Origin of the sequence: Pseudoalteromonas sp. HM-SA03, from assembly GCF_002289345.1 — a bacterium.
Taxonomy (GTDB): Bacteria; Pseudomonadota; Gammaproteobacteria; order Enterobacterales; family Alteromonadaceae; genus Pseudoalteromonas.
The window spans coordinates 57,999-115,669 of record NZ_NSDG01000028.1; the positions used below are offsets into that span (position 1 = coordinate 57,999).

Annotated in this window: 53 protein-coding genes and 1 pseudogene (2 of these 54 cut by a window edge); 29 read left to right on the forward strand and 25 right to left on the reverse strand. The window is 43.4% G+C overall.

Features of this window, described 5'->3' with window-relative positions:
• Positions 1–860, forward strand: partial view of a poly-gamma-glutamate synthase PgsB gene (locus tag CKO50_RS05390; protein ID WP_095727328.1) — the 3' end only. Its footprint begins 3,208 nt before the window's first position; the window shows 860 of its 4,068 coding nt (coding positions 3,209–4,068); its start codon lies beyond the left edge, outside the window; its stop codon occupies positions 858–860.
• 11 nt (positions 861–871) lie between these two features.
• On the opposite strand, the gene CKO50_RS05395 is transcribed toward CKO50_RS05390, so the two are convergent.
• Positions 872–1,051 carry a hypothetical protein gene (locus CKO50_RS05395; protein ID WP_095727329.1) on the reverse strand — a complete coding sequence of 60 codons (180 nt, stop codon included), beginning with the start codon at positions 1,049–1,051 and terminating at the stop codon, positions 872–874.
• A 91-nt stretch (positions 1,052–1,142) separates the two neighbouring features.
• Between CKO50_RS05395 and CKO50_RS05400 the strand changes: the two genes are divergently transcribed.
• Entirely contained in the window at positions 1,143–2,189 is a 1,047-nt protein-coding gene (locus CKO50_RS05400) for a nitronate monooxygenase family protein (protein WP_303621305.1), read from the forward strand.
• A 114-nt stretch (positions 2,190–2,303) separates the two neighbouring features.
• Positions 2,304–3,320, forward strand: coding sequence for a CDP-glycerol glycerophosphotransferase family protein (locus CKO50_RS05405; protein WP_095727331.1), 1,017 nt, complete (start codon positions 2,304–2,306; stop codon positions 3,318–3,320).
• 71 nt (positions 3,321–3,391) lie between these two features.
• Here the strand turns inward: CKO50_RS05405 and CKO50_RS23905 are convergent, their stop codons facing one another.
• From CKO50_RS23905 to CKO50_RS05410, 3 genes are all read right to left on the reverse strand, one after another.
• Positions 3,392–3,553 (reverse strand): hypothetical protein, encoded by a 162-nt coding sequence (locus tag CKO50_RS23905; protein WP_017217812.1) that lies wholly within the window; start codon positions 3,551–3,553, stop codon positions 3,392–3,394.
• A gap of 111 nt (positions 3,554–3,664) precedes the next feature.
• On the reverse strand, positions 3,665–3,832 hold the full coding sequence (locus CKO50_RS23910; RefSeq protein ID WP_176474611.1) for a hypothetical protein: 168 nt from the start codon (positions 3,830–3,832) through the stop codon (positions 3,665–3,667).
• A 159-nt stretch (positions 3,833–3,991) separates the two neighbouring features.
• Positions 3,992–4,465, reverse strand: coding sequence for a VOC family protein (locus CKO50_RS05410; RefSeq protein ID WP_095727332.1), 474 nt, complete (start codon positions 4,463–4,465; stop codon positions 3,992–3,994).
• A 197-nt stretch (positions 4,466–4,662) separates the two neighbouring features.
• On the opposite strand from CKO50_RS05410, the gene CKO50_RS05415 reads away from it, so the two are divergent.
• The 3 genes from CKO50_RS05415 (at position 4,663) to CKO50_RS05430 (ending at position 10,242) form a co-directional block, all read left to right on the forward strand.
• Positions 4,663–7,215, forward strand: coding sequence for an Ig-like domain-containing protein (locus CKO50_RS05415; protein WP_095727333.1), 2,553 nt, complete (start codon positions 4,663–4,665; stop codon positions 7,213–7,215).
• A gap of 643 nt (positions 7,216–7,858) precedes the next feature.
• On the forward strand, positions 7,859–9,217 hold the full coding sequence (locus tag CKO50_RS05425; RefSeq protein WP_095727393.1) for an MFS transporter: 1,359 nt from the start codon (positions 7,859–7,861) through the stop codon (positions 9,215–9,217).
• A gap of 65 nt (positions 9,218–9,282) precedes the next feature.
• Positions 9,283–10,242 (forward strand): hypothetical protein, encoded by a 960-nt coding sequence (locus CKO50_RS05430; RefSeq protein WP_095727334.1) that lies wholly within the window; start codon positions 9,283–9,285, stop codon positions 10,240–10,242.
• Between the two features lie 7 nt (positions 10,243–10,249).
• On the opposite strand, the gene CKO50_RS05435 is transcribed toward CKO50_RS05430, so the two are convergent.
• Positions 10,250–11,356, reverse strand: coding sequence for an AraC family transcriptional regulator (locus CKO50_RS05435; RefSeq protein WP_255229438.1), 1,107 nt, complete (start codon positions 11,354–11,356; stop codon positions 10,250–10,252).
• Positions 11,357–11,553: 197 nt separating this feature from the next.
• Here CKO50_RS05435 and CKO50_RS05440 point away from each other — a divergent pair, with 197 nt between their 5' ends.
• The 3 genes from CKO50_RS05440 (at position 11,554) to CKO50_RS05450 (ending at position 14,284) form a co-directional block, all read left to right on the forward strand.
• Positions 11,554–12,387: a DUF2306 domain-containing protein gene (locus CKO50_RS05440; protein ID WP_095727336.1), complete on the forward strand. Its 834-nt coding sequence runs from the start codon at positions 11,554–11,556 to the stop codon at positions 12,385–12,387.
• A 30-nt stretch (positions 12,388–12,417) separates the two neighbouring features.
• Positions 12,418–12,987: a hypothetical protein gene (locus CKO50_RS05445; RefSeq protein WP_095727337.1), complete on the forward strand. Its 570-nt coding sequence runs from the start codon at positions 12,418–12,420 to the stop codon at positions 12,985–12,987.
• Positions 12,988–13,108: 121 nt separating this feature from the next.
• Positions 13,109–14,284, forward strand: a complete 1,176-nt coding sequence (locus CKO50_RS05450; RefSeq protein WP_095727338.1) for an alpha/beta hydrolase-fold protein — start codon at positions 13,109–13,111, stop codon at positions 14,282–14,284.
• Here CKO50_RS05450 and CKO50_RS05455 read toward each other — a convergent pair.
• Entirely contained in the window at positions 14,276–15,142 is an 867-nt protein-coding gene (locus CKO50_RS05455; protein WP_095727339.1) for an alpha/beta hydrolase, read from the reverse strand. The genes CKO50_RS05450 and CKO50_RS05455 overlap by 9 nt on opposite strands.
• Positions 15,143–15,550: 408 nt before the next feature.
• Between CKO50_RS05455 and CKO50_RS05460 the strand changes: the two genes are divergently transcribed.
• Together CKO50_RS05460 and CKO50_RS05465 are read left to right on the forward strand one after the other, a co-directional pair.
• Positions 15,551–16,291 (forward strand): hypothetical protein, encoded by a 741-nt coding sequence (locus CKO50_RS05460; protein ID WP_017217829.1) that lies wholly within the window; start codon positions 15,551–15,553, stop codon positions 16,289–16,291.
• A gap of 192 nt (positions 16,292–16,483) precedes the next feature.
• Complete coding sequence (locus CKO50_RS05465) at positions 16,484–18,259, forward strand: sulfatase-like hydrolase/transferase (RefSeq protein WP_095727340.1); 1,776 nt, start codon at positions 16,484–16,486, stop codon at positions 18,257–18,259.
• A 50-nt stretch (positions 18,260–18,309) separates the two neighbouring features.
• Here CKO50_RS05465 and CKO50_RS05470 read toward each other — a convergent pair whose 3' ends face one another.
• The 8 genes from CKO50_RS05470 to CKO50_RS05505 all read right to left on the reverse strand — a co-directional run bounded on the left by CKO50_RS05470 (position 18,310) and on the right by CKO50_RS05505 (position 25,483).
• Positions 18,310–19,212: a DUF808 family protein gene (locus tag CKO50_RS05470; RefSeq protein ID WP_095727341.1), complete on the reverse strand. Its 903-nt coding sequence runs from the start codon at positions 19,210–19,212 to the stop codon at positions 18,310–18,312.
• Positions 19,213–19,283: 71 nt separating this feature from the next.
• Positions 19,284–21,257, reverse strand: a complete 1,974-nt coding sequence (locus tag CKO50_RS05475) for a DUF2207 domain-containing protein (protein WP_095727342.1) — start codon at positions 21,255–21,257, stop codon at positions 19,284–19,286.
• Between the two features lie 205 nt (positions 21,258–21,462).
• Positions 21,463–22,398, reverse strand: coding sequence for an endonuclease/exonuclease/phosphatase family protein (locus CKO50_RS05480; RefSeq protein ID WP_095727343.1), 936 nt, complete (start codon positions 22,396–22,398; stop codon positions 21,463–21,465).
• 12 nt (positions 22,399–22,410) lie between these two features.
• On the reverse strand, positions 22,411–23,049 hold the full coding sequence (locus tag CKO50_RS05485) for a DUF1826 domain-containing protein (RefSeq protein WP_095727344.1): 639 nt from the start codon (positions 23,047–23,049) through the stop codon (positions 22,411–22,413).
• Between the two features lie 23 nt (positions 23,050–23,072).
• Positions 23,073–23,450, reverse strand: coding sequence for a MerC domain-containing protein (locus CKO50_RS05490; RefSeq protein ID WP_095727345.1), 378 nt, complete (start codon positions 23,448–23,450; stop codon positions 23,073–23,075).
• Between the two features lie 312 nt (positions 23,451–23,762).
• Positions 23,763–23,948, reverse strand: coding sequence for a hypothetical protein (locus CKO50_RS05495; RefSeq protein ID WP_039492121.1), 186 nt, complete (start codon positions 23,946–23,948; stop codon positions 23,763–23,765).
• Between the two features lie 405 nt (positions 23,949–24,353).
• The gene (locus tag CKO50_RS05500; protein ID WP_095727346.1) at positions 24,354–25,235 is read right to left on the reverse strand and encodes a hypothetical protein; all 882 of its coding nucleotides are present in this window, start codon (positions 25,233–25,235) and stop codon (positions 24,354–24,356) included.
• 44 nt (positions 25,236–25,279) lie between these two features.
• The gene (locus CKO50_RS05505; protein WP_095727347.1) at positions 25,280–25,483 is read right to left on the reverse strand and encodes a hypothetical protein; all 204 of its coding nucleotides are present in this window, start codon (positions 25,481–25,483) and stop codon (positions 25,280–25,282) included.
• 603 nt (positions 25,484–26,086) lie between these two features.
• Between CKO50_RS05505 and CKO50_RS05510 the strand changes: the two genes are divergently transcribed.
• Positions 26,087–27,511 carry a DEAD/DEAH box helicase gene (locus CKO50_RS05510; RefSeq protein WP_095727348.1) on the forward strand — a complete coding sequence of 475 codons (1,425 nt, stop codon included), beginning with the start codon at positions 26,087–26,089 and terminating at the stop codon, positions 27,509–27,511.
• Between the two features lie 1,004 nt (positions 27,512–28,515).
• Positions 28,516–29,902, forward strand: a pseudogene (gene dbpA / locus CKO50_RS05520) (ATP-dependent RNA helicase DbpA).
• A gap of 66 nt (positions 29,903–29,968) precedes the next feature.
• On the opposite strand, the gene CKO50_RS23915 reads toward dbpA, so the two are convergent.
• Positions 29,969–30,136, reverse strand: a complete 168-nt coding sequence (locus CKO50_RS23915) for a hypothetical protein (protein WP_176474612.1) — start codon at positions 30,134–30,136, stop codon at positions 29,969–29,971.
• Positions 30,137–30,370: 234 nt separating this feature from the next.
• Between CKO50_RS23915 and CKO50_RS05525 the strand changes: the two genes are divergently transcribed.
• Both CKO50_RS05525 and CKO50_RS23920 read left to right on the forward strand, forming a co-directional pair.
• Positions 30,371–30,556 carry a hypothetical protein gene (locus CKO50_RS05525; RefSeq protein ID WP_095727349.1) on the forward strand — a complete coding sequence of 62 codons (186 nt, stop codon included), beginning with the start codon at positions 30,371–30,373 and terminating at the stop codon, positions 30,554–30,556.
• A gap of 436 nt (positions 30,557–30,992) precedes the next feature.
• Positions 30,993–31,163, forward strand: a complete 171-nt coding sequence (locus tag CKO50_RS23920; RefSeq protein ID WP_010370673.1) for a hypothetical protein — start codon at positions 30,993–30,995, stop codon at positions 31,161–31,163.
• Between the two features lie 72 nt (positions 31,164–31,235).
• Here the strand turns inward: CKO50_RS23920 and CKO50_RS05535 are convergent, their stop codons facing one another.
• Together CKO50_RS05535 and CKO50_RS24480 are read right to left on the reverse strand one after the other, a co-directional pair.
• The gene (locus CKO50_RS05535; RefSeq protein WP_010370670.1) at positions 31,236–31,484 is read right to left on the reverse strand and encodes a DUF3297 family protein; all 249 of its coding nucleotides are present in this window, start codon (positions 31,482–31,484) and stop codon (positions 31,236–31,238) included.
• Between the two features lie 240 nt (positions 31,485–31,724).
• Positions 31,725–31,904, reverse strand: a complete 180-nt coding sequence (locus CKO50_RS24480) for a hypothetical protein (RefSeq protein WP_255229439.1) — start codon at positions 31,902–31,904, stop codon at positions 31,725–31,727.
• Between the two features lie 432 nt (positions 31,905–32,336).
• On the opposite strand from CKO50_RS24480, the gene CKO50_RS05545 reads away from it, so the two are divergent.
• The 8 genes from CKO50_RS05545 (at position 32,337) to CKO50_RS05580 (ending at position 41,829) form a co-directional block, all read left to right on the forward strand.
• Positions 32,337–33,479, forward strand: coding sequence for a hypothetical protein (locus tag CKO50_RS05545; RefSeq protein ID WP_095727350.1), 1,143 nt, complete (start codon positions 32,337–32,339; stop codon positions 33,477–33,479).
• Positions 33,479–34,408 (forward strand): hypothetical protein, encoded by a 930-nt coding sequence (locus tag CKO50_RS05550; protein ID WP_095727351.1) that lies wholly within the window; start codon positions 33,479–33,481, stop codon positions 34,406–34,408. The genes CKO50_RS05545 and CKO50_RS05550 overlap by 1 nt, the downstream gene beginning before the upstream one ends.
• 170 nt (positions 34,409–34,578) lie before the next feature.
• Complete coding sequence (locus CKO50_RS05555) at positions 34,579–36,075, forward strand: cytochrome-c peroxidase (RefSeq protein WP_095727352.1); 1,497 nt, start codon at positions 34,579–34,581, stop codon at positions 36,073–36,075.
• A gap of 20 nt (positions 36,076–36,095) precedes the next feature.
• Positions 36,096–37,568, forward strand: coding sequence for an ATP-binding protein (locus CKO50_RS05560; protein WP_095727353.1), 1,473 nt, complete (start codon positions 36,096–36,098; stop codon positions 37,566–37,568).
• Between the two features lie 12 nt (positions 37,569–37,580).
• The gene (locus CKO50_RS05565) at positions 37,581–38,279 is read left to right on the forward strand and encodes a response regulator (protein ID WP_095727354.1); all 699 of its coding nucleotides are present in this window, start codon (positions 37,581–37,583) and stop codon (positions 38,277–38,279) included.
• 132 nt (positions 38,280–38,411) lie between these two features.
• Entirely contained in the window at positions 38,412–39,494 is a 1,083-nt protein-coding gene (locus tag CKO50_RS05570) for an MBL fold metallo-hydrolase (RefSeq protein WP_095727355.1), read from the forward strand.
• A gap of 79 nt (positions 39,495–39,573) precedes the next feature.
• A complete protein-coding gene (locus CKO50_RS05575) occupies positions 39,574–40,296 on the forward strand; it encodes a hypothetical protein (RefSeq protein ID WP_095727356.1) in 723 nt (240 codons plus the stop codon).
• 147 nt (positions 40,297–40,443) lie between these two features.
• Positions 40,444–41,829 carry a hypothetical protein gene (locus CKO50_RS05580; protein ID WP_095727357.1) on the forward strand — a complete coding sequence of 462 codons (1,386 nt, stop codon included), beginning with the start codon at positions 40,444–40,446 and terminating at the stop codon, positions 41,827–41,829.
• 100 nt (positions 41,830–41,929) lie between these two features.
• Here CKO50_RS05580 and CKO50_RS05585 read toward each other — a convergent pair whose 3' ends face one another.
• Positions 41,930–42,178 carry a hypothetical protein gene (locus tag CKO50_RS05585; RefSeq protein WP_095727358.1) on the reverse strand — a complete coding sequence of 83 codons (249 nt, stop codon included), beginning with the start codon at positions 42,176–42,178 and terminating at the stop codon, positions 41,930–41,932.
• 74 nt (positions 42,179–42,252) lie between these two features.
• Positions 42,253–43,158 (reverse strand): LysR family transcriptional regulator, encoded by a 906-nt coding sequence (locus tag CKO50_RS05590; protein ID WP_095727359.1) that lies wholly within the window; start codon positions 43,156–43,158, stop codon positions 42,253–42,255.
• Positions 43,159–43,269: 111 nt separating this feature from the next.
• Here CKO50_RS05590 and CKO50_RS05595 point away from each other — a divergent pair, with 111 nt between their 5' ends.
• Positions 43,270–44,022: an SDR family oxidoreductase gene (locus CKO50_RS05595; RefSeq protein ID WP_176474613.1), complete on the forward strand. Its 753-nt coding sequence runs from the start codon at positions 43,270–43,272 to the stop codon at positions 44,020–44,022.
• Between the two features lie 11 nt (positions 44,023–44,033).
• Here CKO50_RS05595 and CKO50_RS05600 read toward each other — a convergent pair whose 3' ends face one another.
• A complete protein-coding gene (locus tag CKO50_RS05600; RefSeq protein WP_095727360.1) occupies positions 44,034–46,715 on the reverse strand; it encodes a DUF2339 domain-containing protein in 2,682 nt (893 codons plus the stop codon).
• 243 nt (positions 46,716–46,958) lie between these two features.
• Between CKO50_RS05600 and CKO50_RS05605 the strand changes: the two genes are divergently transcribed.
• Positions 46,959–47,507 carry a carbohydrate binding domain-containing protein gene (locus CKO50_RS05605; protein ID WP_095727361.1) on the forward strand — a complete coding sequence of 183 codons (549 nt, stop codon included), beginning with the start codon at positions 46,959–46,961 and terminating at the stop codon, positions 47,505–47,507.
• Between the two features lie 136 nt (positions 47,508–47,643).
• Here CKO50_RS05605 and CKO50_RS05610 read toward each other — a convergent pair whose 3' ends face one another.
• The 5 genes from CKO50_RS05610 to CKO50_RS05630 form a co-directional block, all read right to left on the reverse strand.
• Positions 47,644–48,210: a hypothetical protein gene (locus CKO50_RS05610; protein WP_095727362.1), complete on the reverse strand. Its 567-nt coding sequence runs from the start codon at positions 48,208–48,210 to the stop codon at positions 47,644–47,646.
• Positions 48,211–48,339: 129 nt separating this feature from the next.
• Entirely contained in the window at positions 48,340–48,588 is a 249-nt protein-coding gene (locus tag CKO50_RS05615; RefSeq protein ID WP_095727363.1) for a hypothetical protein, read from the reverse strand.
• A 344-nt stretch (positions 48,589–48,932) separates the two neighbouring features.
• Positions 48,933–49,439: a GNAT family N-acetyltransferase gene (locus CKO50_RS05620; protein ID WP_217989645.1), complete on the reverse strand. Its 507-nt coding sequence runs from the start codon at positions 49,437–49,439 to the stop codon at positions 48,933–48,935.
• Positions 49,439–50,611, reverse strand: a complete 1,173-nt coding sequence (locus CKO50_RS05625) for a MerR family transcriptional regulator (protein ID WP_095727365.1) — start codon at positions 50,609–50,611, stop codon at positions 49,439–49,441. The genes CKO50_RS05620 and CKO50_RS05625 overlap by 1 nt, the downstream gene beginning before the upstream one ends.
• Positions 50,612–50,923: 312 nt before the next feature.
• A complete protein-coding gene (locus CKO50_RS05630; RefSeq protein WP_095727366.1) occupies positions 50,924–52,630 on the reverse strand; it encodes a hypothetical protein in 1,707 nt (568 codons plus the stop codon).
• A 189-nt stretch (positions 52,631–52,819) separates the two neighbouring features.
• On the opposite strand from CKO50_RS05630, the gene CKO50_RS05635 reads away from it, so the two are divergent.
• The 4 genes from CKO50_RS05635 to CKO50_RS05650 form a co-directional block, all read left to right on the forward strand.
• Positions 52,820–55,090 carry a TonB-dependent receptor gene (locus CKO50_RS05635; protein ID WP_095727367.1) on the forward strand — a complete coding sequence of 757 codons (2,271 nt, stop codon included), beginning with the start codon at positions 52,820–52,822 and terminating at the stop codon, positions 55,088–55,090.
• Between the two features lie 2 nt (positions 55,091–55,092).
• Positions 55,093–56,043: an alpha/beta hydrolase gene (locus CKO50_RS05640; protein WP_095727368.1), complete on the forward strand. Its 951-nt coding sequence runs from the start codon at positions 55,093–55,095 to the stop codon at positions 56,041–56,043.
• Between the two features lie 9 nt (positions 56,044–56,052).
• Complete coding sequence (locus CKO50_RS05645) at positions 56,053–57,294, forward strand: triacylglycerol lipase (RefSeq protein WP_095727369.1); 1,242 nt, start codon at positions 56,053–56,055, stop codon at positions 57,292–57,294.
• Between the two features lie 121 nt (positions 57,295–57,415).
• A protein-coding gene (locus tag CKO50_RS05650; RefSeq protein WP_095727370.1) for an AraC family transcriptional regulator crosses the window boundary here: on the forward strand, positions 57,416–57,671 show its 5' end (the start). It continues 761 nt past the right edge of the window; 256 of the gene's 1,017 nt are visible here — the first part of the coding sequence; the start codon lies at positions 57,416–57,418; its stop codon lies off the right edge, out of view.

Sequence of the window (57,671 nt, forward strand, 5' to 3'; positions counted from 1 at the left end):
CTTTATCGCGAGATGCGCTTATCGCATCATTAAATACTACGGCAACCAAGCTGCCTGAGTCTGCGTTTTCAAGCTTCGACTCGCTGCAGTCGCAACTTAATAACGAAGACGACGCACACCGGCTCACACTAAAGCGTTTTGAAGCCTGGACGATTGCTCAGTCGCTTTTGGAAGTTGAAGACCTAAGTACCAGGCTTTCGCAAACAGCAGCGCTTGCAGAACAACTTGCCACACTCAAATGTACGTTAGTGCATGATAGCGACATCAAGCCTGATGCCTTAACCCAAGTCATTGCAAGACAAGCACTACCAAATGAACATCAAATTATCGTCGGCATGCAAAATATCAAAGGAGCGGGATTAGGCTATGTTTACATGTGGCAAAAGTGGCAACTGTTTAATCAGCATTGCGAGCGTCTGAGCCGCCGCAGCGTGACACAAACTGAGTTTAGAAATGGCTTAAGTAGAATTTTACAACAAGAGGAACTCAGCGCGATTGAATGCCAATACTTAGCTGACAAGCTCGACTTGTTCGAAGCGTTGCCCAATGCCCAAAGCGAATTTAGTCAAGCTGAATTAACGCAAATAAAGCGCAAACTAGAGCAACAAACGCAACGCTTAGAAAGTAAAGATAATACCCGAGCTCGCTCGCCGCTAACACGCTTTTTGAATAAATTGGTCGAGTCATTTTTAGATGCCGGCGCGGCGGTAAAAAGAAAGAAAATAGCAGTTCAGGTATACAAAGATATCGCCGACTTTAGGATCACAATAGAAAAGGCAACCCTTATTTTAAGTGAATTAAATCGTTCGCAAAAACCGGGATGGTTGAAGTTACAAAATGGTAAGCGCCGCAAAAAATAGCTCGGCGCTTGTTACCCGGCCACCAAAACGTAGATAAGTTTAATGATCAGCGTCACCATTAATAAAGGCAGTACATATTTGGCATACTTTTGCATTTTATCTAGCCCTAAGCGCTGCTGATACTTTTCCAACAGCGGTATCAAGACAACCAATGCGATGACTAAACTCACTAATAATATAACTACGTTCATCTTAGCTCCTCTTTCTAAACAGGTATCTTACAACCAGTATTCACTTCAAGCAAAATTCCAGCTATGCTCATAAACACATCTGACCAGTAGAATAACAATGATGAAAACTGCTATCACCGAATTATTTGACATCGAAAAACCCATTATATTACCCGGCATGAGCTGGATTTCTGTCCCTGAGCTTGTTGCGGCAGTGAGCAATGCTGGTGGCTTAGGTATTTTAGCCACGGGCCCGCTCAGTCAGGACGAGACACGTCAAGCAATACGAAAAATTCGTGAACTCACCGATAAACCTTTTGGCATTGGTGTGACGTTAATGATGCCGGGCGCCAAAGAAAATGCCAAAGTTGCATTAGAAGAACAGGTGCCTGTTATCAATTTTTCTTTAGGAAAAGGCGATTGGCTAGTACAAGCAGCTAAAGCCTACGGCGGAAAAGTCATTGCTACTGTGGTGACGCAAAAGCATGCATTGGCAGCACAAAAATCTGGCGTTGATGCGCTATTAGTTACAGGTCATGAAGCCGCAGCCCATGGTGGTGAGGCAACTTCACTGTGTTTAGTGCCGAGCATAGTCGATATTGTCGATATACCTGTAATTGCCGCGGGGGGATTTGCCGATGGTCGAGGACTTATCGCCGCGCTAGCACTTGGCGCAGAGGGCGTTGCGATGGGCTCTCGTTTTGCGACATCTAAAGAAAGCCCTTTGCATCAACATGTCAAAGATACCGTTGTGGAAAAAGACGTTGAACAGACGATTTATTCCAAAAACTTCGACGGTCTTTATGCTCGAGTAATGAAAACCCCCATGGCTGAAAAAGCAACGCGCCGCCCGATGAACTTTTTCATGGCCACCATAAAATCATTTAAGGCCGCCAAAATGGTCGACATGCCCTTATGGAAACTACTACTAGGACTGTTATCTCAATTCGATAAAATTAAAATGCTGTCGCTCTTTGGTGCCGCCACCGAAAAGCTTGAAGCCGCCACAATCCACGGAGATTTAGACTATGGCGTGCAGTTTATTGGTCAATCTCAAGGCTTAATTAGAGAGATCGAATCAGTACAAACCTTAATGGATAACATGATGGCCCAAGCCACTGGGGTGCATTCACGTATCGGCAAGATTACAGCCAAGTAACTGATGTTTGGTATTAGCGCGGTAAAAGCGGTATTATCTTGCTTAGTATCGCTCTGGCCCTAGTTGTGCCACTCAAGTGCTGGCCATAAATTCTGATTTTATAAGTGACTTTCAATGCCTAAACATTATCTTTTCTACATTGAGCAGCCATATAGCTTTGCCATTCTGAGACCCCTCCAAAACGCTATCCGTGCTAACGGTGACGTGGTGAAATGGTTTTTAAAAGGTAAAGATGTAAATTCAAGTTCACTTGCACCAGACGAAGCAGAGTTACTGAGCGTAGATGATGTAAAGGCGTTTAATCCCAGAGCTGTGTTTGTACCTGGAAACGTTGTTCCTGACTTTTTTCCAGGCGCCAAAGTGCAAGTGTTTCATGGATTAGAATATAAAAAGAAAGGTCACTTTGGGATCCGCGGTTTCTTCGATTTGTATTGTACTCACGGCCCAATTACCACTGCGCCATTTAACCAACTTGCACAAAAACATGGTTATTTCTCGGTGATTGAAACTGGCTGGCCAAAACTAGACCCTTATTTTGATTACACCAAGCAAGAGAATGAAAAGCCAGTCATACTGTACGCTCCTACTTTTTCACCGAACCTCACATCGCTTGAAGCATTACATGCACAAATCAAGCAGCTCGCAGAGTCAGGAAAATACAAAGTCCAACTTAAGTTTCATCCTAAGACGAAACAGCAGTGGCAACAGATGTACATAGAACTTGAAACCATCAGCGACTTTGAAATCGCCGGAAATGACAATCTCATTCCACTCATTCAGCAAGCCGATGTGGTGATTTCTGATACCTCTAGCGCCGTTGATGAGTCACTACTAATTGGTAAACCGGTTATCACTTTTAATAATCACCAACCTCAAGATGCGTTAATCAATATTACCGACGCAGGCCAACTATCTGAAGCAGTTAAACAAGCACTCAGCCTCTCCGAGGCACAAAGTGAACGTATTGAGCAATATATTCAGCGAGTGCACCCTTACCGCGATGGAAAAAGCGCTGAGCGCATACTCGTAGCAACAGAGACTGTAATTGCTGCCGGATTAAAGCGTAAACCGCTTAATTTATTGAGGCGTTACAAAATACGTAAAGCATTGAATTACATAAAGATAAAGTAAAACAGGTTACTTTTCGAAAATAAAAAAGCTCACTTTACTGTGAGCTTATGCAAGTTAATTTATCACTCACCTTAACAATCGCACTGCCAGTATTGGTTACCAGTTTCCGTCAAAGGCGGGCGACAAGGAATACGACTATTTGCACCACCAGCGATGTTTGGTGTTTGCTCTTGAGGCAAGCTTTGTTTTTTATCTAATTGTTTTAATGCTGTTTTTTTAAATTTCAATTTCATTTTCTTATCCTTGAGTTACTCTTAATTTATAAATCATGTTGTTTAAGGTTAGTAGTCCAATAAGTAGATTCTCTATCTCATCAGGCTAGCCTAAAACACAGCTCGACTATACTAACAACGGCAATGACCGTAATCCGTACCAGTCAACGTTTCCGTTAAACGGCATGGGATTCTGGTATTTGGCTCAGCACCGCCAGCTACTTGAGGGGTTTGCTGTAAAGGTAGGTTTTGGTTTTTATCTAATTGCTTCAACGCTGATTTTTTTAATTTTAATTTCATTATCATTTCCTTGAAATAGTCGTTTAGTGATAAAAATTTATCACTAATTCTTAAGCTGCCATGAAAAAATAAAAAATTCAACAATATTAACAATAAAATCAACTAAAAGCACAAGGCAAACAAAAAAACAACAAACATGATTAGATAAACTTACCTCAACTAGGCATCTTGTTGCTTATCCATAAAATCAGCCATACGCGCAAGTAATTCAGCTTCTGTGAGATCTTCTTTATGCGTGCCAATCGTCCAGACATGACCAAATGGGTCTCGTAGCGTTCCAGCCCTATCACCATAAAACTGATCACAAACGGGCGTGACTTGCTGTGCCCCCAATTCAATTGCCCCCGCAAACACAGTGTCCACATCGTCAACATACAACATCAAGCTAACGGGCGTGCCACCAAGCTCATTGGGATCTTTAAAGTGCATATCAGGGCACATATCTGAAAGCATCACATAAGAGTTACCAATCTGCAGCTCCGCATGTGCTATTCCTCCATCTGGCATAGGTAACTGAAGCTTTACGCTAGCGCCAAAAGCAGCTCGGTAAAACTCGATAGCTTTTGCTGCACCAGCCACAATGAGGTAAGGCGTGAGTGAATGATAACCGGGAGGAATTGAAGAAGTCGCCATGATATGGATCCTATAAAGTCCGTTAAATTCCCTCTAAACCTAGCCGATTATTTGAAATATGCGAATTAAAATTGCGATGCTCATGTTATTGCAGCGATGAGATTTACTCATAACTCGAGTGTTGATTAACGAATTATTTACCTATATGCTAATTTGGTTTTGTTCATAAAACACACAACAACATGTAAGGGATCAGTATGAAACCAACTTCTATATTACGATTGGCTTGGACGAGTGGTGCTCTCATCCTCGCAGGCCAAGCAAACGCCTACGACTGTAGTAATTTAAGCCCTTGGTCTGAACAACAAGTCTACAGACAAGGGGATATCACACAGTCCCAAAACCAAGCATATGAAGCAAAGTGGTATAGTCAGAACGACAATCCAGCAGGCCACTCCGGTCCTTATGATGTCTGGCGGTCATTGGGGACTTGTGCAACGGGGTCAGGTCAAGCGCCAAGTGTCGTACTCACCAGCCCAAATAATGGCGCGGTTTTGGGCGAAAATGACAGCGCTGTTTTTTCCGCTGATGCCAATGATGTCGATGGTGATCTGGCTTATGTCGAATTCTTAGTAAATGGGCAAGTCATCGCAACGGACACTACCGCGCCATTTCAAACCACTTGGAACGCAGTACTTGGCGAATACGATATCAGTGCAATTGCCACCGATTTACAAGGGCTAACCGGAAGTTCGCAATCAGCACGGATCACTGTAAAATCGAGCGGGGGAAATTTACCACCGAACGTATCCATTGTAGCACCAGCCAACGGCCAGCAGTTCTATCAAGGCAATATGGTAGGGATCAGCGTCACAGCTGACGATAGCGACGGTACTATTGCGGGAGTGGAAATTAGCGTGAACAACCAGCTTGTTGCGAACCTAACAACCTCTCCTTTTGAGTTCCAATTCCAAGCGGAGCAAGTTGGCGTAAACCAACTAAATGTAAAAGCGATGGACAATCAAGGCTTGGTAAGTGAAGCAAACCTTGCCATCGACGTGTTGACAAAGGTAGGCGGTGGCTGCCAAGGCCTTAGAGCATACAGCGCTGGACAAAATTACCAGACTGGTGAACTCGTCGCTCATAATAATCATAAATATCGCTGTGATATTGCAGGCTGGTGTAGCTCAAACGCGCAATGGGCATATGAGCCAGGTGCAGGCCAGTATTGGAGCGATGCATGGAGCGATATAGGGATCTGCGCAATCGCACCAACCGTAACGTTCGAAAGCCCGTCCAATAATGGTACTGTTTTGGTCAATACGCCCACCACTATCTCTGTCAGTGCTCAAGATACAGACGGCAGTATTGCTACACTGTCACTCTATGCCGACAGCACACTCCTCGCCACAGCCAATCAAGGAACGCTTAGTCACAGCTGGACACCGACAACCCTCAAACCAGTGAGCTTAAAAGCCGTTGCGGTCGATAACGAAAGTAATCAAAGCGAGCAAACAATTACAGTGAATGTAACTGATAAACCGATTGCCGTTGATTTACTTGCCCCCACTAGTGGCAGCCAAATTACCCTGGGTAATTCCACTCAATTGATTGCACAGGCATCCTCTTTTGTTGGACAAATCACACAAGTACAGTTTTATGCTGATGGCGTGTTACTCAATACAGACACAACGCCACCCTACGAATATAGTTATGCACCGGCCTCAATCGGTACAAAAACACTTTATGCCACGGCCTTCAACGACAATAATGATCAGCTGTCCAGTAGCGGCGTGACTGTTCAAGTCATCGACAAACCCATCGGTAAAAAGCACAAATTGATTGGCTATTGGCATAACTTTGTCAATCCAGCTGGTTGCCCTATTCCACTTGATCAGATGTCTACTGCTTGGGACATCATCGATATTGCCTTTGCTGAAAATGATAGAAATTCGAATGGTACAGTGCACTTCACACCATTTGAAAAAGACATTCGCTCTAACTGCCCGCCTATCGACCCAGTAAAATTCAAATCCGACATGCAGGCACTACAAGCGCAAGGTAAAGTTTTTGTGCTAAGCCTTGGTGGTGCAGAAGGCACAATTACCCTCAATACGGATTCCGATGAAGCCGCATTTGTCAGCAGCCTCACCGATATTATTCAACAATGGGGATTTGACGGGCTCGATATTGATTTAGAGAGTGGCTCGAACCTTGTGCATGGCTCTCAGATCCAAGCTCGGCTGCCAAGAGCATTAAAGCAAATTGAACAAAATATTGGTGGCAATATGGTACTTACCATGGCCCCTGAGCATCCCTATGTGCATGGTGGCATGATTGCCTATTCAGGTATTTGGGGCGCTTATATTCCACTTATAAATGAGCTACGTGATACATTAGATTTACTTCACGTACAGCTATACAACAATGGGGGCCTACCTAATCCATATGAACCGGGAAGTGCTCCTGAGGGTTCAGTAAACATGATGGTTGCCCATGCAAAAATGTTGATTGAGGGATTTGATCTTGCTGATGGCACCCGCTTTGCACCACTTAGGGATGACCAAGTAGCCATCGGTCTACCTTCTGGTCCACAGTCGGCAAATTCAGGCCAAGCGCCTATCGGCAATATCATCAATGCCTTAGATTGTTTAACCAAAGGTACAGGATGTGGCACTATCCAGCCTAGCAAGGCTTATCCGAACTTTGGTGGCGTGATGACATGGTCGATTAACTGGGATAAGTACGATGGCTATAATTTCTCTCAACCCATTGGCGATAAATTAACGCAGATGAATCAAGGAAATTAAAACTACATTGGCCTGAGCTTGGTAAGTATGGCAAACGTTATTCTGAGCTCAGGTTGATTAATCAATAAAATACAAAAAATAAAGGCAGGNTACAGCCCAGATCCTGCTTACTTGATTGCTAACAATTTTCAGTCGTGTAGTTACCACACCGAGCGCTTGTACNNNNAAAGTGCCGAGGTGATTAAATCACACTCTTTAGTCGTGGTTTCACAACCAATCGTGCCAGGTCTCGTTGTATAACCACCTGCCACATTAGGCGTCGCAGCATAATCAAGTGTTTGGCTGTTTTTAGATAAAGACTTTAATTTTTTAACCGTTAATTTCATTGGTAATCCTTTTTTGTTTTATTGATAGATTCAGGAACTAGTTCGTAATAATTTAGTCCTGAATTAAAGTTGTATCACCTGAACAAAAAACACTCAACCCAATTAGAGCAACAATTCAATGATTGGGGCCTGTTGATCTTTGTATTTTTGCCAGAACCGCCCTGAATAACCCTATAACTTAGGCTATGTAGCAATAAGCCAACGACACAAGCAAACAAGGTTGGTAAACAGTCAACAGCTTTTTGCTTGGAAATAAACTATTTCTCCCCTACTATTAGAGCGTTACACGCAAATTCATAATGAATCCCAAGGTCGATATGAAATCTTTTCCATCGCTTTATTTAACAAATCTATTCTTAGTCGGTGGGACAGGCCTGCTGACCACTTACTTAGCGCTTTATTTAGGCCAGCACGGCGTCAGCACGTTTTGGATCGGCTTGCTTACCTCGTTTTATTACTTGGGTTTGTTGCTCGGTGCTAAATTAGGCTACCACCTGATCAAATCAGTTGGCCATATTCGCGCGTTTGCGGCAAGCACAGCTGCAGTGACGGCCTGCGTAGCGATACATGGGGTGAGTGACAATATCTATCTTTGGCTTGGACTACGACTTGTGGTGGGTCTGGGCATGATGTGTAACTTTATGGTGCTCGAAAGCTGGCTAAATGAACAAGCGGCACCTGAGCAGCGGGGACGAGTATTTTCTTTTTACATGCTCACCTCATACCTCGGTATGGTAACAGGGCAATTTGCGCTTTCTAATTTTCCTGAGCTTGGCTATGCGCCGCTGTTTTTAATTGTTGTTGCTTTATCCTTTGGAATTATCCCTATTTCAACGACGAGGCGGATCCACCCTAAGCCACTTAAGCCTATTCAAGTCAGTTTGTTTACCTACTTCAAAAAAGTGCCTCAGTCTCTCACGGCAGTCTGTTTTGCCGGAGTGATTAATGGTAGTTTTTATGGCCTTGCCCCGACTTTTGCCAGCCAGTCAGGATTTAATGCCGAAGAAATTGCTATGTATATGTCGGTAACGATTTTTGCAGGTTTGCTTGCACAGTGGCCAATGGGCATTATCTCTGACCGAGTTCGCAGAAGTATCTTACTGCGCAGTAACGCTGTTTTTATCGGTTTGATTTCTCTTTGTATATTTTTACTGCCACTGAGCCCAAGCTACAGTCTTTGGCTGACTTTTGGCTTTGGGTTATTTGCATTTACCATGTATCCACTTTCTTCGGCACTAGCAAACTCCCGTGTTGATGATGAAGACCGTGTTGGTGTTTCTTCTGCGCTGCTGGTGGCGTTTGGGGGAGGTGCCTGTGTTGGCTCAGCCTCTATTGCACAGATCATGTCCCATTTTGGTCATCAAGCCCTATATGCTTCGTTGAGTGCACTAACCGTTGTTATGTTCTTACTCCTCCACTTTATCAACGCGAGACAAAAAGCCGAGCAGCCAGAGCCTAGCGACTATGTTGCTGCGACTTCTGATATTACCAGCTCACCGCTCGCAGCCACCATGGACCCGCGTATCGAGGAAAAAACGGCGCACGAGCAGCTACTTGTCGTTGGCGAAGACGCGCCTCGCGATAACGACGATGAACTCGATGACAATGAGCAAACTAGTGAGCCAACCGAGGAGCTGGACGAAACGACTAACAAACCTCAGCCAAAGCCTGACTGATAAGCACTCGTCACCAAAGATTGCTTAATCAAGGTGTTATCAGCTATGTTTATAGGATGTAGCTGATGACTGATGAGTATTGTGATTTGCAAAACATCTGGATTACCTTTGGTGGCGTTATGCTGCTCACGGCTTGTACCATAGCCAATAGCTGTGAGCTTGCTGTGCTTGATGGTAGTGTCGTGCTCAATTCCTCAAAGATACAGCCTAAATGTCGTTTTAAACAAGATCAAACCGGCCAGTTGTCTGCTGCGGCTAAGTTCACCTCCGTGCTAACTCATCAAGCGCCAAACTCTAAAATAAAGCGGCTATCACAGGAGCAAGTTCAGCAATCATGCAACATCGACGCGACCCAAGGCAGTTTGACTTGTACATTTAATGGCAAAAGCGACCACTTCACGCTGACGAACACCATTAAACAGGGGAAAATCGCATCAATAAACTGGCAAGATGATGAATATGTTTACCTTGGCTGGATGACTAATACTGAGGTATTAATGGGCTATATTGCGTTTGGCGCCCTTAACAAGCATACTGCCCCCTTTTTCATTCCCGCCTCCCAGTTTTGCCAATATGGTCTAAGCTCGCATATTATCGACCTTGGTAAGGGCGACTTATTGTGCCAAAACCACGAGGGGCTTTGGTCTCATAGCCGTTTACTGCCCCTACCACAGCCCTGCCAACAACCACAACAAATGATCCAAGATAAAGGTGGGATTTGGGCGCTGGAGTTTATCGAAAGTAGCTATCAATGGCGGATCTGCAGATACAACGATAACGCAGGTAGCCTATTAGCCGCATACGAATACAGCATAGATTTAAAGGCAACGCTGGCTCGGTATGACTTACAGCCCAGTGATTACACCCAACTTACTTTTTTATCCAATGGCGGTACTAACGCTATCGCGAATGCGGTGGAAATAGATAACGTCTTTCCTGTCAGTGATATTACGCCAGAGCTTGACCCACAAACGATAGAGCTGCCTATTCAGCAGCTACAATACAAACTGACTAAGCTAGATTAATCGCCACTTACTCTTGTGCTTCACGAAGCACTTGCGTTTCGCTATTTTGCTTTCTAAATTGGTTTGGTGTGGTTCCCGTAACGATTTTAAATGCTCTAGTAAATGGTCCAACCGACGCAAAACCACTTTCCAGGCCAACGACAAGTACTGGCCAATGCTGTTTAGCGGGGTCTTGTAACAACGCTTTGGCATGCTCAACCCGCAACTCATTGACCAATTGGCTGAAATTTCGCGCTTGTAAGTTTTGTCGTATCACTCGGCTTATTTTGTATTCAGGTTGATTAAATTGCTGAGCTAAGTCAGCAACTTTTAACCCTTCTTTGAGAAAGCCTTTTTGCTTGATAAGAAAGTGTTCCACCTGTTGCTGGAGCGCAATATCATCCTCGGTTTGTGTTGGCTCATTTGATTCAACGCACCTAACGGATGTAATTGTACGTTGAGATGAAAATCGCCAATACAATAACACTTGCGCCGTCAACATAATGAGGATAGCTGCGCTTGTCACTGCCCATTCTTGAACCTCACGATTGTCGGCAAAGCGATTTTCGACTAATTTGGTGCCTGCGACGCAAATAAAATAAGCGGATAAGAATAGCACCCTTTGTGCTTTTTCCTGCCCTTGAGACTGCGAGAACCCTCTGCACCCCTCCCAAAATGCCAGCATGAGTACACTAGATGACAACAACAAAGTAAGCTCATACGCCGCAATGTTAAGCCACTCAACTAATCCGCGAGCGTTCATGTGTAATTGACTATCGATAAACAAATAACCTTGTCGCCATATGACCAAGGCAGCAATGGCGATTGCAAACACAACATGCCTTTGTAAAATGGTATGTTTTTCTCTAAATAGTGCCCTAGCAAGCAACCAAAACCCATTACAGGTCACACAAGCGCCCATGCCAATTAAATACTGATATCCATTTAAGGAGTCCTGAGTCAGCTTTTTGGTGGTGGCCAAAGCTATTGAGCCGCACACTAAAGCAAAGAGTAAATGTGCTGCTTTTTTCTCTTTTACAAAAAGCTGAGCAACAACCAAAGTGCAACATAGGCTAAGCAAAAGTAGGTAATAGTTTTCAATAGTCATGGTGATTGAAGGAATATTGATAGACACAGAAACTCTAACAGCCACACCAAAAGCACTCAAATTAACTTTGTAAATAACCATTACATCAGGTTAAGCAAACTTAACACCAGCATTTTTAAAGTTCGGTCCACTTTCTTTGCTTTGATTTTCAAAATCAAAGCGACGAGATAGCAAAACCTTGTCATTTTATATACCAAGTTTATTGATTTATAAGGATAAGTATTTTGTCTTCCCTCAATCTAACCAAAACAACAGGGGTTTTCTTTAGTCCCTTTAGCGTATTGAATGGTGCCGCAAAGAGCTGGGTGTGTGTCGCACTGCTCGGGCAATGGATGTTTGCTGTTTATATCTTAGGCCTATATGCCATCCCGCTTATCGTGGGACTCACAGAGCAAAGTGCAGCGGTTTCACCGGCGAGTGGACACACAAAAGATGCCAAGGTGTTTTTTAGCCATGTTTTACCCGCTGTGATTTTGGCCACCAACGGTTTATTACAGCTTATTCCTGCGGTGCGAAAACGCTTTCCACGCTTTCATCGCTACAACGGACGCGTATTTTTTATTCTCGGTATTTCGGGCGCACTCACTGGGTTATATCTCACTTGGGTAACCGGTCTTAGGCTGAGCGATGTTGGTGCCATTGGGATCACACTCAACGGTATATTAATTCCCATTGCGATATTTTTTGCTTGGCGCGCTGCCATACAAAAAAATATCGCCGCACATCAACGTTATGCCGCACATAGTTTTTTCTTGGTTAATGGGGTGTGGACGTTTCGTCTTTATTTGTTTGGTTGGTACATGGTCAATCAAGGCTTCAATGGCAATACCGTAACCTTAGATGGCCCTGTCGATATATTTATTTCGTTTGCCTGCTATCTGCTACCAATGCTACTCGCAGAGCTCTACTTTTGGGCAAAACGCCAAACCAACGTCAGCGCACCGGTTTGGATAATCACGGTGATGATGAGCCTAGGTTTTGTGATCACCGCGATTGGTGTCTACGCGGCCGCTGTCATGATGTGGTGGCCACGCATTTCAGCCGTCTTTTTTAGTTAAATTACAGTTTAATCAGTTAGGAGTAGAAACATGCTTTCAGTCAAAGCGAACAAAATCAACAAAGGCCTAATTACATCGGCAATCTTGCTCGTGATACTAACGCTGATGTGGCAACATTTAAATGGCGGGATAGTGAGTCACCACTTACTTCACAGAGCTGATTTTCCAGCAGTATCTAACGCATGGGGCATTATCATAATTCCCGTATTAGCTTGGCTTACGGCACTGCGGCTACATAAAGCAATTGGCACAGAGCGCATTAAAAAAACAGCACCCGTGGTTATTCCTACTGAGTTTTTGGTCGCATTCTTTGTGATGTTACTCTTTAGCTTGTTGCAATCAGCCCTTTGGGAGTTCGGTTATCAAAGCCTCACCATGTATACAGCCTTAGGACTTTTGATAGCTGGGCTATTTTATCCAATCTACCGCGCAGAATGCATATTGGGACACGTGGTCGGTGCTAGTTTTACCTTTGGTTATGCTATTCCACTAGTTGGCATTTTAGTGATGGCAATCGTTTCAGTGTTTTCTCTTTTTTGCTTAAAACCTATCTTTTCTAAATTACTTAAGAAGACACAAACACCAATGAGAATGGAGTAATAGTGACCTTAGAAGGCTCAAGACAACACAAATAATTCCTAGGCGCTGCTATATAACTCGTTCCTTGTCGTTTTGACTCGTGTTAAATTAGTGATGATTTTTAAGCAAGGAACGAGCGGTTATGCAAGCTAGGTTAGTTACTCACATTGTTATCGTGGCTATTTTTACGTTGCTGTCAATTGGTAGCGCTATTGCTAATAAATCAGTAGATTCGAACTCAACACTGCAGCTTTCGTCCGCTTATTTTTCGCAAAAAAGAACGGTTCATATCGTCCTGCCACCAAGCTATGAGCAAGGCAATACAAGCTATCCAGTGTTATATCTAACTGATGGTCAGAGCAATCTTGAACATACCGCTTCAGCGGCTCGCTTCTTGGCACAACAACATAAAATACCTGAACTTATCATTGTTGCCATCGAAACCAACGAACACCGCACTCGAGATCTGACCCCGTCTTATCGCAAAGGTAGCCTTGCGGTACTGGGACATTTTGCAGGTCCAACACGGCAGCAAAATCCGGGCGGTGCAGAAATGCTACTGCAATTTATCGACAAAGAACTCATCCCTTACGTAGACAAGCATTATCGCACATCAGGCTATCGCGCGTTAGCAGGACACTCATTCGGTGGACTGTTTGCAACCTATGCGCTACTTGAAAAACCCGATTTATTTAATGGTGTAATGTTGGCAAGTCCAAGCCTTTGGTGGGATAAAGAGCGATTATTAAATGACTTACTGACAAAAGCGTTAATCAACAAGTGTATCTACATCAGCATGGCAGACGAAAGCGCAATCATAACGCAGCCTTTTCAACGTCTTAATGATGCTTGGCGAAAGCCAAATGGAATTGACTTCAAAGCGCAACACTTTAACGGCGAAACCCATACGAGCGTCGTCTACCCGAGCTATTATCATGGTCTGCAGCACCTATTTAACCATTACCAACCATCCTTTAAGGTCGCTGCTGCCGGTGTCACTCAGCTGGAAAATCATGTCGCCATCGCTAAGTCACTATATGGACTCAAGGCTTACCCCTACGACGCGCTGACTTCGCTCGGGAGTGCCGCCCTATTCGAACGTAACTTCACTGCGGCCATCAACCTGTTTAGCTTTGTGAGCCAGCACAACTCAGAGTCCCTCAATACACTGCAGCAATTGGCGATGGCTTATCAGCAAAAAGGAGATAAGCCATCGCTATTAAAGACCTACCAAGCCATGCTTAAACTTGAAGGGCTAAGTGAAAGCGAAAAAAAACATTTGCTCTCTGAAATCAAAGCATTGCAACGCTTACATTAACTGATTTTTTCTAAAGTGATGATATTCACTCAAGGCAAGTGGCACGGAAACCACTGGATTTTGTGAATGCCCCGCGTCCTCGCTAATGCTGTGTCCCCAACGCACATTGGCAGGCGCATACTGTTCAAGTGCATCTAATAAACCATGAAATGACCCCGTAATAATGTCATTCTCAGCACCACCAATGGAAAGGTAAATATACTTAGGTTTGCCTTGAATATTGGCTAGGCTTTTTGCGAATTCTTTTACGACAACCGAGTCGTCATACCACGCAGCAGGACTAAAAGCAAAATAGCCATCAAAAAGCGCAGGTTTAGTCACCATGGTATAAAGTACAAAACTTCCACCAGCAGAAAACCCGCTTAACACACGGTTGTCGTTAATTGAGTAGTTAGCTTCTAAGTAGGGTAACAGCTCGCTTTCAACAAATTGCAAAAAACGATCTGCACGACCAAAAATGGCAGGATCATTGTCACTCTCTGGACGGGCCTCAATCGCAACATCTTGTCGAGCATAAGGCGGCACTAAGTCGCGGTTGCGAGTCTCAGTCCAAAATTGATTGGGAATAGACACTAAAATGGCATCTTCTACCCTACCTTGTTCGGCAAGGCTGCTTAGTACCTCATCCCACCGCGCGAGATTAAAGTTGCCGTCGGTGCGAATAATGAGCGGATAACTATGTGCCTTGTCATACCCTTTTGGGAGGCGAATAAAGACCTTTCGATCTTCATTAAGCACTTCTGAAGACAACACTACATCAACATAATCTGAAGTGTAATAAGACTGATACTGGGTAAACTTCCAACCAGCGGCGACGATGGCAATTAAACCTAAGAGAGAAAAGAGATATCGCTTCATAAAACTTCCTGTCATTGTTTTTATTATTTCGTACTTTTGAGTACCGTTTACTTCATCCTACTGTATATTTTTTAGAAACTAAATCGCAACCGCTACTATATTAGGCAGCTAAAAATAACATCCTGAAAATACTAAAATTTACGTCACAACCAAATGTAACATTATGTTTTTAAAAAATAAATCACCGCTGTAATGTGGTGTAATGGATAAAATTAGAATCTACCCTACCCTTACGCTGCGCAACAAATTTGCAACCAATTAGGTTCATTTTTTTTACTTGCGCAAATCACGTATCTGCATCAGTAGTACAGCCAGATACTTCTTACACCATTTGAACAATATCTTGTCTCAGACGTGAGATTTTCCGATTAGATAATGCAAATGGTATCTTTTGACATGGAGTTCACAATGATGAAAATCTTAGTATCTGCCATTGTATTGGCAACCACAATGTCGAGTTTCAATTCGCTCGCTGCGCCTGAATCTTATGGCGTGCTTTTTTTAGATCGCAGTAGTTCAATGAACACGTTGCGCCCAGATGGACAAAGCCGATGTTCATTCTCAAAACAACAAGCAGTGCAAAAAGTATCAAAATTCTTTTTAGATGCCACAATTAATGGCCAACAGCTAAATGTGAAAACGTTTGCTAGTGGCGGTCAAATTCAATCCCTAACTAACGGGTTTGTCGGTTTCAATGCGGCAATGATGGCACTCTATCAACTAGATCCAGAAGGGTGCTCGGGGCTAACCGCACTTGCACAAGCTATGTGTGATGGCGCTGATGAGTTAAGAGCAAATTACTCAACGGAAGCCGCTAATGGCGCGCTGTTAAGAGTGTATGGCTCTACTGATGGCGGCGAAAATGACAGCCCAGCCTCTAGCTGTGGCGGCTCAAATTGGCAAACGAGCGTAACCTCTAAATACCTGTTTGAGCTACCACCAGTGCAATTCAATGCCACAATCTATACAGGCACAGTGCAAAATATTCTGGCTAATAAAGATAAGATGTATGTATTAGATGTTTCATCTGCATCTCAGTCGGTATCTAGTACCCCTACATTTCAGTTTCTTAAACAGCTGAGTATTGACACTGGCGGTACTTACGAGGAGATCAGCGACTCAGATGGCGGCGACCCAGGCGACTGGTAATTCACCAAATACAAAACTATATAAAGGTCGATAAGGCCTTTTTCTATTCGTCGTTGAGAAAATACAGAATGTTGTTTTTACACATTATTTAAAATAAAAAAACAATTAAATTACACAAAGCGCAAATACCTAAGGATCTTCAACTACACTCTTCGTGGGCATTTGCCCTGTGCAAGTTAAAAGGAGATTGTAATGAAGATTAATGGCAAACAACCGAATTTTCTAATCATTACTACTGATGAAGAGCGTTTCCCTCCGCCTTACGAAAATTCACAAGCAAAAGAGTATCGACTCAAGCACAGTGCATGCATGGCAGAAATGCGCCGCTGTGGCATGGAATTTATGAATCATTATGCAGCAGCGACGGCGTGCGCACCGAGTAGAACATCCATTTACACGGGACAATATCCATCCCTACACGGCGTGAGCCAAACACCAGGAATTGGCAAGTCGTCATTTGATCAAAACATGTTCTGGCTGGCTCCCAATACCGTGCCAACCATGGGATCTTGGTTTCGCGAAGCAGGTTATCAAACCTATTATCGTGGTAAGTGGCACCTCTCCGATGAGGATATTATCGTGCCGGGGAGTCAGCAAGCGCTGTATAGTAACTCTGCAACCGGAGAGCCTTACCCAGCAAAACAAGCTCTCTATGAGCGCGCAGAGCGTCTAGATAAGTTTGGCTTTAGTCAATGGATAGGTCCTGAACCTCATGGCGCTGCAGAGAACAATTCAGGTACATCTCGAGATCCGGGATTTGCCAATCAAGTTTGTGAAACCCTTAAACAACTTGAAGAAAAGGCACAAAACGGCGACCAAACGCCATTTTTACTGGTTTCTTCATTCGTAAACCCTCATGACATCGTATTAATGGGACAAAAAGATTGGTTTTCCAACTTTTATGCCGAAAAAGAAGCCGATAACCTTCCAAGTGTTGCGCCAGCCCCAAGCCAAACTGAAAGCTTAATGGACAAGCCTAGATGCCAAAAAGACTATCAGCTTATGTACCCGCATATGTATCTACCACAGCCACCAGATGAAACCTATCGGCAGTTTTATTACTACCTTATCGCAGAAGTGAACAAGCATATAGAACAGGTAGTTAACGCATTAAAGCAGTCATCTTTTTATGAAAATACTATTGTCGTTTTTACCTCTGATCATGGTGAGCTATTGGGTGCTCACGGCGGTCTACATCAAAAATGGTACACCGCGTATCAAGAAGTATTAAACGTGCCGTTTATTATTTCTAATCCTGTGCTTTTCAATCAACCTAAGCAGCTTGATATCACCACATCACACATCGACTTACTGCCTACCCTGCTTGGTCTAGCGGATATAGATATTGAGCAAACTCGTACTCAGCTTGCTAAAGATCACAGTGAGGCACAGCCACTCGTTGGCAGAAACCTAGCCAACGTCATTTTAGGTGAAGCGTCGCCCAAAGAAGAAGCCATTTACTTTATGACCGATGACAACATCGAAGTTGGTAGTGATATGACGAATATGCTTACCGGTAAAGCTTACAATAGTATTATCCAACCGAACCATATCGAAGCTGTGATAACGCAACTACCGGATATCAGCGGTGACACGAAATGGAAGTTTGTGCGTTATTTTGATAACGCTCGATTCTATGAGCAAGACCCGAATTTAGTTGATCTTGGTGGTAACGATGAGCCTACCACGCAATCGTCTGTGAGTAATGTCATTGGCGTCGGCAACCCAGACGGAATAACAACCACTCAGTTCATTCCCAGTGAATACGAGTGTTATAACTTGAGTGAAGATCCGACGGAGGAGAACAACCTGTTAAGCCCGTTTTGCGAAACGCCATTGGATGCGCGGATTTTAAAAGCGCTACAATTTACGCTACGGGAGCAGCGTAAAGCCAAACGTTTATTACCACAAAACCTCAATGAAGCACCGCAAAAACCAGTCAACCAGCAAGTGCCGATTAGAAGGTAATCGAAAAGCTCTGCAAGTAGCCCTGAAATATGCGGGCTACTTGCGATTATTTATGCTTTTTTAAACACTGCCAGCAACTGACTCAGCACCGCCGCAATAATGACACCAATCACCGCCCCCAATCCAAGCTTGGCGATAATGCTCAAAAGCCAGCTCATTGTAGGGATCAGCTTTTCAACAGCGTGAACAATTTCTTCAAGTAAGTGGAACTGGTGAGCCAAAATATCAACGCCAACTAAAAGCATTGCCAACACACCGGCGACCGACAAAAACTTCATTAGACCGTTGGCAAAATAAAGCAGTCCCTTACCCACCCCACGTTTTATCACCGCAAGTGTAGTCTTACGTACGTCTTTAATCATGGCTAAACCAATATCATCAAGCTTAACAATCAAAGCCACAATTCCGTAAACCCCGATTGTCAGCGCAAGTCCAATTAACGAAAGGACTATTGCTTGCTTTTCAAAAGGCTGATCAGCAATCGCACCCAGCGCAATAATGATAATTTCCGCCGATAGAACAAAGTCGGTAACAATAGCACCCTTGATTTTGTCTTTTTCAAACTCGACTAAGTCAACACGTTCATCCTCAAACGCTTTAATAAACTCATCGGTTTCTTGCTGTTGCTCCTGACAGTGAAAAATAGCGTGGAGAATTTTTTCACCACCTTCAAACAGCAAGTACAGCGCCCCTAAAATTAGCATAATGGGGATTATAAACGGCGCAAAATAACTGCAAGCCAAAGCAACGGGCACTAAAATAAACTTGTTCAGTAAGGAGCCTTTAAACACCTTCCATACCACTGCAAGCTCCCGATCTGGTTTGATCCCACCCGATAGTTGCTCTGCGTTGACGGCAAGATCGTCTCCTAACACCGGCGCGGTTTTAGTTGCGGCTAATTTTGTTAGCGCAGCGACATCATCGAGCAAGGCAAGTAAGTTTGCGGATGGCATAGCACACTCCTTTCGTTTAAGTTATTCATTAAGTGCGGTTGTCAAATAGCTGCTTACGTTAGCAACAGGCCCTAATACACAATATTTTTATCATAGGCCAAACATGATATTGCAGGCATGACCGCTTCAAGACAACTTAAATGTTGTTTTAATTCTCTCGGCTCGGTAATTTTTTTATACCGGATCCAAGGGATCAAAGGCGTAGTGTCGTCCTGCTTTGCAGTTAGATAAGCCTCATACCCTTTTATCCATTCATTCAACAAACCAAATGCATATGCATAAGGTAATAATGCTTCGTACTCCGCTTTTTCGACTCCTTCAGCGAAGCAGTGCTGACTCTTAAGTTTAATGTATTGATAAAATTGCTGAGACTGCAATACCCAAGCTTTAAATTGCTTGGAAGGCCCGATAAATGAAAAGAAAGCCGCAATAAAACCCAGGTAAAAGAAGTGAAAAACCACACTAGTGCCATTCACCAGCTCATCATCACCATCAACACACATCCATAGTAAGAATAAATAGGTAGGAATATAAATTAACGCGCGTACAAGCCACATTTCCCGGCTCTTTTTATCTTCGCTGCGATGTTCTATGAACATCTCTACAATAACCACCGCAATTAACAACAGTGAAGTGCATAATAAAGCTACAATTAAACTACCCGCAAACACTTGCCACCCATTGCCAGCACCAAGTCCAATCACAACAAAAGAAGCACCTAACCAAAGTAAAATAGGCGCTATAAAAGCAAGAAAGTTTACATTATGCTGCGCCTTCCCCACTTCGGCATTATTCACATAATGACATATTATTTCTGTGAAAGACGTCCTCCCCTCGTTTCCTTTGTTAAGAACAAAGCGGTTTTTTATCACTCGTTTTCGATTGCGTTTTCCACTCGAGTTTTGCACGTCTTGTTGTTGATAAAAGTAACGTTGCAGTTTTCCGCTTAACCCAACCGCCTCTGATTCACTCGGCGCGTCGGGGTTTAACTGAATTTGATGCAGCTTTTTTGGGTCAACATTACTAAATTCATCATTGTTTTTACCACGCTCACTAATCGTTAACTGTTTCGCCACCGCAAGCTTTAATACCTCAGCTAACGCGTCTTTTGCTGTTAGCACGCGTTCGATATTTGCAGCAACCAGTTCTCTCACCAAGCAAATCGGTAAGTCTGGTGGTTGAGTAGAACAAGGAAGCGCATCGGCAAGTTTTGGCAATGCATGGAGGCGCTTACGCGTTTGCCACACAGCCAATACAAATAACATTAAAAACGGCAAAGCAATAAATAACACTCTAAACGGATACCATACTTTGCGGTAAAGATAATTATCCTTAAATACACCTTTTTCAAACGCGAGGGCAATTTCTCCCTGTGCTTTATCTACTATCTCAGATTGACTCTCGAATAGGAGCTGATTGCGCCCATCGACTATCCCATCGCGTATCACAAACGCATCATTGTTTAGATGATCGACAAACAATTGGTGCTCCTTGAGCGTCGCGTTTTGAGGATAAAGAATCGAGACGGTAAGCTTGTTTATTTTCAGATTAACATTCGGAAAGAGTGCATAAGTCAATTCGTCTAATGCCGGATAAAACCGCATACGGTTTTTTGATTGATATCGCACTTCAAATTGCTGAGCCTGCCCTTGCTTTGGGAGCTGCTCTTTGCTTATTACGAGCGTTACTGAACTTCTATCGTAGTTATACTTCAGTGCATAACGCACTTCTTGCTCGTCAATTTTTACTGAGTCAATGCTGATATCGCTCAGATAGTATGTACCATCTGGATACCTCACATCCAGCTCAATTGTTTGCGCGAGCCCCTGCCAATCGAAGTTTCCCCCTTGCAGTATGCCTTGCTGAGTAACTTGCAGTGCCCCCGTTTTATTAATATCGAGATTAACTTGTAGCTGAGAGAAGTGAGGATCCGCTACCGACGCATCTTTAAATCTCAAATAAGCCAGAGAAGGCGCGCTCACAACCAATAAAATGATTGCCAGTAATACACCATAAAGCGTGGTAAACCAAAAGCGTTTAGTCATTGTTCAAATCCTTTGAATGCGCAGCGCTAAGTCTATGTAACTCAGCTCAATTTGCGCAGCAGACTAAAGCAAATAAGGTCTAATTTCAACACTAAAGTTACCGTTAAAAACGCCGCTTTTGGCGAGTAGACCTTGATAATATTTGCACATCACCGGTTGACTTTTTGGCTATATACGCTCCCTTTTGGTGCAACGAACAACCGCCTTAACGCATGCTAATTGACACCGAAATAGCGCAGTGATCGCTGAGCATTTTCTCTTCAGACATATCCGCAAAAAAGTATACGCTGGGGTCGAATTTTACCGTGTTTGCAAGTTTGTTGCTTAGCAATATATGGTCAATCGGCACAGGGTAGCGTGGGTGACAGCCTGTCAGTGTTTCAGTTGCGTTTACCAAAGGTGCAGAGACGCTATTTTGGTGCTTGGTTAACTGCTGCCAAAATTGATTGTCGCCATGGCTTAAACGATGATTGAAGTCACCCAACACAATGGTATTGCTATTTGCGTGTTTCTCCAACCAAGATTTAAGTACTGGTAACTGCTCTGCCAGCAGTCGACAAGCCTTTTTATCCGAAGTCGAATAGTTATCAACAAAACAGCCGCTTTTAAGATGGACATTAAGCACTGAAAGCTCACCAAACTGAGTATCTAAGGTCACAACTAGGCCATGCCTTAGTCCTTCAACATTCACGCTAAGTTCGCTCACGTTATCCACTTTGCTTGGGACAAGGTTATTTCTAATCGCAAACGCGGTTTTCTGCTGTGTAGACAGATTGCCACTCCCTCTACAGTCGTACGTCGCGCTATTAGCTCGACTTGAAATCAGTAATTGCCATTCACTACTTGGAAAGACCTGCTCTAATGCCTTAACCGATGCGACTTCCTGCAGCGCAATAACGTCTGCATTAAGCCCTTTTGCATAATCGCGCAGCGCGCTTATCTCCTGCTCGTCACGAGGCCTACATCCTGCACTCGATGGATATGCTAAATGCTCCATGTTCCAAGTCGCGATTTTAAGCGGAGCGACGGTTGCTTGGCCGCTTACCGCGGAGGAACCGATATTTGAAGGCTCCGACTGGCATCCCAATAGCGAGAGGCTAAAAATAGTGCTAAATACAAATGCAGTTAATTTTGTTGTCATAATGAATCCAATCTAGGCGATAAAATCTAAAGTCAGTAGCAATCGTTTTTCCCCTGTTACTACCGCTGGTGAGCGATGCACTAAGCCACGGCCTTCATTACCGTCCCAACGCTCACCTTTTAATAATGCCACATCCCCACAGGCAAGCTGTATTGCGTCAGCTTCAGGAGAAATAGTCAGTTTGTTGCCATCCCTTGATACATGCTGGTTTCTAAGCCACTCGCTGCCAGCGCCTGCAAGTGTTGTCACCAGTCGTACTGGCACTTTATCAACATGAAACTTCGGGCACATTGCAGTCTCGAGCATTTTTAACCGTAAACCAACTATGCGAAGTTCAAATAAACAGCTAAACATGTCCACGATTTCAGTAACGTGCGCCACCATCGCATCGCTAAAATTCAACCGCTTTAACGGCTCACTAACTTCGCAAGTGATATTGCTAGTCGCAATTTGTAGCGCTAATTCTATCTCTTTTGCTGTTTCTAAGTAGTGGCCAAACTCTGCTTTCAAAGCAGGTGGTAATGCATGTTGCCAAATCACAATATTGGTGTTGGACTCATAAATCTTGGTTAACACCGTTGCATGTTCTGACTGCTCATGATGCAGAGAGTCCGCATCAAGCAAGGGCTCTATAGGCATAAGGCTATTCATATTAACTCCAAATAGGGTTTTATTTAGTGAAAATTGCGATGCAGCGCATAATTTCGAAGATGCGCGTAGGAGATGAGTATAGAGCCAAGCACTGTGAACAAGGTTTCTCCACCTTTTTCACCTAAAATAGTTGCTATCACCAAGAGTGTGCAGCCTACTAACCCCATGCCCACAACAAGGCCTGACTTATGCCGCACATAGCCAAACCCAAGGGCCAAAACGCTAATAGGTATTACTGCTATTAGTAACCACTCGTGAAAAGCTTCATCAGAGAGCGCTAATAAACCCGCGAAGGGAGGAAGTACAAGTAATAAAAAAGGTAATATTAAACAGTGGACTAAGCACAACATAGATAACCCAATTGCTGCTTTGTCTCCAAGCGACTGTACTTTTACGTTCACGCTTTCTCCTTTGTCATGCTCGCCCGTAATTGATACAATATAACATACCAATCAAAAAAGAGTAAAACGTTAAAAGCCATACGACAAAAAGAGTGTTCGATACAAAGCCCAACATAAAAAAGTGGCGTGTATTTAAAGCACCTAGAGAGTCAATCTCTGCTTGTCGTGATTTTTACGGTGTTGTAGCAAATAAACGCAAAGGTACTTTGGAAGGTGTTTGATCAAATAGGAATGTAATGAATTACAATTCACAGGTTTGAGATCCAGAAAAAACCTATGAATTGATGAGTAATCGCTGGCTACGGAAAAAGGTTACGCGTTACACCCCATCGTTTCGCACTCCGGATACGCAGATGGACAATGCGTTGTTCCACAAAAATAAAAGTCTGTATAACCTCGATTATAACCACCAGCAATTTGCGCTGTGGCATTTTTAACAATTTGGCTGTTGTCTTTATTGAGTACTTTCATATTCCTTTTCTTAAGGCTCAGTTTCATTTTATTTCCTTAATAATCATTGTTTAAAGTTTCCAAATCGGAAACTAACTAATGGCTATACTGGCAGCACGGAAACAAAGAATCAATATATAAAACATTTTTTAAACATCTTGTTGAATGATCTCTAATCCCAAACAATGATGCAATGTGGCAAGCGCCAAAAGCCCTTGTATGAGCACTTTTGACTCCCAATGATTAAAACTTATTCACAGCTTTAAACGACTCTTACAATTTCGTTGACGCTATAATCTCTGGTTAGATTACCTATGACCCAGACGATATAAGCCAACTTTCTCGGCACATGACTCAATAATAGGTCTGATCCACGCCCTAAATTTGGACACAAAAAAACCACTGTGTGCGGGTGGTTTGTCTAAAAGTTAAATCGCAGGGTAACTACCCGCTCTAATTCGAATTCTTTTCTTGCATTACTTCTGAGTCAACCGGCACATCTGAAAAATGCATTTCCGTAGGCTTTATCCCTTTGTCATCAAACCTGTGATGCAAAAATTCATTAAAGCAGTTAATGTCATGAATGTTAGCGTGCACGATTTCTCGGAGCGGAATTGATATAGAAAATTTCTTTATTAGATATCTTCTTCTGTCGTGATCATTTAAATGCTGCAGCTTCCCATCATCTAGGTGCTTCGGCTTATTTTTGTCAAATTCTTTAATTACACTTTGGTAGTTAATTACTTTTACTAAATCAAGAGTTTTTTCATGACGATAACCACTTACTAATGGTAAAACATGAACATCATTACAATTGACTCCAAACTGGATCACGTAGCCTATATATACCTTTCTATTGGATAAGGTAAATGCAATAGGTAGTTTTAGGTCCGTTGCATCAAAAAACAGGCTTAAAAATTCTGGAGTTTCCTTGTCTCTAGCATCAACTTTCCACTGCTCTAAGTATGGACTTTTTTTGTATCTTGCCTTGTAAATAGCTACTACTAGCTTTGGATAGGCGAAAGCAATAATTAAAGACACGATACACACTGAAATAAGGTTGAGAGAATCGGTATCATTTCCTAGTGATGGCAATAATATAGATACAGAGCTTGAAAACCAAGAGCCTATCGTTTGCGCAAAATCACAGTGAGCTACTGTAGAAACTAAAATAAAAGATATACCGAACAACAGCATGCCAGCAAACGCAGCCATTATAAATGTGTGATACCCACTTGAATTATTGTATTTTGTTGTGGTTCCAGGAAGCTTTCTTAGGAATAAAGAGCCGCACGCCGTAAGTAAAAGTATCAGTAAAACTGTTGGCTTTATCATAATTCCCTTTAGTAAATTTTAGTTATTGGATTACCTGAACCTCCCTATAAGCTATGCCCTACAGTTTTACCAGCAGCCGACGCTTGTTCTTGCACAGTTTTACTGTCAAAAAGTGAGTCAGAATCAACAACAAAGAAATCTGTTCCGATGGTATGCACCTTAAGTTCTGGCTCAACAGTCACACTTTCCGATTCATGTTGTTCTTCAGTATTGCTAGTAAAAACTTTAAATATGCCTTTTATCGTCATTTTATATCTCCCAACAAATAGATCTAATCTATCAGCTCGGCTCCTAGTCTTAGAAGGTCAAGCGCGACCTTTAAACACCTTTAAGTTCGTTTAAACTGCGTTGAATCGCGTTTAATTAGTATTTTGATACTAAGACACCTGGACAAAACTTTCAACCAAACCTTTTGTAAAATAGTTAGCTAATATTAGCCAAAAGGTTTAGCTAACCCTTTTACTTAATGATTTAGCTTAACTTTTTAGCTCTCTTTGTAATTAGACGCTTGACTAAGGGAATAAAAAACCCGCTATTAAGAGCGGTCATCAAGCAAGAACTTTTATTATTTAAAACTTTCACTAGCTGAGTGAGTTTATTGCATTTTTAAGAGAAAAATAAAACACGAGCGCTTTTATAAAAGCGGTCGTGAATAACTAATGCCACCAATAGACCTGCAGTACGAACGTTTCCTTTCATTTATTCTGATTGTAATCCTGATGTTTACGCTATGCTTTGTTATCTATCCGCCTATTGTCATCTAACCTAAGGCTATTTAACAACACGGCGAAATTGCTTAAGCGGAGTAAATACTGTACTCTTGCCCGCCGCCCAATACAGAGTACAAAATCATGAGCTTTAGCCACCTAGGTTTAGCCCCAGAAATAAATCAAGCCGTTGTCGAACAAGGTTACGACAAACCGACTCCCATTCAAGAGCAAGCCATTCCTGCCATTTTAGAAGGTAGAGATGTGATGGCTGCAGCGCAAACGGGAACGGGCAAAACAGCGGGCTTTACACTACCTTTGTTGCAAAAGCTGATAGCCGGCACTAAGCCACGTGCGAATAATGTACGCGCGTTAATTCTAACGCCGACCAGAGAGCTTGCTGACCAAGTATGGCAAAGTGTTTCGCTTTACAGTAAACACCTGCCTATCAGCTCTGAAGTCGTTTACGGCGGTGTGAAGATCAATCCGCAAATGATGAAGCTGCGTAAAGGCATTGATGTTTTAGTGGCAACACCTGGGCGATTACTCGACCTTTACCAGCAAAATGCTGTCAAATTTGATGACCTTGAAGTATTGGTATTGGATGAAGCCGACCGTATGCTAGACATGGGCTTTATTCACGATATCAAGCGCATTATCAAAGTATTGCCAAGCCGCAGACAAAACTTGATGTTCTCTGCCACTTTCTCTGAAGAGATTAGAGCCTTGGCGAAAGGGCTAATTCATGATCCAGTAGAGATTTCTGTGGCACCAGCAAACAGCACCGCAAAAAGCGTGACTCAGTGGGTGTACCCGGTAGACAAAAGTAAACGTACCAACTTACTCAAGCATTTAGTGCAAACGCATGATTGGCAACAAGTATTGGTATTTACTCGCACAAAACACGGTGCTAACCGCTTGGTTAAGGATCTGGAAAAAGCCAAGATCAATGCCGCAGCAATCCATGGTAATAAAAGCCAAAGCGCTCGCATGAAAGCCCTTGCTGGCTTTAAAAATGGTGAAGTACGTGTACTTGTTGCCACTGATATTGTTGCAAGGGGCTTGGATATTCAAGAGTTGCCTCATGTCGTGAACTTTGACCTGCCAAATGTTTACGAAGATTATGTTCACCGTATCGGCAGAACTGGCCGCGCTGGTGCGATGGGGGAAGCTATCTCATTTGTTACCCAAGAGACCGCAAGCGACTTATTTGGCATTGAGCGATTAATTCAACAGTTGGTGCCGCGTAAAGTGGAGCCTGGGTTTGAGCCACAACTTGCCGTCCCTGAGTCAAAATTAGATACGCGCCCAATCAAACCGAAAAAGCCAAAGAAACCGAAAAAGCCAAAGGCGGCAGACACTGAGCAAGCACCTTCTGCTCAGCCGAAAAACAAACCTAAGCAAAGTTCAGGTCCTCGCAACAATAAACCGAGTAGCAACGGTAAACCTGCTGGTAATAACAATGGCAACCGCAGACGTCGCCCATCATCATCATCTGCAAACAAGCCAAAGAGCCAACACACTGGAGAGAAACGTACACCACGCCAGAAGCCCACTTCTGGCAATTAATAATTAATGGTGTAAGCAGGTGTAATAGCATTTGCAACACCTTCTCCTAAGCTAAAAAAGCTGTTAATCGTAACAGCTTTTTTCGTCAAAGGAGCTAGACAATGAATATCTTGAAATTGATACTGTTCACATTGTTTGGTAGTACATTTTTAGCGCACGCTGGTACGCAATATGTGACCCAAGCTGCGAGCAATATCACAGAAACCTCCGCTCAATTAAACGGTTATTCCGCCTCTACTATTGGTTTAAGTGGAGAAACGTTTGATTATGGCCCAACCACTAACTACGGCTACAGCGTACTCGCAACACCACCTGGTGTGAATGGCCCGGTTAGCGCACAAATAGCGAACCTAGAGTGCGGCAGCGAATATCATTTTCGTTTTCGTGGAGATCCAAAGCCACCTCGCACCACCATTCAAGGGGAAGACTTAACCTTCACTACAGCCCCATGTGGCCCGACGATTTTTACTAATGTGTCGTTTGAAACGGGCGGACAATATTACTTCGTTGCAGAAAACAACGGCGGTAATACAGTAAACGCCAATCGTATTGCGATTGGCCCTTGGGAACGGTTTAATCTTATCGATGTCAACGGCGGTAACCTGTTTGATGGCGACACCATCCACATTCAAACAGCTACAGGCTATTATTTTGTTGCAGAGCAAGGTGGTGGTGCTGAGTTAAATGCCAACCGAACGGTGGCTTCTATTTGGGAAACCTTCACGATTGAGTTGCCGAATAACCCCGGTGCTTTGATCCAAAATGGCGATAAAGTGGCGCTTAAGTCAATCAATGGTCACTACATCCAAGCCGCAGGTAATGGTGGCGCGGGAGCCAATGTGCATCCTACCGTCATAGGCTGNCACTTATCCCTGTTCATGGGAAATGTTTAAGATTATTTTTTAACGCACTTGGCCGTGGTAAAAATTTTATCACGGCCTTACAAGCGCTATCCGTTCGAGCCATGTTATAATTGCGGTTTTAAAACTACAGAGACAGCGACTTTGACTCAGCCACTTTTTTCCAGTACCTCACTTTCCAGCGCCTTACTCGATAACCTCGCGTCATTGGGGTATCACACCATGACTGATATTCAGGCACAAACCTTACCGCTTATCTTGGCGGGTAAAGATGTCATTGGCCAAGGTAAAACAGGCTCAGGTAAAACCGCCNTTCTCTTTAGGACTATTACATAATTTAAACGTGAAACGCTTTCGCGTGCAGGCGCTTGTGGTATGCCCAACTCGAGAGCTTGCCGATCAGGTTGCGGTTGAAATTCGCAAGCTTGCTCGTGCAGTCCATAACATCAAAGTGTTAGCGCTGTGCGGTGGTGCACCTATGGGTCCACAAATTGGCTCTCTTGAACACGGTGCGCACATCATTGTGGGCACGCCAGGGCGTATTGAAGAGCACCTGCGCAAAGGCCGTTTGTCGCTAGATGAAGTGAATACCTTTGTACTGGATGAAGCGGATCGCATGTTAGAGATGGGTTTTGAAGAGTCGCTGCAGTGCATCATAGATCACTGCCCTACAGCACGCCAAAACCTGTTATTTAGTGCAACTTACCCGCCAAAAATAGAGCAGCTCGCGCAGCACATCATGAAAGATGCAGCCAAAGTCACGGTTGAAGCAACGCATGATGATAGCTCAATTGAACAGTACTTTTACGAAGTCGACAACAACGATGCGAGATTGCCTGCAGTACAAAAGCTGTTAATGCAATTTCAACCAAACTCAGCGGTTATCTTCTGCAACACCAAGGCAGAGTGCCAGAACGTATGCGACAGCCTATATAGCCTAGGTTTTGATGCGGCTGCACTTCACGGTGACTTAGAGCAAAAAGACCGTGACCGCACATTGGTTCGTTTTGCGAATAAGAGCGTGACCATTTTATTGGCAACGGATGTCGCAGCCCGAGGTATCGACGTCGATCACGTAGATATGGTGATCAACTACCATATCGCCCATGACCCAGAAGTACATGTTCACCGCGTTGGCAGAACCGGACGAGCAGGCAATAAAGGCGTGGCATGCTCTTTAATGAGTTATAAAGAATCGCATAAAGTAAATGCCCTCGAAGACTATTTAGGTAAGACAATTGAGCCCAATACCCTGCCAAGCGATCAAGTATTAAATAACAAAATTAACCAAGCACCGATGGTAACCATTCAAATCGACGGCGGTAAAAAAGCAAAATTAAGACCGGGTGATATCTTAGGTGCACTGACCTCAAATCAAGCGTTAAAAGGTGATCAAATCGGCAAAATCAAAGTCACAGCTATGTCATCGTATGTTGCGGTTGAGCGCAATATTGCCAATATAGCGCTTAAAACGATTTCAGAAGGTAAGATGAAAGGTCGCAACTTTAGGGCTCGCAAAGTGACAAAATAAAGCGAAACTCAGGTAGAGCAAGTTGGCGCGTCATAAACGCGCCAATGTAGGTTGCATGGGCTACAGTTAGTCCTGATACTCCCGAATGGTGAGTAGTTCAAACTCTGGGGTCATCAACTCCTCACATATCACATCAAAGCCATATTCCAATACACCATCAATATCTGATTTTAAAGGATACTCATCAACATTTTTGACGAACGCCTCTAATTGTTTTTTGCTTTGTCTCTCCACACAGGTAAGTACTCCAGCAATATGATGAAGCTCAACTGCAGCTTTAACAGTGGCTGTCCTTTTAATTTGCTTTTAATTTTTTCTAACTAGTAAGAGTGAATAACACTTCAATACGGGCTGTAGTTGTCTTTAATATCAAAAAACCAAAGAAAACTCTGTTTACTTAGTTGATTTCATTTGTTAACTTTAGTGGTACAAAAAAACAACCATAAACAATCAACAAGGAAAAAGTAAATGAAACTTGTATTAACTAAGAAAAAATTCAAAAACTTGTCTCACTCTAAACAACAGCTAGCAAAAGCACTGACACCAAATATAGCTGGCGGCAATAACGCATGTGGTCCAGCATCGAAAAGATGCCAGAATGATCAGCAACCTAGTGGAGAAGTTACTAGCGGCGGAGTTCCTGTCACCTTCTAGTTAGGACTTGTAGTTTTATTACTTGGTAGTAACAATTATAGCTGCATAGCAATGAATGAAATTTTTGGTAAGCAGCTACGTTCCTTATTTGTGAAAAAGACAACGAAGAAAAACATTTACCACAACGCCGACATAAAAAGCTTGCTTTAAAAAGTGCAATTCTATACCATCCATTGCTTGCTTTAACTTCCTCTCAAAATAAAGCAAATCTCAAGTAATGCCTCCTTGCCTTGATCCAGTAAGTCCGCATAAAAATACAAGTAGAGCTTAATATAGTCAGGCGAAATCAAACCAATTAAGAAAATTGGTATAAGCTGTCATGCCCATCTCGGGTCGTTGCGAGGACAGTGTCTTCTGTTCGCTAAACTGTAATGAAGCTCATCTACTATCAAAAGCATTAGCTAATTTGCTGTGCATTATAAAAGTGAGTTTTATTATGTCATATACATATAACGGAACAGAGATCCGTGTTGAGCAACCAATTCGCTCAATTTCGGTGAACAAATCTAAAGTGATCTTTGCTGACGGCACAGGCCGTAAGATCACACAATTCGCCAATGGCGGCGAAGCACGTCAATTTCTGAGCTGGTTAACTTCAGCACATTGATTGAGTGGGAATATAATTGATGTAAAAAATGCCGGATAAAGTCCGGCATTTTTGTATCTTTGTTTGTTAAGCTTAACAGTAGTAAGCTTCAACAGTCCCTTTTGACTTCAGTAGCAAAGGCTGACCACGACGGTCTAATGCCTTTGGTGACGCTACCTTAATCCAGCCTTCGCTGATGCAGTATTCTTCAACATCAGTGCGCTCTTTACCGTTAAAACGGATGCCAATGTGGTGTTCTAGCACTTCTTTAGCATAATGTGGACTGCGAGGGTTGATTGAAAGTCTATCTGGTAGTGCTGGTTTTTCAGTTGAATCTGTCATCGTTTTTCTTCAATTATTTAAGCATGCTGTATTGTAGGTAATCCCACGCGCGCGCTCAATAGCTGAGCGTCTTATAATCGCAATTGAATTAAAAACGGTATCGCTTTAAAATTTAAGGTATCGAGTAAGCATTTCATGCCCCCCTCTTTGTTTGACTGCCGCTTCTCGGTTTTTTAGTATCTGTGAACCAATATTTTGACCTCTAAGTGTCTCAGAAACCCACAAAGTATCGAGCAATAACTAGTTACCAAAAGTACGCGCAGCTGCACCTGCAACAACCTCTCCAGACTCATCCTTTACTTCAACCGCCAATGGAAGGCGCTCTGTGACCGTGCAATTCGCCCAGCTCAACTCGCTAATTTTACTACCTAAAAAATCGATAAACTGTTGCTCAGGATTTTCTACTACGGATATTTTCACTGCCGCGCTCCGGTTGATATCGTTGAACTACGGTAACTGTTGTTCGCTGTGCTATTGTGCCATTTCATAATAAAGAAAGTATCAAACATAACGCACAATAACAGCCGCTAGTGAAGCTTCAAGAAATTGACGTCCATTCTTAGACATGGGGGTACAACCTAAATTCCATACGTCAATTAAAGATAGCTGAGTCGATCACTATTTCAACAAGCTTAGACGTACACCCAAATCAAAAACACAAAAAACTCACTTGTATTTAACAAAATTTATACTAGTCTATCTTGAATTCACCACAAGGAGTGTAGTGCTAGTTTATTCATCAAAAGCGATAGCTTTACTAACATTACTTTTGTCTCGCTAGGTGTGTTCTTAAAACAAAGCAAATTTAACGCAGTAATCACGTTCATATTGATTAATAAAAGGAGATTAACAATGAACAGAAGAAATGCACTAATCGGTATTGCCTTGGGATTTTGTGCCCACTTATCCGCCAAGACACCTCAACCAGCCTTTTCTATCAACACTAACCTTGAGTATGACGGCCTCATTACAACATCAAATGGAAAGGCTTATTTTGGTCATCAATGGCTTGAAAATGCCAGTGAAGTCACTTTATACCCAAAAAATGGCAACAGCGCGCTTTGGACGTTAACATTAACCTATTCTGATGGCAGACCAGCCGTTGGTAAAACCATTACTATAAATTCAACTTATAACACGCTCACCACATCAAGTTGGCGAGATAAAAATACAATGGCAAACCGTTTTCCGAGTGGTTCAAGAGCAACGGTAATTCAAAGAATAGACCAAGGGCTGTTCCGATTACGTGCACCTTACGAAGCTTCAAGTCTAGTGACCGATGCTAATGGCCAAGTGAAAGTTACCGTAAATAACTTCCATAGCTGCGGTAATGAACAACAGCCCAGTTCTGATAAGTTAACAGCCTCAACTGGCAATTTGCAGGCTCAGCTAATCGTAAAATGCGCAGTAACAGGCTTAGTCAACATTCCAGACCGCGCAAGTGAGGGGCTTACTACGGCAGGATTAGTTGGTCGCCACTTACACCCAAACTTGCTAAGTGCGTTACAAAATTTAGGACAAGCTTGGAAAAACGTACAAAACAAACCTGTCGGAATGCCAAATTATCTCACAATAACGGGAGCAACCATGCGCTGGGGTGGAATAAACCCACCTCACTTTACGCACAAGTTTGGTGGTACAGTAGATATTCGTCCGGTAGGAACATCATCAGGTCCGGTTAGCGTTGGTGACGCACACTACCATCGCCAAGCCACACAGACGATAGTTGACGCTTTGGTACAATTAGGCGCAACTAAAATTATCTTTGCCGATAATTTGAAAGGCGTTACAGATGTTAAATCAAATCATAAGAATCACCTGCATGTCAGCTTCTTAACTGAACCTTTAGAACCTTGGCTTACTCCTAATGATAACCAGCTTGATAGCGAAGGTGAAGCTTGGCATGACTACAGCAATATCTACGATACTAGCTATTTCGTGCCCCAAGTTAAATCGTTACAGGTTACCGACTTTCATTTTGAATTAGGAAAATAATGACGAATATCACTCGGCTAATTTATCTTATTATCTTTAGCATCTCGGCAAGCTTTGATTTATTAAGCTGCGAGCTCGCTATGTCTAGCGATAAAATAGCCTTAGCTCCCTCTACTGAGCGGCCAGAGTGCCGCTTTGAACAATCAGACAATAATGAGTTACAGCCAACATCATTGCCGCACACGCGTTTTATTCCACCAAACTATCCAGATGCTGCAATACCTCTCAATTTTGATAAGGTTCAGTCAGCCTGTAAGCTTAAGCGCGACACCATCCATTGCCTGTTTGCTGACCGGCAAGGCACTTTGCCTTTAGCTAGTCAATACCAACGGGGTCGGTTAAGTTATGATCAGTGGCGCGTAAACAATGACTATTTTATTGGATGGAGTTCGCACGACCCAGAAAGACCTGCCGGATTTATGGTACTTTCCACCACCAAACCCGCTTATTGGTTACCTGTGGAAGATGCTTGTAAAGCAGGGCTCAGTACACGAGTCGTGACGCTTAATAGCAAAGAGAATCTCTGTTTGAATCACCAGGGTACTTGGCAGCGCAGTAACACACAGTCACTACCTGCGCCTTGTGAAAACCCATACTCTGTCGCTACCGATAAAAATGGGGTGTGGGCCTTACAGCTAAACAATGAACATCAAAGTTGGAGTATTTGTCACTTTGATCATGCATTACAACTCGTGAAAGCATATCAATATCAACTTGATATACCGCGCTCGCTAGCGCCATTCAAGCTCATACCTACGCCTTTTACTCAGGTTACCGCCTTATTCGGCGAATATGACAATGCGCCAGCATACGCATTTGATATTAGCGATGTTGAGCCGCTGTTTCTATCAGCCTTCCCAAGCTCAATACGTCGTATACAAATCCCACTTACACGAGCTAAATATCGGTTAAGCCTAATAGCGCAATAACCTGCTTTACCGATAACTCACAACCCATTTGAGATTTTAGAAAATGCTGTAACGGTGCCAAATTATTTCTTCTTTCCCTTCCTTTCAAAACAAAAATTTTCATTTTCACATTCTCTGCACTTTTGCCTGCCAATTTTAAAACTCGAATCACAATAAGGTTTGGAATAACAATGAACAACGCGAACTTTCTACGTGCAATGGCACTTGTTACCGCGGTGGCAAGTTTACCAATAGCAGCACAACATAAACCTCTACCACCTCTGCCTCCAGACCAGCCACAACCAAACTCAGCACTGGATGATGAACTCTCACAAATTATGCGCGCTCGCGGTATTACTGGCAGAGTTGCAGGTGCACAACAACTGCCGAGGATCTCAGATCCCGTCGCTCAGCTCGGCATGCAGTTATTTTTTAGCAAAGCCCTTGGAGGTGAAAAATCAGTCGCTTGTGCGAGCTGTCACGATCCAAGGCTCGGTGGTGCCGACGGCCTTTCGTTGCCAATAGGTACAAACGCGGTAGAAAGTGATGTGGTAGGCCCAGGTCGCCAAGCAGTCAACGATGACATCAATATTCCACGTAACTCTCCCACCATTTTTAATACCGGATTTGCCAACAACGCTTTATTTTGGGACGGCCGTGTTCAACGTGTGACTATCACTGACAACCAAGGCAATAAAAGCAGTTTTATCAGCACACCTGATTCAGGCTTTAATCAACCAGATCCAAACGCTGCAGATTCACTAGTTGTAACCCTGTCTCGCTTTCCTGTCACCTCTCGTGAAGAAATGCGTGGAGAGGCTTTCGAAAGTGCCGAAACCAATGAACAAGTCCGTTCACACTTAGCCCAGCGTATTGGCGATTACGGTGAAGAGGCAGGAGGTTTGGTCACCAATGATTGGCTTCAAGCCTTTAGAGAAGCATTCAACTCACAAGCAGACGCGCAAACCTTAATTACCTTTGATAGTATTGCCTTTGCGCTCGGCCAGTATCAAGCGTCATTTGTGATGGTGGATACCGATTGGCATCGCTATGCCCGTGGTGACCGTGGCGCACTCAGCGACAAACAAAAACGTGGTGCTAAACTCTTTTTTACTCCTATAGCTGAGGGCGGTGCAGGATGTGTTGGGTGCCACAGCGGTGAACGTTTCACTAACGATGGTTTCTTTAACCTCGCCTTTCCACAGTATGGTATTGGTACACAAGATAATCAGGCCGATATCGGACGCGCTGCAATTGACCCCTCGCCTCGCAACCAATTTGCGTTTAGAGTCCCAAGCTTAATCAATGTTGCCCTGACTGCGCCATATGGTCACGCAGGAGCCTACGAGTCGTTAGAACAAGTGGTCAATCATTACTCAAACCCTGAGCAAACCGTCGAGCAATTTTTTCAACGTGGTGGTGCTTGTGGATTAAAGCAGTTTTCCTTAACCGCTCAGTGTGACACACTAAACCTACAAGCGAGAGAAAATAGTGAAGCGGCGTTAGCATTACTGCGCCAGTCACCCTTTGTTGCCGCTAATTTAGCGCCACAACAAAAGCAGGATCTCGTTGCGTTTTTACATGCCTTGACAGACAAGTGTGCAAAAGACCAACAGTGCGTAAGAAGATGGGTGCCAAACCGTCGCACACCAGACCCTGATAATTTACGCTTGCATGCACAACGTTAACCGGTGGAATAACAACAACCATGAAAATGACCATTCGCGTCAAACTATTGCTGATAATTTTGATAGCCAACACTACATTGGTGCTGGCTATCTATATCGCCAATAAATTAGCGTTTGAAAAGAGCTTTACGGCCTATCTTGAAAATACCTCTCGGGCACAACTCAAAAATGTGGTAACGCAAGTTGCCGAGACTTACGCACGCCATGGTTCTTTGGACTGGGTGTATCGAGGCTCTGAGGATTGGGACAGCATAGTACGTAGCTTTTATGGTCTTTCTGAGGACGAGCGTCCGCGAGACAGACTACATTCTCGTCCACCACCAAGACATCGTGAAAAAGGCGAAGGAGGGCCACGAAGACGTGATGGCCCCCCACCGCGTTTTGACAATAAAAAACGCCTACTGATCAAAGACGCACAAGGCAATATTATTATGGGCACACCGAAAAGTAAGCAGACTTCGCTGTGGTTCCCAGTCTATCAAAGCGACCACTTGGCGCAGCCTAAGCGCGAACAGATTATCGCCTACTTAGGTGTCGAGCAAAGTGGCTTGGTACGCAATGACTTCGACCAACTGTTTGCAGAGCAACAACGTAAACAGTTCATCATCATTGCGCTCGTCGCCCTGTTGGTTACTATAGTGATTGCCGTGCCTTTTAGTAAATATATGGTCAACCCAATCGTGTTGTTGCGCCGCAATGCAAAAACACTGACACAAGGAAATTACGATGCTCGCGTCGATATCGCGAGTAAAGACGAACTCGGTTTGCTTGCCAAAGATATGAACCGTTTGGCAGACACATTAGCGCAGAACCAAATAGCTAGGCAGCAGTGGATAGCGGATATTTCGCACGAGCTACGCACGCCGATTGCCGTGATCCGCGCGGAACTTGAGGGAATGATTGATGGCATTATCGCAAGCGATCCCGAACAACTGATGTCGCTTAACGAAGAGATCCAACGATTGACTCGGCTGGTGGACGATTTACATCAACTATCGCTGTCAGACCGCGGTGCACTTACTTACAACATGGATAAAGAAAACCTTTACGACCTGCTCTCACGCACATTCGCAAAAAGTAGTCACCAAATTGAAAAGCACCATCTTGCTTATTCCTTGCAATGCGATGAGCATATTACCTTAGAATGTGACGAGCAGCGCCTTGGACAGCTATTCGACAACTTGCTGCAAAATACCTTGCGCTACACAGATTCCTCAGCTGAACAACCGGGAAATCTCGATGTAAAAGTCATACAACAACAAGATAAAACGATAATTTACTGGCAGGACAGCGCCCCTTCTGTATCACAAGAACAACTAAACAAGCTATTTGACAGGCTCTATCGAGTAGAGGAAGCGCGGAGTAGAAAAACGGGTGGTTCTGGCCTCGGTTTAGCCATCTGCCAAAGTATTGTTGCTGCCCACAATGGAAAAATCACTGCAGACTTGAGCGAACTGGGTGGTCTCGCTATTATTATTGAACTGAAAAGATAATGAGTTTCCCCCGTGCCAAACAAACATATTTTAATCGTCGAAGATGAACCAAAACTTGCCGATATTTTAAGTAAGTATTTGGCTCAAGCCGAGTATACCAGCCATTGTGTTCATGATGGCGCTTTGGCTGAAGAGGCTTTTAAACAACAGCAACCCGCCCTTATCTTACTCGACCTCATGCTGCCTAATCTTGACGGTATCGAAATTTGCAAGCGGATCAGAGCTTATTCAAACGTGCCAATTGTCATGATCACCGCCAAAGTAGAAGAAATCGATCGTCTCATTGGTCTTGAAGTGGGTGCTGATGATTACGTGTGTAAACCCTATAGTCCAAAAGAAGTCGTCGCAAGGGTGAAGGCGATTTTAAGGCGCGTGACGCTAAACGAGCGCGGCACAGTGTCGGAAACCGAGAGCAAACTTAAACTGGACGAAGAGACCTTGTTTGTCTCCTTCCTCGACGCCAAAGCGACGCTCACTTATGTCGAGTTTATGCTGTTAAAGGCGATGTACGGACACCCGTGCCGAATTTATAGTCGCGACTTATTGATGGATCACATCTACGATGACAGTCACATTGTTAGCGACAGAACCATAGATAGCCATATCAAAAATATTCGTAAAAAGCTGCAAAGCATCGCGCCTAAATACGACTTTATCCACTCAATTTACGGAGCGGGATATAAATTTGAGGCGCAGGAACGTAATTCCTAGTCTCTAACCCTCAATGAGAGTTGGGTTATGCACTAATCCAACTCTCACCTAAGGCTTAATTCACCGCTACACCCCATTCCCTTTTATTGGTAAACTCCAAAGAATAACTAATAATTATAAAAAGGAATGGGCATGAAAAGACTTGCTTTGGCAGTCATAATCACATTAACAGGCTGCAGTAATAGTAATGTTGTAGAGCGAGTAAAATCTGAGTCTTCCGTGGTAAAACATAGCTCTGTAGAAGGGTATGAAGATAGATATTCCAACATCTACAATAAGTTTAAAGATTATCCCGTGACTTGCGAAGAAAACTGCTATCCAGTCACCCAACAAATTCAATGTCAGTCCGAAATGCAAGATTGCACTTACGTTGGCAACAACCCCCCCCTATCAATCAATACTGGCTTTGCTATCCAATGGCTCGGACATGCAAGTTTTAAAGTCAACACTAAAGATGGACAACAGTTTTTGTTTGACCCTGTCACAGCTCAATTTGACTGGCCTGTAAACTGGGCGTTTCGCCTCTCAGAAGGGTTTAATCGCAATCAACCTGCACAGCTCAGTCAAACAGAGTTACAACAAACCAACGCCGTAATGTACTCCCACATTCATTACGATCATTTTAACAAGCGCGATATCGAAGCGATTGGTACTGGGCCAAATTACCTCACCCCACTTGGATTTGCAGAGCACTTTCCTGAAGATGGATACAAAGTTTCTGAAATGGAGTGGTATTCAAGCAAACAACTTGGTGAAGTAACTGCACACTTTGTGCCTGCAAACCACTTTAGCAGCCGTATTTGGGTGCCGTTTTTATACGAAGATCATGGCGCTGCACTATGGGGTGGCTGGATATTAGAACACCAAGGCAAGACTCTATTTTTTGCTGGAGATACTGGATATTCACCACACTTCAAAGACATTCATGAAAAATACGGTGATATTGATGTGTGCCTACTTCCAATTGCCTCATACTACAGCGAAGAACACCCTGATTGGTATCGTAAAGTACACACCACACCAGAAGATGCACTGACTGCCGCAAAAGAGCTCGGCTGCAAGGTTATGGTGCCTTGGGGCTATGGCAATGCTAGTTGGAAAATGGGAGATAAAACCTCACATTCAGCGCTTTTCCGCTTACTGCATATGCAACAAGTGCTAAAAGCCCAAACGCCACTGTATATTTTAAATGAAGGTGAAAAAGTCCATCTCTAATCTCAAAGCGGAGCAGCCACTAAAGTTACGCTCAATATTACCGATAGTTGTATAAGGACATACCTAGATAAGGAAATATATGAAGATTTTGTCTCAACCTAAGGAAACGTTGGCAAACGCTCCACCGACACGAAACTCACATGCTGTTAAGCAGTCTGAAACTAGCGTATCTGAAGACGCACTGAAAAATGATACCTTTTCTCAAACAGCTAAGCATGTGACCCCACCAGTTTATGAGCGACCAATAACGATAGGTGTATCAAAAGAGGTCGAGCAAACGATAAAAAGTGCAAGCGTTATGACTGGTGAAGCAATCGCCGAGCTTTATCTGGGTGGCAGCATGTTTAAATCGGCGGACAGCATGTCTAAAGAATATGACAAAACACTCTCGGATATTGCCACTGAACGACCTGAACTGACTGAAAATGAGTGGGGGTTTTCAGTCAACGAACAGGGCGAATTGAAGGTGACAGGTAATATCTCGGCTGAAGATATTACTTATTTAGAAGAAAAGCTCAATAGCAATAAGGCACTAGTCAACCTTGCAAATGAAGTAAAAGCCAACTTCTTACAATATACGCAGATGGAACGAGACGATAATGGCGGCACCAGTAAACTCTGGGGAAAGTATGATGTTACTAGCAAAAATTTCGCAGATATAATCGACTTCAAAGCACTGATGGATGGTCCTAGAGAAACACAACAAACGACTCTAGCACTGGGAAGACAATTGACTGGGCACGGATTTATTCAAAATATTGCCGATCAGCTAGGGCAAAGCGCAACCGTTAAATATTCTTAGTGTTTAACGGTCAATTTTATCGCAACTATTGTTAGCGGCGAGCCTTAATAAACAGCGAGAACAATAACCTATAAACCCATTTCAGCTTTTATACACTTATCTATGTTATAATTACAAAGTGTTAATTCAAGGAGGCACCATACCCGAGTGAGCAGAGCCAAACTAAGTCAAGACGAAAGCTTATCTTTTAAAATCAACTATCAACTCCTTCCCAAAGAGACAAACCAACTCGACCTGTATTTTTCAATCCCAACCGATATGGGGATTAATACCAACACGTTGAACGAAGTAGACTACTTTAATGCCAATATAAAAAGTCACAGTGCATATTACTCGGAGCAGCTTCATCTCCCTTTGGTACGTAGCCGCTTTATCAGCCAAAGCAAAGGTCAAAAAACCGATTACCGCGTTAATCTAAACCTATTTTGCTACCAGATCCGCATTGCACTAGATGCCGATGTAAAACAGACATTGAAGCTAAAAGAAGCTGATGAGTTTTATCCAGCCGCACAATTATTGGTGGAAGAAACAGAACGCCTATTGAAAAAACTCAGGCGTTACACGCCACCAGACAATAAGCTTAAGCCTTACTATCAAAACGCAGATAACTACCTCAGTTGGCATACTGAGCAAGCGTTTTTAAAACTCATCGCTAGCGGGCCTAGGTCAAGCGACTTTAGTCATGAGCGAAGCTGTATTATTAGTTTCTGTCAACGAGAGAGCCAATACCGCGAGGAGCAGAGCTACAACTCGCAAGTCACGCTGGACGACCCAAATCGCATTACCAATAAAATGAAATTGCTTGAAAGACTCATTGAATATGGTGTTGTTTTTAACAAACAAACCATCGACTTAAGTACCAATCTAAAGCGTTTAGTTCGCGGTGTGGTTACCGGTATTATCATGGCCTTCGTGATGTTTATTGTGCTCAACGCCCGCTCTAACTTCCAAGAAGTCACCGTCGCCCTGATCGCTTTGCTTGGGGTAATTTATGGCCTTAGAGAAACATTCAAAGAAGACTTAACCCAGTGGGCATGGCGTTATATTCAACGCGGCCGGCCAAAGTGGCGCAACAAGTTTAAAAACTCAGTGACGGACGCCATCGTTTGTACACAAACGATATGGCTGGAACATATTCGTAAAAAAGACCTACCAGAGGATGTTGATAAGCTACTAAAGAAGCGCCGACAGCAAAATAAACAAGCGGCGCATCTACTGCATTTTTGCTGTAAAAACCAAGTGCATATTGATGAGTTTTTACCCGGTTACGAAGAAGTACAGCAACGTATCACCTTTAACATGAGTTCGTTTGTACGCTATCTAAAAAAAGGTGCAGGAAAGCTTTATAGCCTTGAAGGGAAAAAGGTCTCGAAAAAATCAGTTGAGCGTCGCTATCAAATAAACTTAGTAATGCGGTTTAAATCTTCTCAAGGAATACAGTTGGAAAGATATAAGCTCACCATGAACCGCTCTGAAATCGTCGCTATAGAGCTTATGGCAAGCGATTCCGTCTATATTGAAAACGACGCTTAAGCACTGACGCAGCTTCGTATAACCACCGACAAAACGGATTGGAAGCAGGTTTATCCTGCACTCCAATCTTAAATCCAGCCATGCGGTTACTCAAAAGCTATTAATGCGCTTTCTTTGGTCCGTAACGAACCATGTCTTTGCCGTTTTCATACACCTCTTGAGATACCCAACGACCCAACAACAATTGGTGTTTATCATCCAAAATCGCAATAAATGGTCTGCCATCGCTGTTGTTCGTTGCCAGTGCCACACCGGCCACGTTTTGTAACCCTAAGCCACCGTTATCAATTAGCAACAAAAAAGCTTCCAGCTCGTCCAAGGTTTCAATGATATCTTTATCGTTGATCATCTCTTTACTCTCACTTACTCAGTATGCCGCGTAGAATACCAGTTCTGCTGAATTGATTGAACCTGACGCCACAATTACATCCTATTCAAACTATGGCTTAATGCTTCCCATACACACTGTACGGCTTTACTGCGACCTTGTTTACCTAAGCACACTAAATGAATAGGTTGACGGTCAGGATGTGCGTATTCGGTTAAAATGGGCACCAATTGACCTTGATTTAATTCCCGTTGAACGTAGTAAGGGTCTCCCATCACAATTCCCTGCCCAAACACCGCAAGTTGCACCATTGCACGTGCATCATCACAATAAGCTACAGCATGAGGCTTGATGTTGAACACCTGACCGTTTTGATGGACAAATGGCCATTTGTCCATGGTGGTACCTTTATTTTTAAATACCAAGCAACGATGACTCAATAAAGCATTGGGAGAGTCAGGCGTACCGGCCACAGCCAAATACTCCGGACTGGCAAACCAAGCAAAAGATTTTTCACCGATTTTCTTAGCAAGTAACGAAGAATCAGGCAAATGCCCTATTCGAATAGCAATATCTATCTGATTATCGATTAAATCGACAATATCGTCCGTCAGGTTCAACTCGAAACGTATATCAGGAAACTGTTTAGAAATATCATGTAGTTTAGACAGCAAATAGCGCTCAGCCATTAAGGTCGAGCAGCTGATCTTTACTTTACCGCTCGGCGTTAAACGTTGCTGTTCGCTTAACTGCTCAGTCTGACTTAATACTTCCTGCAACTTTTCGGTACTTTTGAGTAATTGGCTGCCGCTTTGGGTCAGTGCCAATTTACGCGTACTGCGCTCTAATAAACGCACATTGAGCTGCTGCTCTAGCTGCGATATGCGCTTACTGACCGACGAACGTGGTAACTGCACTTTATCGGCAGCTCCCTGAAAACTACCAATAGAGGCCACTAGCCTAAATAAATACAAATTTTCTAATTGCTTGTGTAATTCCATTTTATTGTTTCTCGAAGAGAACTTATCAATTCGTTTTTTATCATCTTATCAGCACGAATTGCAATCACTACAATGTCATTTATACCATCGTATAACGCATAAGGATTTACCATGTCATTACCAACCATATTGATCACTGGCGCAACTGCTGGAATTGGACTTGCAGCAGCCAAGCATTACCTCACCCAAGGCTGGAAAGTCATTTTTACGGGAAGAAACGAAGACAAAATTGCAACGGTCGAAAACCAACTGCTAGCATGCGCAAACCATTCTTCACAAGTGCTTGGGCTGCTCTGTGACAGCAGCGTTCCAACCCACTTTGAAAGCTTACCAAAGAAGCTACAAGCACAGGATATTATGCTTGACGCGGTGATTTTAAATGCGGGTGTATTCTATCCAAAACCTTTTGCAGACAATGAGCTAAGCGATTTAAATACGACCATGCTTATTAACTTCACAGGCCCTGCAATGCTATTACAACACTTGTTACCTGTAATGAATAATCCATGTAGTGTTGTTTATGTATCAAGTATTGCGGTACAGCGTGCTTTTGCAGGAGCGGCAAGTTATGCCGCTAGCAAAGCCGCATTTGAGGCGCTAGCAGCAACGCTCAATTTAGAATGGAGTGACCGTGGAGTACGTATTAACCACCTGCGTCCTGGGGTGACCCATACTGAAATCCAAAATAAAGCAGGAATGAACGAGCAACAAATAGCCGAGCTCAATGCAGGGTTGGCGTCGATCCCATTAGGGCGCATGTTACAAGCCACAGAAATGCTAGCGAGCTTAGACTTTTTAACTGGTGAAGGGTCAACAGCAATGCGCGGCGCGCACATCACTGTTGACGGTGGTTACTGCTTGTAAAACTGTGTGGGTCAGTCCGCCGTTGGTTTTGCCTCTCTGGGCTGATCCTGCATTTTTTGAAACAGCCAACCAATTCCCACCAGACATAAGCCTAAACCGATAAAAGACAAGGCGCGCAGCAAGCCTTCGAGGTTTGCCATATCGACCACAAAGGCTTTTAAAATAACAATGGCTAGCCCTGCAAAACCGGCGTTAATCAGCACTTTATGCTCTATCCGCTTGGCAACAAAAATCAATACGGTTGAAATCAATAGCCAAACAATCGAATAGGTATATAACTCGGATTGCGCCATCGGCATCGACAGCACAAGGAAACCCTCATGAAATAACGCCCGAATTTCACCATTGATAAACAAGACCCCTAGCAAGGCTATCAGTCCATATACCAACCGCTTAAATTGCGCTGGTATTAACTTAAACTGGAGCATGACAGCGAATACGCATACTGGTGCCAACCACTGCAAAATTAGCCAATTAAACACACCGTCTCCAATATATTGCCTGTCAAAAAACGGATTATTGGCAAACGAAATATCGACGTGGAGCAACGCGCTTCCAAGTAATAGCAGGCTCGCGGCAAGCGGATAAAGTCTGTTGCCCTTGTCGCTGAGCTGTCCTCGCCACAGATATACAGCGCCAAGCACCAGCCAATTCAAAGCAAGCAACACGGATTCTTGGAAACCGAGATTAGTAAAATCAGGGTAGTCACCAATCAAGAGATAACTTGTTTCGGTCGTGACCAAAAGCGCCACAATATGCATTGCGACGCCCATAAACCAAGTGCTCAGGGCCTTTGAAGGGTTGTATTTAGTAGCAAACCAAATAATGCCCAGCACCAGCGGATAGACAACAAGCGTCCAATGTATGGTTAAAATCGTTTCGTGCTTGTAATCTGCAAGCCAAGGCGCAAAAGTAAGACGGGTAACAACGGCAATAAGTGCAGCCTTATACAACCAATCAGGTAAACGTACTTTGTACTTCCAGCTCAAATAACTCATAGACGCCACTTGTGCCGCAATCGCTAACGTCAACGAGCTTGCCGAGAGTAACATCGTAATACACAAACTCAGCATGGCATTCGCCAAAATAAGGTAAGTGACCTGCTGAATATTAGTATCCGTTTTCATCGCACAATACGAAGCGAAGAGCCCGATAGCCAACATTTCAATCGCCCATACAGGATATAAAATTGCTTCCGTGACTTGAGGAGAAATAGCGTAGCTTACACCGTAAAGCGCAAGTGGAGCCACGTTCAACAGCATCAAATAAGCGAGTCTTGATGGGTATCGCTTAATCATCATCGTGCTAAATAACATCGTGATGACCACTGCTACTTGAATAAACAAATACTTACCGGTGAAAGGAAAAAGTACGTCGTCGTATGTACCCACCGTGGGCATCAAGTAGAATGAGAGAAGTACAAACAATAGCCAATAAAATGGCCAGCTATCCAATGCACTATGTCTATAAGCCGCACACAAAACAACGCAAGCAAATAAGACATTAGCCCAAATAAGCGTATCAATATGGGTTTTTATTATTAGCGCACATGCGATAAGTAACAGTGGGAGCAAAATTCCCAACTGCTCTTTTCTTGGCATTAACAGATCTTTGACAGGCAACGGACTCATCATTGAATTCATCAGTCGCCAACCCAGTACGTCTACTAGCACATATAAATACATAGAGATAAGTGCAAAGATCAATAGCACCCAAAAGTCACTGCTCCCACCAACTGCTACCGCGGTGCAAAACCATAAGAAATGTCCGGCAAAGCTTTGCCACCACAACCATTTTTGCTTCACATAATCCGCAACCCATATCGCAGAGAGTGACACAAAGCTGATATACAGCAGTAACGCACCGATATTACTAGAATCCGTCGATACCAAAGCAGGCACGACATACGCACCAACGATGCCAATACCAGCGAGCACAGGGCCAAATCTCAGTGCCAAAGAGGTCGCTGCCAATGAAATAATGGCGAGTAAAACAAAGGCCATATTAGCCGGTATAAAATGATAGAAATCAAAAGCAACTAGCGTCATGGCAAAGCAAGTGATCACGCCACCACTAGCAAACGCTGCAGAAATATATGGCGTATTAATTTTTAGCTTTTCTTTGTAGCGATTTACGACTTCCGCAGCAGTAACCAAACTGACTCCAAAAAAGCCCCCCAGTATCACTCGCACGCTTGGAGGTAGAAGTCCGGCTTCTATGGAGTACTTAGCAAGAAAAACACCGCCAAGGGCTAGCACTATGGCACCTAACCAGAAGAGTCCATTTCCTTTTAGTAAGAAATCTAAAGTAAAGTCAAATTCAAAGGCAGGTTTACTCTTACTAGGCTTAGCTCTTGCGATAGTGACCGTGCTTTCAGGCTGCTGAGGTGGTGTATGATTGGCTGTTGCCGTGGATTCGCCCAGTGCTGTTAATGATGTACTATCAGCTGTTTCGCCATTCTTTTGTCCACACTCAGAAAACTTATTCTCTGAATGTGTTCGCTCTGAGCATGCTTGATCTGAGAGTTCACGACCTTCAAGTGTCGAGATCCGGCGACTTTGCTGCTCTATCGTATTTTGTAACTGATGTACTTTTTTAACGAGTTGCTTAAGCCTTTGTCTATCTTGTAGAGCAAAAACAGCACCAATAAATACAAAAAGATAAAATATAAAAGAGATAAACTCCGTATCCATACAACTCCCTATTTGTTTGCTAGGCATCTAGCTAACCTGTATTAGAAACAGTATGAGATCAACCATACCAATAAATCAATCTCTCATGATAAGAATCATGGTTTTAGACGAGCCAAATAAAAAGCACCATGACTTGAAATTTTCTAACCCAGACCAAAATACAGGTGAACCTCGTTGCCATCTTCCTTTGTTATAAATACACTAAATATTATATTTTAGGGACATTTATCTAAGGGTTTTTCTATGCGGTTTTTACTCTTTTCATTCGCTGTAGCAATATCAGGCTGTTGCGTAACTCAGTCAAACTTAGAGCCAAAACAATGGCGTTTTGCGACCGATCCGCATGGCAGCCAAGCAATTCTGAACGGCCCGCTTGTAAATGAAGAGCAAGTTGCTATTCAGTTTAAACGCGTGCCGCGAGTCGATAAACAAAACAACTCTTGGGTAGAACTTATTTACGACTTGCCCACAAAGCAGCTCCCCTCTCAATTCAGCATCGCTCTGACATATAAAAGTGATAACGCTTTGATCGTTAAGTTATCGCAACAGGAGTATGGTGGCTCAGGTGATAAAAGCTATGCTCACTACCAAACTAAATTACCAGCATCAAACACTTGGCAAACAATCAACGTATCTCTGAATGATTTTGCCAGACCCAATTGGACACCAGCTTGGTCAAAAGACAAAGGGGTTATACTCAAGCATGTTTCAGCACTTTACTTCGTACCAGATTTAACGGATGTGGAAGGTGGTGAAGCAAGCCTTGCAATAAAAAGTCTTCTAGTTGAGTAATTCACTGGTTAGAAATGATGTACACGAGATGTGAGATATTGCGGCTTTTCGCAAAGGCACAATGTAGCCAGAACAGATAACGTTTACATTATTAGCACTGGCTAATCAAGGAGTAATTAAGCTTTAGATTGCTAAATTACACTCCTAACGCAGTCAGCTTTTCTTTTAACTCTTCTTTATTGATCAGGCCCATTTCGTGCTGCTTTTTAGTTTTACGAATTTCATCGAAATTGTCTAGTTTCAAACGCGCTTTAGCCAGCTTAGTATCAAACTCACCTTGTGAGATAACATCAAGCTTTAGCGCTTTTTCTAGCTTCTCTTTTTCACCATCAAATTCTTTTTGAAAAGCTGCTTTTTCCTGAATAACGATCTGATCTTTTAGCTGTTTCTCAATAGCGATAACGTCCGCTTCCAGATCGTCTTTACGCTTAATTAACGGGTCGATACGCTCGATAGTGTCTTGTAATACAGCTTCAAGGTTTGCACCATCGTTTTTAATTAGGTTTTCAATGTATTTACGGCCAATATCTTGGTATGCAATATTAAGTTGACCATCGATTGACGCAATATCTGATTTCAAACCAGCAAGCTTTGCATTGTCTTTTGTTGAAGACACAATATCACCGCTTAGTTTACTGGTAGATTCGCCAATACTACTACCAATAGATTGTGCTTGAGTTTTGAATTTATTTAATAGACTCATGGTTATTTTTCCTTAAATAGGTTTGAGATTTTCAATTTATGTAATATCTAATACGGCAGACAAGCCGACAAAATATATTTCAGATTAATTAAGTAATACTTATTAAGCCCAGAGTATCTTGATTTAACTTTAAGACACTCGTTTCTTGCGCTTCGACATGATGCGTTTAGTGCCACTCCACGCCATCCAACAGCCGAATAACACAGCTCCCACGACCAAAGAGTAAATAGCAAAAGAGGCGACTTTAATAATAAAAATGACGAGCAAGGTGATAAATAGCACAACAAACAACAAAAGCTTTGGTGATTTAGCTAGTTGCTTGGCAATAAAAGAAGGTAAAAGCGCACTTAATATGCGCTCCAATCTTTGAGCATTCATAACACTATAATCCTTGTGTTTAAGTGAGATTATTTTGAGACGGGCAATAGGTTATCAGCTTTATTTCTACCTGCCAAATTAATTATAGGTTAATTATCAAGCTAAACAATCCTAACCTCCGAACCAGTTATCAAGTGTAACCTATAGCAGAAATTAAATTAAAACCACTACTTACAAAAAGTTATAACTTTAAAAAATATTACACCTTGAAATTTTAATACCTTTTTTATCAACAATTGAAACTAACCAATTATTAGGACCCAAAGCAGGACCGCTTTATTTGAGTAAATCTCGATAATGCCTTCCAGACTTAGGTCAACATTTACTCAAGATTATAAATGGTTTCATCCAAACGCTGGATCGAAACCAACTTCTCCACTAGGGATACTTTCACACCAACTGTTAATCATAAAATATTCGGCTGGTATCCCTGAAACCATAAGCCTTGGGGAGTAGTTAAACCCAAAGCGTGAGTAATACGCTGGTTCACCAATCAACACAACGCCGTTTACATCTCGCTGTTTTAGTACCTCTAACGCTCGGTTAATTAGCAGAGTTCCTATGCCTTTTCCCTGCACTTTTGGAGCAACGGATACTGGGGCTAGTGCTAACCATTTACTGGCTTTTCCATTGATTGTTATTGGAGAAAAGGCAATGTGGCCAACTATGTTTTCTCCTTCTTCAGCAACCAAAGATAAGACTAAACGATCTGTATTTCTTAGCTTTTCGACGATCAGGTGCTCCGTCGGCTTTGCTCCTGGCTCATGATGTGGATGATTTTCAAAAGCTAAGTACGTAAGTGAGCGAATAGCTTCATAATCTTGTGTGTTTTCTGGTCTAATGTTCATCATTACCTCTTTAATTTGGTTATAAAAAACTGATAGCCATATTGACCTAAGTAATTATCATGGATATCAATTTCATCTTTTAAATCTGAAAGAACTGTAGTGTCGATTGTACTTGTCGCATGCCCCACCAGCTTCGCTTTCAGTGGTCGAAGATAGTTATCCCACGCCCCTTGAGACAAACTAAAATGATCAATTATTTCAAAATCTAATCGTTTAATTTGCTCAATGCGGTACGCTACAGTTTGCATATCCGGGTACTGTGTACTCCAATACATTTTGGCTTTTGTCGAAGGCTCGTCTGTAGACCAAACTAGATCACTAAAAACAATGAAGCCTGTTGATTTTAAAAAGCGACGCCAATATTTAAGCGCCTTTTCAACCCCCATAATGTATGCACTGCCTTCAGCCCAAATGACATCAAATTTTGCATTATCAAATGGCAATTGAGTCATACTTGCACATACAAAACGAACCCGCTCTGATACCTGTTGAGCCGCCAAGTTTAACTTTGCCATACAAAGAGTTAGCTCATCGTTATCGATAGCCAAAATTGAACCCCTTGTATGAGGTGCGAGCACTTGCGTTGACACCCCCTTTCCACACCCAATCTCTAACACTGTTCCACTGCTATCTGGCAATTTCCCCCACGCCCGCAACGTATCAGCAGCAGAGCCTGGTCCTAGCCTTTCTAACCCGTTAAAGACAGCGTCGAATTCCCCAATATACTGGTCATGTATGTTCATATCCTGAGACAACCACCTTAGTTTCAATGCCTGCTTCTCAGTAAACCCTTGTTTCAACAGCCAATCGAAGTGAGCATCAGGGGCTTGCTTGTCCATCGCTTGATGCCATGTACGCATTGAGTCCATTCCAAGTAATGAAGACAGTAGCGCCTTCGCTTGCACTTTTTGGGCAATTTCCCTCTCTAGCGTCGCCAACCTTTCCTCGAGTAGCTGGCGATCAACTTTCGCATCCAAGCATGCAAGACACTCTTTTAAAGACAGTCCACCAGCCTGCAGTTGCAATAACAGTTTAAGCCGCTGCAGATCACCATTGGTATAAACTCTGTAGCCATTGAGTTGACGTTGACCCTTAATGAGTCCGAGCTTTTCGTAGTAGAGCAAAGTTGAGCGACTCAAGCCGACTTCGCGAGCTAATTCAGAGATCCGATACATCATGTTCTCCTCAGATTGAGGTGCAAGATAAAGTATGAAGTTATAGACAGGTCAACACTAATCTACACGTAAAAGAAATCTTTTGGCAAAGAATTACTGCCAAACCTGCAAGTTAGACACATCACCGCTAATAAGTAGATACAGCGACTATATAAAGGGGGAGTATGGATATTAATCATAAATAGCCTGAGCTGCGGTTAAATAAGTAATGTTGAAATGTGATATAAACTCAAATTCGTATCACATCGCACCATTGCTGTTCGTCCAACTTTTTTAATAAAAAATATCGCCTCCATACCCCCTTGGGTTTGACTATTCGGTCGTCAATTTTATGTAAGGCGTAAGTGCGTCGACTTTATCCAAACAGCGGATTTGGGCAACAGGTTGCTTTGCTCTATCTGAAAAATTAACAACGCCACCGCGCTGACATTTTGCTTTGAAAGCTTGATAAGCCGATACCCCATTTTTAAGCAGATCCACTCCATCTACAAACTGTATCTCCATGTCATGGTCAAATACTTTGCAGCTCTCTATAGGGTAGGTCTTGATATAGTCATCGTAATAGCTGAGGCTAATCCTGCGGCAATGAGTACGCATTAGTTCTATGATAATCTCTTTACCCCAATGTTGATGGTAAAAACTAGGGTAGTCCGTTGACACAGCCCCCTTTAGCACAGTGCCATCAAACCAAGTCACTATTTCACTGAGATTATCTTCCACTCTTTGATCGCTAAAACGCCCCAGCGCCTTAGCAAGCCTATCATTACCGATTAAGCCATTTAGTACATTAAAGTAATCGCTTTGATTGTATGAGTAGGCCTTACTTTGTGCGAATAGATGTCGCCAGATATCAAAAAGTGACTGCGAGGGGTTTGTAGCTTGAACCTGATAATGACTGGCAAGCGCCATTACCGCGCCACAAGAATAATAGTTTTTGTATCGTTGTTGCTTCGCTGACTCGTTAAGCGCCGTTTGCTCTTTGTTCAATAAACATTGATTGGCTGACTCTTCAAATTTTTGTAACCACTGCTTAGCGTCAATAAAACCAAACTCAAGCATTGCAAGGTAAGCAAAAGCATCGGCTCCCCCTTCATGTAGCCAAGCATGTTTATAGTCTTCAACCGCATACATTTGACCATTCCAAAAATGAGCAGCTTCATGGGCAAGAAAGTGGAAGAGCTGGTTAAAACGCTCACTGTCTTTGTTTTGCCAACGTTTACCATTCACACTTAACTGCACCAGTCCAGCTAACGTTCCCCCTTCATAATTGGCAAAATCGTCAGCTAAGTGTGCATAATTAAAAAATACCACTGGCTTGAAGTTAAGTGGTTGATCTAGTTTTTTGGCGTAATAGTCAAATAGTTTGGGGAAATACGTTTGTGTGTTTTGCCACACCCACTTAGGTAGCGCTGGATCTACTACCGCTATCATGTTGTCATTCTCAATGGGAGTGATCGTGCCAAAGTAAATATAAGTTCCATCTCCGACTAAATCCCAGCTTGCCTTATGCTTATATCGCTTGCCCAAGAAAACAATATCGGTCTTTGGGCTATAAAAATAAAACCGGGTCCCATCAAATATGGCCTCCGATTGTGCAGTTACCTTTTCACTAAGGCTAAGATGATTGGTGTAAAACAAAACGCTGCCATCACTGTATTGCACATTTTGGCTGTAGTCTTTTAGGATAAAACCATAAAACGAATCAAATGTAAGCGAGAAAGACGTAAACTTTTTACCATTCGCTGCGGTGATTGATAGTACTCCACCTTCTTGCTGCCACTTCAGGTCTGGTTGAGTTATTTGGTAGTGCTGCGTGCGGTCGAAGTTACTTTGTCTTGCAAAGCTTACCCGCTCAACTGCTTTAGGCAATTTGTACTGTATCAACCATGAATCCGAGGCTTGCTGATAATGGACATGGATCTGCAGCTTATTTTCACTCTCAGATGCCAAAGTTGGCATTGATAGCATTAGTAGCAACGAGAATAGCAAAGTAATTGTTAATGTTATTGTATTTTTCATGCAACTCGGATTGTATCTTTTTTAGGTGCGACAAAATCAACCTATTTATTCACTAAATACGAGTCGAGTACGGCTTCGCTCTGCCCTGAGCTAATTTGCTCATCAAGTTGACTGTTTTTGTCCTAGCTATTGAATTTTCTTCATTCCTATACTGGAGAACATAATAATAACGACGAAAGGTTACTCAGCATGATTGCAGCAACTCAATCACATAGAGTCAGTTCAACCAAAGGTATACCACGGCATACACTATCACTGCTGATAGCGGCAGTATTATCAGGCCATAGTTATGCCGAAGCGGAGTCCACGCTTAGCACTGAGCAAAGCAAAAAAATTGAGCGGATCAGCGTTACCGCAACGCGACAAACCGAAAATCTACAAGATGTCGCGCTTGCGGTGACCGCCCTCTCAGCCTCAGAGCTTGAGAAGATGAACGTACAAGATCTCGGTGACTTGGCATCTCACGTTCCGAACCTTAACCTGCACTCAGGGGATGCTTCCAACGCCGTCATTTATATTCGCGGAATTGGCCAAATTGACTCTATCTCCTTTAATGACCCCGGCGTTGGTGTGTATCTCGACGACGTATATCTTGGGCGCGTTCAAGGTGCCTTTTTAGATGTTGTCGACCCTGAGCAAATCGAGGTATTACGTGGTCCACAAGGCACCCTTTACGGTCGCAATACCATAGGTGGCGCGGTGCGTTTCAGTAGTGCCAAACCTTCGCAAGACAACGAAGGGTATGTCAGCGTGGCGCTTGGAAATTATAATGCTCGAACGATAAAAGCTAGCGTCAACGGCGCATTGATTGAAGACACGCTCTCTGGGCGCTTTGCGATCGCCAAAAGTAGTCGAGATGGTTTTAGTGAGAATCGCTATAACAATAGTGACGACCACGACAAAGATACCTTAGCGTGGCGCGGCAGTTTACTATATCAACCAAGTGAGAATTTTTCGGCCTATTTAGTCGTCGACGGCTCGAACGCATCCCCCTCAAGCTCACGCACTCCACATAGAGAAACGCCTATCTATTCTGTGGTAAAAGAAGGCTACTATGCACCCGAAGAAGACCCTTTTGTCGTCGACGTTAACTACAACGATTTAGAAGAACTCGATACCTCGGGAGCGAGCTTAACGCTTGAATATCTCACGGGACACTCGGTATTTAAATCCATCACTGCTCGACGCGAAATGGAATACCGCACACACTTAGACTTAGATGCCACCCCCGATGCATCATTTGGTATTTTTAACTTCGAAGATCAACAACAATTAAGCCAAGAATTTCAATGGCTATACAAAGACGACAAGTTCTCCTTGGTATCTGGACTCTATTACTTTAATGAAGACGATCTGAGTTTTGGCGGCTCCGTTGCTCCGGACTTTTTCGTTATGCTGGCACCAGACGTTTACCTGCCTTGGCCTGTGATTAACGCAGGAGAACGCGATCAAAAAAATACCAGCTCAGCCCTCTACGCTAACCTCTCTTGGTCTTTGACTGAAAAGCTCGACGTCACGCTTGGCGCACGCTACACCATAGAGAAAAAAGAAGTCACGTCCAAAGGCGAGGAGTTTTTTGGCACCGGTGTAACAACGGCTGAGGAAATGGAAGCGGTATTCGGCACAGGCATTGGCTATAGCCCTACAGGCTACAGCGCATCCAAGGAGTGGAAAGAGTTTACCCCAAAAGTGGTGTTCGATTACACCATCTCTGACGACAGCATGGTTTACCTGAGCGCCGGAAAAGGGTTTAAAAGTGGCGGTTTTAACGGCCGGATCACCTCATTTGCACAACCTTTTGAACCAGAAACCTTGTGGAGCTATGAAATTGGCTCTAAGTCCTTATTGAATAAGCAGAATATTCGCTTAAATACCGCGGCTTTTTTCAATGACTACAAGAACTTTCAGCTCAGCCGCTTTTCTATCGACCCCGACACCGGCGCGTTTTTATCACTGTTTGAAAATGCAGGTAAAGCCACCATTTATGGCGCTGAAATGGAGCTCGAAGCCGTGGCTTCCGATAACCTCACTCTGAACCTCAACCTAGGCTATTTAGGGGGCGGTTATGATGAGCTCATCGGCGACTTTGGTAAAGAAGTCAGCGATGAAAGGGAGCTGGTTAATTCACCTAAATGGAATGGTCGTGCAGGTTTTGAATACTTCTTTAGCGCCTTTACACAAGGCGAATTTTCACTACGTGGTAGTGCCGCCTACCGCAGTAAAACCTATCTCACCGTGAGCAGCTCTGAGGTACTCGCACAATCAGGCTACACCCTCTTTGATATGTCACTACACTACCGCTCCGCGGACGACAGTTGGGAAGCCAGTTTATACGGCAAAAACTTAGGCGATAAACGCTATCGCCAACACGGCTTCGATCTTAGCGCAGCACCTGGGGTTCAACTTGGTTATTACGGCGCGCCTAGAACGTACGGTATCAACCTTAAATATAAGTTTTAATTATGAAATTAGACAAACAAACACAAACACTGTTAGACGACCTCGCAGCTCAAGCTGGCGACATTCACGACATCGAAATCTCCATTGAGACCTCACGACAAGGCGCAAGAGCGATGTTTTTGGGGCTCGCGGGAGAGATTGAAGCACAAGTAAGTAGCCAAGACCTACACATTGAACACAATGGTATTCACGTGGGCGTTCGCTGTTACCAACCGGCGCAGTCTTTGGCAAGCCCCAGTCCCGCGGTGGTGTTTGTCCACGGCGGCGGCTGGTCTTTAGGAGATATCGACTGCTATGATGGACTGGTAAAAGACTTATGCCAGCAATCCGGTGTCGCTTTTTTCAGTGTCGAATACAGCCTCGCGCCTGAGCATAAGTTTCCATGCGCCCTGCAGCAAGTGATAGCCGTAGTAGATTGGCTGCAAGAAAACCACCAGCAGTTGGAGCTAGACCCCACTAAGATTTCACTGATGGGCGACAGTGCCGGTGGTAACTTAGCGCTTGTTGCAGCGCATAACTTACATCAACAACAGCCAAACACCCTAAGTAACTTATACCTAGTTTATCCGGTAGTTGATTCCTTTTCTCCCCATGAAACCTACCCGTCACGCATGCTGTATGGCGATGGAAACTTGTTGCTAACCAGAGACGCAATTAAAGACACCTGCGACTGGTATCTAGCACCCGAGCAAAGTGCGGCGGACGTCAATGTCTCGCCATTATTTATTGAAGACATGACGCACCTTCCTGCCACCAGTGTGTTGCTTGCCGGCTGCGACCCACTTTACGATGAAGGAATGCTGCTCGCTAAAAAACTAAAGCAAGTGGGTGTGCTTAATACCCTAACTTGCTTTGAAAATACCATACATGCGTTTTTCTCCTTTGCCGTGCTCGACGTCTGCAAGCTCGCGCGCAGTAATATCGCCAATCAGTTAAAACATGACTTGACCTAGGATAAAAATATGAAAAGCACAAACACAGCGTTGCGCACTCACACTTATGGATTGCTCATTTTTATCTCACTCGCAGCAAGTGGTATAGCGCACGCTTCAGCGACACTTGAAGCCACCTATACCACAGGTATTAACAATGGCTGGCAAAAGGTTGAAAGATGGCGAGATAGCTCAGGGCATATCGGCAATGAGAGCTTTCCTGCCGACGGCCGTGGCGATCAATCAGATCAGCGTGCTACTTTCTTTGCATCTAACCAGCCAAGCTCTGCGCAGTTTCTGCTTTATCATGCACCGAGTTGGGATAGTAACAGCCGCCAAACGCCGGTGTTGCTGATCCACGGTGCCAATCAAGATGCCGATTTGGCTTGGGCAAATCCAAACGAGGCCGGTAGTTACGGCTGTGGTCGACAAAACTGCCCTTCGCAAGGCTTAATGCAAGCGCTTGCCAATGATAATTATAAAGTTTTTGCCTTAAATCTGGCGCATAAAAATGGCGATGGCTTTATCTGGGCGGAGCAGATAGCCAACGCCATCGCTCAGGTTAAAAATAAGACGGGGGCAACGCAAGTCGATTTAGTCACTTGGTCAAAAAGCGCGTTTAATGCCCGCATGTATATTTCTTCTTTGACCAATGCTTGGAGCACTAAATTCAACAGTGACGTACGCAAACTGGTGATGCTCGGTGCCCCCAACAACGGCATTGATTGGTCATTTCGTCACGGCGTTAATCATACCTATGGTGCTTATTCGCAATGTGGCGGCAGCATAAATGGGCCTACTGCGCATGATCAGATATTATGTTTTGGCTTATGGTATTCAAGTTCTGAGTGGGTTTACGACTCGCCTTATTTTCCCGGCTCCGCGCAGATGCTAAAAGCACTAGATGATAAATATGCACTGCCCACCACAGAGCAAGATTGGTACACCACTTACTACGGTGGCTTAGGGTTTGTGAGCAAAGGCCGAGGTATCGCAGCGTTTACGGTCAACTCACTGGTAGACCAAGTTCGTAGCGCTGGCACCGACAGCAGCGTTCAAGTTTATAATCTTTGTGGCGATCAGGCCGATATGGCATTTATTCACAATGAACATACCGGCCCTTCCGATGGCGTTGTATTTATCAGTAGCTGCATCGACAGCACAGGAATAAGTAACTTAGCGGGCTCAGCGGTTGTGGCCACCAACCATCTAGAGCTTGGCTGGGAACCCAGTGCAATCAACCAAATCAAAAATTGGTTAAGTGCTCCCTAGCAGCCCCCTCCGCGGGTGGTGACAAAATACTGCACTAAAGTTGCAACGCAAAACTATTGCTATCTTGAGTTGATGTTGATTAACTGAATTGTTGAGAGTGACAGGATGAGCTTACGTATTTATGTCAAACACCACCATTGCACCTTGCTACGTGCAATTGATGCAGCACACACTCACCGCAGCAAAACTGGAATTTGCTGCGGTCGCGCAGTATTTGGCTATCAATAAAGCCATTGACGCCATAGATGCCATTGAGTTTATGCGCGTGATGGAACACTGTGCTGTCGAGCTCAATGACGAAAGTCTAAACCTCAACCGCAAAAAGCTTCTGCCTGGCACCAACGAATTTGTATTCAATAGCCTGCGCCATTGCCGCA

Coding starts and splice junctions, on each gene's coding strand:
- CKO50_RS05585 (WP_095727358.1), bottom strand. CDS start 42,178: ATGATCAACGATAAAGATATCATTGAAACCTTGGACGAGCTGGAAGCT.
- CKO50_RS05495 (WP_039492121.1), bottom strand. CDS start 23,948: ATGAAACTGAGCCTTAAGAAAAGGAATATGAAAGTACTCAATAAAGAC.
- CKO50_RS05470 (WP_095727341.1), bottom strand. CDS start 19,212: ATGCCATCCGCAAACTTACTTGCCTTGCTCGATGATGTCGCTGCGCTA.
- CKO50_RS05625 (WP_095727365.1), bottom strand. CDS start 50,611: ATGTATCGGATCTCTGAATTAGCTCGCGAAGTCGGCTTGAGTCGCTCA.
- CKO50_RS05485 (WP_095727344.1), bottom strand. CDS start 23,049: ATGAATAGCCTTATGCCTATAGAGCCCTTGCTTGATGCGGACTCTCTG.
- CKO50_RS05535 (WP_010370670.1), bottom strand. CDS start 31,484: ATGACAGATTCAACTGAAAAACCAGCACTACCAGATAGACTTTCAATC.
- CKO50_RS05575 (WP_095727356.1), top strand. CDS start 39,574: ATGAAGATTTTGTCTCAACCTAAGGAAACGTTGGCAAACGCTCCACCG.
- CKO50_RS05605 (WP_095727361.1), top strand. CDS start 46,959: ATGCGGTTTTTACTCTTTTCATTCGCTGTAGCAATATCAGGCTGTTGC.
- CKO50_RS23905 (WP_017217812.1), bottom strand. CDS start 3,553: ATGAAATTGAAATTTAAAAAAACAGCATTAAAACAATTAGATAAAAAA.
- CKO50_RS05475 (WP_095727342.1), bottom strand. CDS start 21,257: ATGACTAAACGCTTTTGGTTTACCACGCTTTATGGTGTATTACTGGCA.
- CKO50_RS05635 (WP_095727367.1), top strand. CDS start 52,820: ATGATTGCAGCAACTCAATCACATAGAGTCAGTTCAACCAAAGGTATA.
- CKO50_RS05415 (WP_095727333.1), top strand. CDS start 4,663: ATGAAACCAACTTCTATATTACGATTGGCTTGGACGAGTGGTGCTCTC.
- CKO50_RS05465 (WP_095727340.1), top strand. CDS start 16,484: ATGAAGATTAATGGCAAACAACCGAATTTTCTAATCATTACTACTGAT.
- CKO50_RS05610 (WP_095727362.1), bottom strand. CDS start 48,210: ATGAGTCTATTAAATAAATTCAAAACTCAAGCACAATCTATTGGTAGT.
- CKO50_RS05480 (WP_095727343.1), bottom strand. CDS start 22,398: ATGACAACAAAATTAACTGCATTTGTATTTAGCACTATTTTTAGCCTC.
- CKO50_RS05500 (WP_095727346.1), bottom strand. CDS start 25,235: ATGATAAAGCCAACAGTTTTACTGATACTTTTACTTACGGCGTGCGGC.
- CKO50_RS05410 (WP_095727332.1), bottom strand. CDS start 4,465: ATGGCGACTTCTTCAATTCCTCCCGGTTATCATTCACTCACGCCTTAC.
- CKO50_RS05555 (WP_095727352.1), top strand. CDS start 34,579: ATGAACAACGCGAACTTTCTACGTGCAATGGCACTTGTTACCGCGGTG.
- CKO50_RS05525 (WP_095727349.1), top strand. CDS start 30,371: ATGAAACTTGTATTAACTAAGAAAAAATTCAAAAACTTGTCTCACTCT.
- CKO50_RS05630 (WP_095727366.1), bottom strand. CDS start 52,630: ATGAAAAATACAATAACATTAACAATTACTTTGCTATTCTCGTTGCTA.
- CKO50_RS05450 (WP_095727338.1), top strand. CDS start 13,109: ATGCAAGCTAGGTTAGTTACTCACATTGTTATCGTGGCTATTTTTACG.
- CKO50_RS05510 (WP_095727348.1), top strand. CDS start 26,087: ATGAGCTTTAGCCACCTAGGTTTAGCCCCAGAAATAAATCAAGCCGTT.
- CKO50_RS23910 (WP_176474611.1), bottom strand. CDS start 3,832: ATGAAATTAAAATTAAAAAAATCAGCGTTGAAGCAATTAGATAAAAAC.
- CKO50_RS05560 (WP_095727353.1), top strand. CDS start 36,096: ATGAAAATGACCATTCGCGTCAAACTATTGCTGATAATTTTGATAGCC.
- CKO50_RS05455 (WP_095727339.1), bottom strand. CDS start 15,142: ATGAAGCGATATCTCTTTTCTCTCTTAGGTTTAATTGCCATCGTCGCC.
- CKO50_RS05425 (WP_095727393.1), top strand. CDS start 7,859: ATGAAATCTTTTCCATCGCTTTATTTAACAAATCTATTCTTAGTCGGT.
- CKO50_RS05600 (WP_095727360.1), bottom strand. CDS start 46,715: ATGGATACGGAGTTTATCTCTTTTATATTTTATCTTTTTGTATTTATT.
- CKO50_RS05445 (WP_095727337.1), top strand. CDS start 12,418: ATGCTTTCAGTCAAAGCGAACAAAATCAACAAAGGCCTAATTACATCG.
- CKO50_RS05595 (WP_176474613.1), top strand. CDS start 43,270: ATGTCATTACCAACCATATTGATCACTGGCGCAACTGCTGGAATTGGA.
- CKO50_RS05550 (WP_095727351.1), top strand. CDS start 33,479: ATGACGAATATCACTCGGCTAATTTATCTTATTATCTTTAGCATCTCG.
- CKO50_RS05620 (WP_217989645.1), bottom strand. CDS start 49,439: ATGATGAACATTAGACCAGAAAACACACAAGATTATGAAGCTATTCGC.
- CKO50_RS05405 (WP_095727331.1), top strand. CDS start 2,304: ATGCCTAAACATTATCTTTTCTACATTGAGCAGCCATATAGCTTTGCC.
- CKO50_RS05615 (WP_095727363.1), bottom strand. CDS start 48,588: ATGAATGCTCAAAGATTGGAGCGCATATTAAGTGCGCTTTTACCTTCT.
- CKO50_RS05645 (WP_095727369.1), top strand. CDS start 56,053: ATGAAAAGCACAAACACAGCGTTGCGCACTCACACTTATGGATTGCTC.
- CKO50_RS05505 (WP_095727347.1), bottom strand. CDS start 25,483: ATGACGATAAAAGGCATATTTAAAGTTTTTACTAGCAATACTGAAGAA.
- CKO50_RS05545 (WP_095727350.1), top strand. CDS start 32,337: ATGAACAGAAGAAATGCACTAATCGGTATTGCCTTGGGATTTTGTGCC.
- CKO50_RS05640 (WP_095727368.1), top strand. CDS start 55,093: ATGAAATTAGACAAACAAACACAAACACTGTTAGACGACCTCGCAGCT.
- CKO50_RS23920 (WP_010370673.1), top strand. CDS start 30,993: ATGTCATATACATATAACGGAACAGAGATCCGTGTTGAGCAACCAATT.
- CKO50_RS05430 (WP_095727334.1), top strand. CDS start 9,283: ATGACTGATGAGTATTGTGATTTGCAAAACATCTGGATTACCTTTGGT.
- CKO50_RS05460 (WP_017217829.1), top strand. CDS start 15,551: ATGATGAAAATCTTAGTATCTGCCATTGTATTGGCAACCACAATGTCG.
- CKO50_RS05570 (WP_095727355.1), top strand. CDS start 38,412: ATGAAAAGACTTGCTTTGGCAGTCATAATCACATTAACAGGCTGCAGT.
- CKO50_RS05395 (WP_095727329.1), bottom strand. CDS start 1,051: ATGAACGTAGTTATATTATTAGTGAGTTTAGTCATCGCATTGGTTGTC.
- CKO50_RS05590 (WP_095727359.1), bottom strand. CDS start 43,158: ATGGAATTACACAAGCAATTAGAAAATTTGTATTTATTTAGGCTAGTG.